48 protein-coding genes and 1 pseudogene (2 of these 49 running past the window's edge) are annotated in these 57,671 nt (G+C 60.5%); 17 read left to right on the forward strand and 32 right to left on the reverse strand.

What is annotated here, in order from left to right; translation table 11 throughout:
* Both KZH41_RS02440 and KZH41_RS02445 read left to right on the forward strand, forming a co-directional pair.
* On the forward strand, window positions 1-343 hold the 3' portion of the coding sequence (locus KZH41_RS02440) for an amino acid ABC transporter ATP-binding protein (protein ID WP_263274318.1). 434 nt of this gene lie to the left of the window's left edge; 343 of the gene's 777 nt are visible here — the last part of the coding sequence; the start codon falls outside the window, past its left edge; its stop codon occupies window positions 341-343.
* Window positions 340-1,194, forward strand: a complete 855-nt coding sequence (locus KZH41_RS02445) for a transporter substrate-binding domain-containing protein (protein WP_263274319.1) — start codon at window positions 340-342, stop codon at window positions 1,192-1,194. The genes KZH41_RS02440 and KZH41_RS02445 overlap by 4 nt, the downstream gene beginning before the upstream one ends.
* 171 nt (window positions 1,195-1,365) lie before the next feature.
* Here KZH41_RS02445 and KZH41_RS02450 read toward each other — a convergent pair whose 3' ends face one another.
* Window positions 1,366-2,526, reverse strand: a complete 1,161-nt coding sequence (locus KZH41_RS02450; protein WP_263274320.1) for an AAA family ATPase — start codon at window positions 2,524-2,526, stop codon at window positions 1,366-1,368.
* A 119-nt stretch (window positions 2,527-2,645) separates the two neighbouring features.
* On the opposite strand from KZH41_RS02450, the gene KZH41_RS02455 reads away from it, so the two are divergent.
* The 4 genes from KZH41_RS02455 to KZH41_RS02470 all read left to right on the forward strand — a co-directional run bounded on the left by KZH41_RS02455 (window position 2,646) and on the right by KZH41_RS02470 (window position 10,178).
* Window positions 2,646-3,749 carry an efflux RND transporter periplasmic adaptor subunit gene (locus KZH41_RS02455; RefSeq protein WP_242153885.1) on the forward strand — a complete coding sequence of 368 codons (1,104 nt, stop codon included), beginning with the start codon at window positions 2,646-2,648 and terminating at the stop codon, window positions 3,747-3,749.
* On the forward strand, window positions 3,746-4,816 hold the full coding sequence (locus tag KZH41_RS02460; protein ID WP_242153887.1) for an efflux RND transporter periplasmic adaptor subunit: 1,071 nt from the start codon (window positions 3,746-3,748) through the stop codon (window positions 4,814-4,816). Before KZH41_RS02455 ends, KZH41_RS02460 begins: the two co-directional genes overlap by 4 nt.
* The gene (locus KZH41_RS02465) at window positions 4,813-7,866 is read left to right on the forward strand and encodes an efflux RND transporter permease subunit (protein ID WP_094953578.1); all 3,054 of its coding nucleotides are present in this window, start codon (window positions 4,813-4,815) and stop codon (window positions 7,864-7,866) included. The genes KZH41_RS02460 and KZH41_RS02465 overlap by 4 nt, the downstream gene beginning before the upstream one ends.
* Window positions 7,867-7,982: 116 nt before the next feature.
* Complete coding sequence (locus KZH41_RS02470) at window positions 7,983-10,178, forward strand: glycoside hydrolase (RefSeq protein ID WP_263274321.1); 2,196 nt, start codon at window positions 7,983-7,985, stop codon at window positions 10,176-10,178.
* A gap of 105 nt (window positions 10,179-10,283) precedes the next feature.
* On the opposite strand, the gene KZH41_RS02475 is transcribed toward KZH41_RS02470, so the two are convergent.
* From KZH41_RS02475 to KZH41_RS02535, 13 genes are all read right to left on the reverse strand, one after another.
* Window positions 10,284-10,910 (reverse strand): class I SAM-dependent methyltransferase, encoded by a 627-nt coding sequence (locus tag KZH41_RS02475; RefSeq protein WP_094953580.1) that lies wholly within the window; start codon window positions 10,908-10,910, stop codon window positions 10,284-10,286.
* A 120-nt stretch (window positions 10,911-11,030) separates the two neighbouring features.
* Window positions 11,031-13,049 (reverse strand): hypothetical protein, encoded by a 2,019-nt coding sequence (locus KZH41_RS02480; protein ID WP_263274322.1) that lies wholly within the window; start codon window positions 13,047-13,049, stop codon window positions 11,031-11,033.
* A gap of 163 nt (window positions 13,050-13,212) precedes the next feature.
* Window positions 13,213-13,857: a methionine ABC transporter permease gene (locus tag KZH41_RS02485; RefSeq protein ID WP_094950856.1), complete on the reverse strand. Its 645-nt coding sequence runs from the start codon at window positions 13,855-13,857 to the stop codon at window positions 13,213-13,215.
* Window positions 13,847-14,962, reverse strand: coding sequence for a methionine ABC transporter ATP-binding protein (locus KZH41_RS02490; protein WP_094950857.1), 1,116 nt, complete (start codon window positions 14,960-14,962; stop codon window positions 13,847-13,849). The genes KZH41_RS02485 and KZH41_RS02490 overlap by 11 nt, the downstream gene beginning before the upstream one ends.
* Complete coding sequence (locus KZH41_RS02495; protein ID WP_094950858.1) at window positions 14,959-15,774, reverse strand: MetQ/NlpA family ABC transporter substrate-binding protein; 816 nt, start codon at window positions 15,772-15,774, stop codon at window positions 14,959-14,961. Before KZH41_RS02495 ends, KZH41_RS02490 begins: the two co-directional genes overlap by 4 nt.
* A 144-nt stretch (window positions 15,775-15,918) precedes the next feature.
* Window positions 15,919-17,271, reverse strand: a complete 1,353-nt coding sequence (locus KZH41_RS02500) for an LLM class flavin-dependent oxidoreductase (RefSeq protein ID WP_094950859.1) — start codon at window positions 17,269-17,271, stop codon at window positions 15,919-15,921.
* The gene (locus KZH41_RS02505; RefSeq protein ID WP_242153897.1) at window positions 17,272-18,465 is read right to left on the reverse strand and encodes an SfnB family sulfur acquisition oxidoreductase; all 1,194 of its coding nucleotides are present in this window, start codon (window positions 18,463-18,465) and stop codon (window positions 17,272-17,274) included.
* Between the two features lie 24 nt (window positions 18,466-18,489).
* A complete protein-coding gene (locus KZH41_RS02510) occupies window positions 18,490-19,731 on the reverse strand; it encodes an SfnB family sulfur acquisition oxidoreductase (protein ID WP_263274323.1) in 1,242 nt (413 codons plus the stop codon).
* Between the two features lie 187 nt (window positions 19,732-19,918).
* Window positions 19,919-20,704 carry a hypothetical protein gene (locus tag KZH41_RS02515; RefSeq protein ID WP_094950862.1) on the reverse strand — a complete coding sequence of 262 codons (786 nt, stop codon included), beginning with the start codon at window positions 20,702-20,704 and terminating at the stop codon, window positions 19,919-19,921.
* A 394-nt stretch (window positions 20,705-21,098) separates the two neighbouring features.
* Window positions 21,099-21,845 (reverse strand): L-cystine ABC transporter ATP-binding protein TcyN, encoded by a 747-nt coding sequence (gene tcyN, locus KZH41_RS02520; RefSeq protein ID WP_083355796.1) that lies wholly within the window; start codon window positions 21,843-21,845, stop codon window positions 21,099-21,101.
* A 3-nt stretch (window positions 21,846-21,848) separates the two neighbouring features.
* Window positions 21,849-22,514: a cystine ABC transporter permease gene (gene tcyL / locus KZH41_RS02525; protein WP_242153899.1), complete on the reverse strand. Its 666-nt coding sequence runs from the start codon at window positions 22,512-22,514 to the stop codon at window positions 21,849-21,851.
* Window positions 22,514-23,308: a cystine ABC transporter substrate-binding protein gene (tcyJ, locus tag KZH41_RS02530; protein ID WP_094950864.1), complete on the reverse strand. Its 795-nt coding sequence runs from the start codon at window positions 23,306-23,308 to the stop codon at window positions 22,514-22,516. Before tcyJ ends, tcyL begins: the two co-directional genes overlap by 1 nt.
* A gap of 214 nt (window positions 23,309-23,522) precedes the next feature.
* Window positions 23,523-24,521, reverse strand: coding sequence for a D-cysteine desulfhydrase (locus KZH41_RS02535; RefSeq protein WP_263274324.1), 999 nt, complete (start codon window positions 24,519-24,521; stop codon window positions 23,523-23,525).
* 166 nt (window positions 24,522-24,687) lie between these two features.
* Here KZH41_RS02535 and epsC point away from each other — a divergent pair, with 166 nt between their 5' ends.
* From epsC to mgrA, 4 genes are all read left to right on the forward strand, one after another.
* A complete protein-coding gene (gene epsC, locus KZH41_RS02540; protein ID WP_094950866.1) occupies window positions 24,688-25,614 on the forward strand; it encodes a serine O-acetyltransferase EpsC in 927 nt (308 codons plus the stop codon).
* A 400-nt stretch (window positions 25,615-26,014) separates the two neighbouring features.
* The gene (gene betT / locus KZH41_RS02545; RefSeq protein WP_176462930.1) at window positions 26,015-27,976 is read left to right on the forward strand and encodes a choline transporter BetT; all 1,962 of its coding nucleotides are present in this window, start codon (window positions 26,015-26,017) and stop codon (window positions 27,974-27,976) included.
* Window positions 27,977-28,235: 259 nt separating this feature from the next.
* Window positions 28,236-29,564, forward strand: a complete 1,329-nt coding sequence (locus KZH41_RS02550; protein ID WP_263275078.1) for an OprD family porin — start codon at window positions 28,236-28,238, stop codon at window positions 29,562-29,564.
* Between the two features lie 108 nt (window positions 29,565-29,672).
* On the forward strand, window positions 29,673-30,710 hold the full coding sequence (gene mgrA, locus KZH41_RS02555; protein WP_094950869.1) for an L-glyceraldehyde 3-phosphate reductase: 1,038 nt from the start codon (window positions 29,673-29,675) through the stop codon (window positions 30,708-30,710).
* Between the two features lie 264 nt (window positions 30,711-30,974).
* On the opposite strand, the gene tauD is transcribed toward mgrA, so the two are convergent.
* The 7 genes from tauD to KZH41_RS02590 all read right to left on the reverse strand — a co-directional run bounded on the left by tauD (window position 30,975) and on the right by KZH41_RS02590 (window position 39,180).
* Window positions 30,975-31,811 (reverse strand): taurine dioxygenase, encoded by an 837-nt coding sequence (tauD, locus tag KZH41_RS02560; RefSeq protein ID WP_263274325.1) that lies wholly within the window; start codon window positions 31,809-31,811, stop codon window positions 30,975-30,977.
* Between the two features lie 11 nt (window positions 31,812-31,822).
* On the reverse strand, window positions 31,823-32,659 hold the full coding sequence (tauC, locus tag KZH41_RS02565; protein ID WP_094950871.1) for a taurine ABC transporter permease TauC: 837 nt from the start codon (window positions 32,657-32,659) through the stop codon (window positions 31,823-31,825).
* Window positions 32,656-33,435, reverse strand: coding sequence for a taurine ABC transporter ATP-binding subunit (tauB, locus tag KZH41_RS02570; RefSeq protein ID WP_094950872.1), 780 nt, complete (start codon window positions 33,433-33,435; stop codon window positions 32,656-32,658). Before tauB ends, tauC begins: the two co-directional genes overlap by 4 nt.
* Before the next feature lie 17 nt (window positions 33,436-33,452).
* A complete protein-coding gene (gene tauA, locus KZH41_RS02575; protein ID WP_263274326.1) occupies window positions 33,453-34,430 on the reverse strand; it encodes a taurine ABC transporter substrate-binding protein in 978 nt (325 codons plus the stop codon).
* Window positions 34,431-34,673: 243 nt separating this feature from the next.
* Complete coding sequence (gene gshA / locus KZH41_RS02580; protein ID WP_094950874.1) at window positions 34,674-36,257, reverse strand: glutamate--cysteine ligase; 1,584 nt, start codon at window positions 36,255-36,257, stop codon at window positions 34,674-34,676.
* Between the two features lie 215 nt (window positions 36,258-36,472).
* A complete protein-coding gene (locus tag KZH41_RS02585; RefSeq protein ID WP_094950875.1) occupies window positions 36,473-36,856 on the reverse strand; it encodes a PaaI family thioesterase in 384 nt (127 codons plus the stop codon).
* The gene (locus KZH41_RS02590; RefSeq protein WP_263274327.1) at window positions 36,856-39,180 is read right to left on the reverse strand and encodes a Tex family protein; all 2,325 of its coding nucleotides are present in this window, start codon (window positions 39,178-39,180) and stop codon (window positions 36,856-36,858) included. Before KZH41_RS02590 ends, KZH41_RS02585 begins: the two co-directional genes overlap by 1 nt.
* A gap of 356 nt (window positions 39,181-39,536) precedes the next feature.
* On the opposite strand from KZH41_RS02590, the gene ompR reads away from it, so the two are divergent.
* On the forward strand, window positions 39,537-40,277 hold the full coding sequence (ompR, locus tag KZH41_RS02595; protein WP_053255745.1) for a two-component system response regulator OmpR: 741 nt from the start codon (window positions 39,537-39,539) through the stop codon (window positions 40,275-40,277).
* A gap of 117 nt (window positions 40,278-40,394) precedes the next feature.
* Window positions 40,395-41,708: an ATP-binding protein gene (locus KZH41_RS02600; RefSeq protein WP_094950877.1), complete on the forward strand. Its 1,314-nt coding sequence runs from the start codon at window positions 40,395-40,397 to the stop codon at window positions 41,706-41,708.
* A gap of 138 nt (window positions 41,709-41,846) precedes the next feature.
* On the opposite strand, the gene rimK is transcribed toward KZH41_RS02600, so the two are convergent.
* From rimK to KZH41_RS02615, 3 genes are read right to left on the reverse strand one after another with little or no spacing between them, the layout of a single operon-like run.
* Complete coding sequence (rimK, locus tag KZH41_RS02605; RefSeq protein WP_025855543.1) at window positions 41,847-42,752, reverse strand: 30S ribosomal protein S6--L-glutamate ligase; 906 nt, start codon at window positions 42,750-42,752, stop codon at window positions 41,847-41,849.
* Window positions 42,749-43,213 carry an ATP-dependent zinc protease gene (locus tag KZH41_RS02610; RefSeq protein ID WP_370004704.1) on the reverse strand — a complete coding sequence of 155 codons (465 nt, stop codon included), beginning with the start codon at window positions 43,211-43,213 and terminating at the stop codon, window positions 42,749-42,751. The genes rimK and KZH41_RS02610 overlap by 4 nt, the downstream gene beginning before the upstream one ends.
* A 31-nt stretch (window positions 43,214-43,244) precedes the next feature.
* Window positions 43,245-44,024: an EAL domain-containing protein gene (locus tag KZH41_RS02615; protein WP_094950879.1), complete on the reverse strand. Its 780-nt coding sequence runs from the start codon at window positions 44,022-44,024 to the stop codon at window positions 43,245-43,247.
* A gap of 116 nt (window positions 44,025-44,140) precedes the next feature.
* On the opposite strand from KZH41_RS02615, the gene KZH41_RS02620 reads away from it, so the two are divergent.
* Window positions 44,141-44,548, forward strand: a complete 408-nt coding sequence (locus KZH41_RS02620; protein ID WP_094950880.1) for an RNA-binding S4 domain-containing protein — start codon at window positions 44,141-44,143, stop codon at window positions 44,546-44,548.
* 74 nt (window positions 44,549-44,622) lie between these two features.
* On the opposite strand, the gene KZH41_RS02625 is transcribed toward KZH41_RS02620, so the two are convergent.
* A complete protein-coding gene (locus KZH41_RS02625) occupies window positions 44,623-45,426 on the reverse strand; it encodes a phosphatase PAP2 family protein (RefSeq protein WP_263274328.1) in 804 nt (267 codons plus the stop codon).
* A gap of 125 nt (window positions 45,427-45,551) precedes the next feature.
* Between KZH41_RS02625 and hslO the strand changes: the two genes are divergently transcribed.
* Window positions 45,552-46,454 carry an Hsp33 family molecular chaperone HslO gene (gene hslO, locus KZH41_RS02630; RefSeq protein ID WP_263274329.1) on the forward strand — a complete coding sequence of 301 codons (903 nt, stop codon included), beginning with the start codon at window positions 45,552-45,554 and terminating at the stop codon, window positions 46,452-46,454.
* Window positions 46,455-46,633: 179 nt separating this feature from the next.
* A complete protein-coding gene (locus tag KZH41_RS02635) occupies window positions 46,634-48,175 on the forward strand; it encodes a phosphoenolpyruvate carboxykinase (protein ID WP_242153912.1) in 1,542 nt (513 codons plus the stop codon).
* A 57-nt stretch (window positions 48,176-48,232) separates the two neighbouring features.
* On the opposite strand, the gene KZH41_RS02640 is transcribed toward KZH41_RS02635, so the two are convergent.
* The 3 genes and pseudogenes from KZH41_RS02640 to KZH41_RS02650 form a co-directional block, all read right to left on the reverse strand.
* Window positions 48,233-49,096: an EamA family transporter gene (locus KZH41_RS02640; RefSeq protein WP_242153914.1), complete on the reverse strand. Its 864-nt coding sequence runs from the start codon at window positions 49,094-49,096 to the stop codon at window positions 48,233-48,235.
* A 67-nt stretch (window positions 49,097-49,163) separates the two neighbouring features.
* Window positions 49,164-49,520 (reverse strand): DUF1493 family protein, encoded by a 357-nt coding sequence (locus tag KZH41_RS02645; protein WP_094950907.1) that lies wholly within the window; start codon window positions 49,518-49,520, stop codon window positions 49,164-49,166.
* A 587-nt stretch (window positions 49,521-50,107) separates the two neighbouring features.
* Window positions 50,108-50,545, reverse strand: a pseudogene (locus tag KZH41_RS02650) (S8 family peptidase); the annotation flags it as partial.
* A gap of 163 nt (window positions 50,546-50,708) precedes the next feature.
* Here KZH41_RS02650 and KZH41_RS02655 point away from each other — a divergent pair.
* Together KZH41_RS02655 and KZH41_RS02660 are read left to right on the forward strand one after the other, a co-directional pair.
* On the forward strand, window positions 50,709-52,646 hold the full coding sequence (locus KZH41_RS02655) for an ATP-dependent DNA helicase RecQ (RefSeq protein ID WP_242153918.1): 1,938 nt from the start codon (window positions 50,709-50,711) through the stop codon (window positions 52,644-52,646).
* 23 nt (window positions 52,647-52,669) lie between these two features.
* Window positions 52,670-53,101: an acyl-CoA thioesterase gene (locus tag KZH41_RS02660; protein ID WP_094950886.1), complete on the forward strand. Its 432-nt coding sequence runs from the start codon at window positions 52,670-52,672 to the stop codon at window positions 53,099-53,101.
* A 148-nt stretch (window positions 53,102-53,249) separates the two neighbouring features.
* Here KZH41_RS02660 and KZH41_RS02665 read toward each other — a convergent pair whose 3' ends face one another.
* From KZH41_RS02665 to KZH41_RS02680, 4 genes are all read right to left on the reverse strand, one after another.
* The gene (locus tag KZH41_RS02665; RefSeq protein ID WP_094950887.1) at window positions 53,250-53,732 is read right to left on the reverse strand and encodes a glycine zipper domain-containing protein; all 483 of its coding nucleotides are present in this window, start codon (window positions 53,730-53,732) and stop codon (window positions 53,250-53,252) included.
* A 375-nt stretch (window positions 53,733-54,107) separates the two neighbouring features.
* Window positions 54,108-56,456 (reverse strand): FdhF/YdeP family oxidoreductase, encoded by a 2,349-nt coding sequence (locus KZH41_RS02670; RefSeq protein ID WP_263274330.1) that lies wholly within the window; start codon window positions 56,454-56,456, stop codon window positions 54,108-54,110.
* Window positions 56,453-57,292 (reverse strand): formate dehydrogenase accessory sulfurtransferase FdhD, encoded by an 840-nt coding sequence (fdhD, locus tag KZH41_RS02675; RefSeq protein ID WP_094950889.1) that lies wholly within the window; start codon window positions 57,290-57,292, stop codon window positions 56,453-56,455. The genes KZH41_RS02670 and fdhD overlap by 4 nt, the downstream gene beginning before the upstream one ends.
* Window positions 57,293-57,389: 97 nt before the next feature.
* Window positions 57,390-57,671, reverse strand: the 3' end of a protein-coding gene (locus tag KZH41_RS02680) for a LysR family transcriptional regulator (RefSeq protein WP_094950890.1). Its footprint extends 606 nt past the window's final position; the window shows 282 of its 888 coding nt (coding positions 607-888); its start codon lies off the right edge, out of view — the gene reads right to left on this strand; it ends in the stop codon at window positions 57,390-57,392.

The raw sequence follows: 57,671 nt of genomic DNA on the forward strand, positions 1-57,671 counted from the left end.
ACAACGCATCGCCATCGTCCGTTCACTGTGCATGAACCCGCAAGTGATGCTGTTTGACGAAGTCACCGCCGCCCTCGACCCGGAGATGGTCAAGGAAGTGCTGGAGGTGATCCAGGGCCTGGCCCGCGATGGCATGACCTTGCTGATCGTCACTCACGAAATGGCCTTCGCCCGCGCCGTCGCCGACCGCGTGGTGTTTATGGAGGCCGGTCGCATCCTCGAACACAACACCCCCGAAGAATTCTTTATGAACCCGCAAACCGCACGCGCGCAGCAGTTCCTGGAGAAGTTCTCCTTTGTGTCAACACTGCCCAAGAAAACCAAGGAATTGGAGCTGATATGAAAAAGTTACTGCTGCCACTGTTTGCCGTCGCCTTGCTGGCCGGCTGCGATAAGAAGGCCGAAGAGCCCGCCAAACCAGCGGCTGCTGCCGCCAGCTACATCGACAAGATCAAGGCGCGCGACAAGCTGATCGTCGGCGTATTCACCGACAAACCGCCGTTCGGCTTTGTGAATGAAGCCGGTCGCTACGTGGGTTTTGATACCGACATCGGCCGCCAATTCGCCAAAGACCTGCTGGGCGACGAGAACAAAGTTGAATTCGTTGCCGTGGAGCCGGCCAGCCGTATTCCGTTCCTGCAGAGCGACAAGGTTGACCTTATCCTCGCCAACATGACCGTGACGCCGGAACGCAAGGAGGCGGTGGACTTCACCAACCCCAACCTGAAAGTCGCGGTACAGGCCTTGGTGCCGCAGGACAGCTCGGTGAAAAGCCTGAATGACCTGGCCACTCGCACCATCATCGTCACCACCGGCACCACGGCGGATATCTGGCTGACCAAGAACCACCCGGACTGGAAGCTGCTCAAGTTCGAGAAAAACTCCGAGTCGCTGCAAGCGCTGTCGGCCGGCCGTGGTGATGCGTATGCGCAAGACAACCTGGTGCTGTTCAGCTGGGCCAAGCAGAACCCTGGCTACCGGGTGCTGGAAGAGAAGCTCGGTGATGAAGCGCCGATTGCACCGGCGGTGAAGAAGGGCAACATCGAACTGCGCGACTGGGTGAATGCCGAGTTAGCTAAGTTGGGTGAGGAGAAGTTCTTGCTCAAGCTGTATGACCAATATGTGCGTAAAGAGCTGAGCGATGACACCCAGCCTGAGAGCGTGATTGTTGAAGGTGGTAAGTGGCAGGGCTGATGATCGTTCCCACGCTCTGCGTGGGCATGCAGCTTTGGACGCTCCGCGTCCGCTTTTAAAGTCGTGATGCGCAGCGCCACAGGAGGCGTTCCCACGCAGAGCGTGGGGACGCTCTTCAAAATCAAAATGTGGGAGCGGGCTTGCCCGCGATGAGGCCTGTGCAGGCGCCGACTATTGCGGCCAATGCCACGCCGGTGCATCCAAAATCCCTTGCCCCACTATCCGCGTCTCTCCCATCACCTTCTCCAACACAATCGAATTGCACCCTTCATCCTGCTGTAACGCCGCAATCAAACGGCTGGCATGCGACACGACCCATACCTGGCAGTGGTTCGATGTCTGGATAATCAAGCGCGCCAACGCTGGCAGCAAGTCCGGGTGCAGGCTGGTTTCCGGCTCGTTCAGCACCATCATGGTCGGCGGCCTGGGCGTCAGCAGCGCCGCGATCAGAAGCAGGTAACGCAAGGTGCCGTCCGACAACTCCGCCGCTGATAACGGCCGCAGCAAACCTTCCTGATAAAACTCAATTGCAAAGCGCCCGCCCTGCAACGGCTGGATATTCAAGCGTGCGCCGGGGAACGCATCGCTCACCGCGCGCTGCAACGCCTCGGGGTCGCCAATCTCGCGAATGGTCTGCAATGCCGCTGCCAGGTCGCGCCCGTCGTGGTGCAACACCGGCGTGCGCGTGCCCAATTGTGGCTGGCGGACGGGCGCCTCTACATCGCTGCGAAAGTGATCATAAAAGCGCCAGCCACGAATGCTTTCGCGCAGCAGCAACACCTCCGGCGAGCCGCGCAGGTTGCCGACCTGATCGAACAGGCTGTGATAGTTGGGCGTGTGCTGGGCCAATACATCCCAGGCGCGCCCCTCACGGGCCCGCACCATAGGGCCGGAGCGCTGCACCAACAGGCTGGCAGGGCGATAGATATGGCCGGCCCAGATACATTCCTTCTTCACTTCCGGGTCCAGGGAGAAACACGACGCGCCAGGTTCCGGCAACCCCAAGGAAATGGCATAGCTGAAATCATCCCCCGCAAACCCCAGGCGCAGGCGTTTTACCCCTTGGCGCACAACCGCCTCCACCGGCACTTCGCCGTTGTGCATGCGCCGGCTGATGGTTTCCGGCCCGGCCCAGAAGGTCGAGTCCAGCCCGCCTTCACGGGCCAGCGCGTTGATCACGCTGCCTTGGGCGGTTTCGGCTAGCAGGCGCAAGGCGCGGTACAAGTTGGACTTGCCGCTGCCATTGGGGCCGGTGACCAGGTTCAGCCGGTCCAGCGGCACCACCAATTTATTGATCGAGCGATAATTGGCGATTGCGAGGGTTTTGAGCATAGGTATTCAGTCGGCGTGGGAACCATTGGAGTATGGGAGCCTCCATGCAGATAAGGAACCCTGATCTAAGCTCACAGTCGCATACACACTGGCACATCGCGTCACGCAAAGGAGCCTGCATGGGCGGTCGCATTTCGATAGTTGTACTCAGCCTTGGCTTGTTGGCGCTGTTGAGCGGCTGCGGCCAGGAAAAGGCCGAACCCAAGGCCCATTCGCGGGTGTTTGTGCAGACGGTGCAGCCGGCGGATTTTGCTGCGGCGGTCACGCTGACCGGCGATATCCAGGCACGTGTGCAAACCGATTTGTCCTTTCGCGTGGGCGGCAAGATCATCCAACGCATGGTCGACGTGGGCGACCGCGTGACCGCCAAGCAAGTGCTGGCCAAGCTCGACCCCAAGGATTTGCAGACCAATGTCGATTCCGCCCAGGCCCAGGTCGTGGCCGAACAGGCGCGCGTCAAGCAAACCGCCGCCGCCTTTGTGCGTCAGGAAAAACTGCTGCCCAAGGGCTACACCAGCCGCAGCGAATACGACGCCGCTCAAGCCGCGCTGCGCAGCAGCCAAAGCGCCCTGGCCGCCGCGCAAGCGCAGTTGGCCAATGCCCGCGAACAACTGGGCTACACCTCGCTGATCGCCGATGCCCCCGGGGTGATTACGGCGCGACAGGCTGAAGTCGGCCAAGTGGTGCAGGCCACCGTGCCGATTTTCAGCCTGGCGACCGATGGCGAGCGTGATGCGGTGTTCGATGTCTATGAGTCGCTGCTGGTAGAGCCGCCGGCAGATGCGCCGATCACCGTCAGCCTGTTGGATAACCCGAGCATCAAGGCCGTGGGTAAGGTCCGTGAAGTCACGCCGGCGGTGGCGGCCAATACCGGCACCGTGCAAGTCAAAATCGCCCTGCAATCCCTGCCCAAAGGCATGCACTTAGGTTCTGTGGTCAGTGCCACCGCGAATGGCCCGGCCAAGGCCAGCATCGAGCTGCCGTGGTCGGCCTTGACCAAAGACCTTAACGAACCCGCTGTGTGGCTGATCGACGGTGACGGCAAGGCGCAACTGCACAAGGTCAGCGTGGCGCGTTACCTCACCGGCAACGTGATCATTGGCGACGGCCTCAAAGGCGGCGAAAAGGTCGTGGTGGCCGGTGGGCAATTGCTGCACCCCGGCATGCTTGTCGAGATCGCCCAGCCGCCTGACAACGCCCAGGCCCAAGGAGTGCAGCCATGAAACACCTGACGGCTGTACTCGCCGCCAGCCTGTTGCTGGTGGCCTGCTCCAAGGAAGAACCTGCGCCTGAACCTGTGCGCCCGGTGTTGTCGATGCAAGTGAAGGCCGAAGACCAGGAAAACCTTGGCCGCTTCGCTGGGACTATCCAGGCCCGCTACGAAAGCAACCTGGGCTTTCGCGTGCCCGGCCGTATCGCCCGCCGCACGGTCGATGTGGGCGCCGAAGTGGAGAAGGGCGCCGTGCTCGCCGTGCTCGACCCCACCGACCAGCAGAACCAATTGCGCGCCGCCCAAGGCGACCTCGCCCGTGTGCAGGCGCAGTTCATCAATGCCCAAGCTAACGCCCGCCGTCAGCAGGAATTATTCAACCGTGGCGTCGGCGCCCAGGCGCAGTTGGATGTGGCCCAGACCGACCTGAAAACCACCCAGGCCACCCTCGATCAGGCCAAGGCTTCGGTCAACCAGGCCAAGGACCAGCTCAACTACGCCCAACTGCGCACCGACCACGCCGGCATCGTCACCGCCTGGAATGCCGAGGCGGGCCAGGTGGTCAGCGCCGGCCAGCAAGTGGTGACCCTGGCGCGTCCGGATATCAAGGAAGCGGTGATCGACCTGCCGGCGGGCCTCGCCGAGCGCCTGCCCACCGATGTGGTGTTTCTGGTCGCCGGGCAACTCGACCCGAACGTGCACACCACCGCCATCGTGCGTGAGATCGAACCCCAGGCGCAAAGCGCCACGCGCACCCGCCGCGCACGCCTGACCCTGGCCGAGACACCGCCGGCCTTTCGCCTTGGCACCGCCATCAGCGTGACCTTGAGTTCTGCCATCGCGCCGCGTATCGAACTGCCGCTGAGCGCCTTGCAGGAAGTCGACGGTAAGACCCGCATCTGGCTGCTCGACACCCAAAGCCAGACCGTGCAGCCGCGCGACGTCACGGTGGTCAGCCGCGACGCCGACAGTGCCTTGCTCAACGGTGGCGTCAACCCCGGCGAACGCATCGTCACTGCCGGCGTGAACAGCCTGAAACCCGGGCAAAAAGTCAAAATCGACGAGGACAGCCCGCGATGAAAGGGAGCTTCAACTTATCTGACTGGGCCCTCAAGCATCAGTCCTTCGTCTGGTACCTGATGTTCGTCGCGCTGCTGATGGGCGTGTTTTCCTACATGAACCTCGGGCGCGAAGAAGACCCTTCGTTCACCATCAAAACCATGGTGATCCAGACCCGCTGGCCGGGCGCGACCCAGGAAGAAACCCTCAAGCAAGTCACCGACCGCATCGAGAAAAAACTCGAAGAACTCGACTCCCTCGACTACGTGAAAAGCTACACGCGGCCGGGTGAGTCCACGGTGTTTGTGTTCCTCAAGGACACCACCAGCGCTAAGGCCATTCCGGAGATCTGGTACCAGGTTCGCAAGAAGATCGACGATATTCGCGGCACTTTCCCCCAGGGTTTGCAGGGGCCGTCGTTCAACGATGAGTTCGGTGACGTGTTCGGCTCGGTGTACGCCTTTACCGGCGACGGCCTTTCTATGCGCCAGCTGCGTGACTATGTGGAGCAGGTGCGCGCCGAGATCCGTGCGGTGCCGGGGCTGGGCAAGGTCGAGATGATCGGCCAGCAGGACGAAGTGATTTACCTGAACTTCTCCACGCGCAAACTGGCGGCATTGGGGATTGATCAGCGCCAGGTTGTGCAAAGCCTGCAATCGCAAAACGCGGTCACCCCCGCCGGGGTGATCGAGGCGGGGCCGGAGCGAATTTCCGTGCGCACCTCGGGCCAGTTCGCCTCGGAGAAGGACTTGGCGGACGTTAACCTGCGGCTCAATGATCGTTTCTACCGTTTGGCGGATATCGCCGAGATCAGCCGTGGCTATGTTGACCCGGCGCGGCCGATGTTCCGCTTTAACGGCCAGCCGGCGATCGGCTTGGCCATTGCGATGCAGAAGGGCGGCAATATCCAGTCCTTCGGCAAGGCCCTGCACACGCGCATGGACGAACTGACCGCCGACCTGCCGGTGGGCGTCGGCGTGCACAAAGTCTCCGATCAGGCGGAAGTGGTGGAAGAGGCCGTCGGCGGCTTCACCAGCGCGCTGTTTGAAGCGGTGATCATCGTGCTGGTGGTGAGTTTTATCAGCCTCGGCATGCGTGCCGGGCTGGTGGTGGCGTGCTCGATTCCGTTGGTTTTGGCGCTGGTGTTCGTGTTCATGGAATACAGCGGCATCACCATGCAGCGGGTATCGCTGGGTGCCTTGATCATTGCGCTTGGCCTGTTGGTGGACGACGCGATGATCACCGTGGAAATGATGATCACGCGCCTGGAAAAAGGCGAAACCAAGGAGCAGGCGGCGACCTACGCCTACACCTCCACGGCGTTCCCGATGCTCACCGGTACGCTGGTGACCGTGGCCGGTTTCGTGCCCATCGGCCTCAATGCCAGTTCGGCGGGCGAGTACACCTTCACCCTGTTTGCGGTGATTGCCGTGGCCATGCTGGTGTCGTGGGTGGTGGCGGTGCTGTTTGCGCCGGTGATTGGCGTGCATATCCTCAGTGCCAACGTGAAACCGCATAATGCCGAACCGGGGCGTATCGGCCGTGCCTTCAATGGCGGCATGCTTTGGGCCATGCGCCACCGCTGGTGGGCCATCGGTATCACCGTGGGGCTGTTTGTGGCCTCGGTGTTTTCCATGCAGTTTGTGCAGAACCAGTTTTTCCCCTCGTCGGACCGCCCGGAAATTCTCGTTGACCTGAACCTGCCGCAAAACGCCTCGATCAACGAGACCCGCAAGGCTGTCGACCGCCTCGAAGCGATCATCAAGGACGACCCGGACATTGCGCGTTGGAGCACCTACATCGGCCAGGGCGCGATTCGTTTCTATCTGCCCCTCGACCAGCAATTGGAAAACCCCTACTACGCGCAGCTGGTGATCGTCAGCAAAGGCCTGGAAGAGCGCGGCGCGTTGATTGCGCGCCTGCAAAAACGCCTGCGTGATGACTTTGTCGGCATCGGCAGTTATGTGCAGCCACTGGAAATGGGCCCGCCGGTAGGGCGGCCGATCCAGTACCGCGTGTCCGGTAAAGACACCGATCAGGTGCGCAAACACGCCATTGAACTGGCGACCTTGCTGGATAAAAATACTCACCTGGGCGAGATCATCTACGACTGGAACGAGCCGGGCAAAGTGCTGCGGGTCGACATCGCCCAAGACAAGGCGCGGCAATTGGGGCTGTCGTCGGAAGACGTGGCGCAACTGATGAACAGTGTGGTCAGCGGTGCCTCGGTGACCCAGGTGCACGACGATATTTACCTGATCAACGTGGTGGGGCGCGCCGAAGACGCCGAACGCGGCACCCCGGAAACCTTGCAGAACCTGCAGATCGTCACGCCCAACGGCACCTCGATTCCGTTGCTGGCTTTCGCCACCGTGCGGTATGAGCTGGAGCAGCCGCTGGTATGGCGCCGTGATCGCAAGCCGACCATCACCATCAAGGCTTCGGTGCGCGATGAGATGCAGCCGACCGACCTGGTCAAACAACTCAAGCCCGAGATCGATAAGTTCAGCGCCGGCCTGCCGGTGGGCTACACCGTCGCCACTGGCGGCACCGTCGAAGAAAGTGGCAAGGCCCAAGGCCCTATCGCCAAAGTGGTGCCGCTGATGCTGTTCTTGATGGCCACCTTCCTGATGATCCAGCTGCACAGCGTGCAGAAGATGTTCCTGGTGGCGAGTGTCGCGCCGCTTGGGCTGATCGGCGTGGTGCTGGCGCTGATCCCCACGGGCACGCCCATGGGTTTTGTGGCGATCCTCGGCATCTTGGCGCTGATCGGCATCATCATCCGTAACTCGGTGATTCTGGTGACGCAGATCGATGCATATGAGCGCGACGGCTATACGCCGTGGGATGCGGTGGTGGAAGCCACCGAGCACCGGCGTCGGCCGATCCTACTGACCGCAGCGGCGGCCAGCCTCGGCATGATCCCGATTGCGCGTGAAGTGTTCTGGGGGCCGATGGCCTACGCGATGATTGGCGGGATCATCATCGCCACCTTGCTGACGCTGCTGTTTTTGCCCGCGCTTTACGTGGCGTGGTACAAGATTCGCGAGCCGAAAAAACAACAGGCCTGACCATCCGTGCCTTCCTGCAAGGATGTAGGAAGACTCTTGGAAACACTTTCCCTACAGCGCGCCTGGCGTTAACTGTTTTACCCTCCGGGCCTGATCTTGTTTGGAAGGCCTGCGTCATGCGCCGTTTAGTCCTGGTTTTTAGCCTGTTGCTGTCTCCTCAACTCTTTGCCGCCACCGTGCTGGAAAATGCGCAGTGGCGCGTCGAACTCGACCCCGCCACGTTAGCGCTGCGCGTTACGCCCTCAGGCGAAACCTCGGTGCAAGCCTCCAGCGGTGTGGCCGCGCACGCCGTCGCCGAGATGCAGGCCAATGCCGAACAGGCCACTTGGCAATGGGACAACGGCAGCTATCACCTGACCGCTCGCCTTGAGCAGCGCGACCTTGCCCTGACCATCAGTGCACGCGAGCCGGGTGAGTTAGCCCTTTTGCGCCAACCCGCCGAGGCCATGGGCAAAGGCTTGATCTGGCCCTTGGCCGAAGGGCATTACGTTCCCGCTGATAACCCTGTATGGAAGGCGTTTTTGCTGGAACAGGGCGAGGTCAATTCCACGCAGGACCTCAGCCTGCCGTTATGGGGCGTGGATCATGGGCGCTTCACGCTTAACTGGTTGCTCACCAATCCCTATAACAACCATCTGCAATGGCAAGCAGACGGTGGCGGGCTGGCGCTTTCAGTGGCGCATGAGTTCACCCGTCTTGAGCCCACCGCACCGATGACCCTGCGCCTGCACCTGGGCGATGCCGACCCGTTGGCCGGGGCCAAGCGCTATCGCGAGTGGCTGGTGGCGCAGGGGCGTTATGAACCGCTGGCGGACAAGCTGCGCCAGACTCCCGAGGCTGAAAAGCTGCTGGGTGCCAGCCATGTCTACCTGTGGGGCAATGACCTGTTAGGGCCGGAGGATGTGCGCGACTGGCCGCTGCTGGTGAAATTGCTGCGCGGCCACGAACTCAAGGGCTTGCTGGACAAAGAGGCCACGCAGGTGCTGACTCAAACCGGCACGTTGGATGGCTATCAAAAGACCGTGCTGCTGCGTGGCCTCAACGCGGCGATCAATAAAAAGGCCCGGCAAACCTGGCAGGCCACCGACGAGCCGGACATGCTCACGCTTGCCGACGGTTATGGTGTGCTTCGCCGTGAACTGGCCACAGCGTTTGCCGGCGCCTTGAGCGACAGCCCCGAGACCTGGGGTAGCACGCTGTCGGCCAAGACCGTCAAAGCGCTGCAAGATGCTGGGCTGAAGCGCCTTTTGCTGACTTTGGGCGAAGGCTGGGAAGGCGGCCTCTGGCACCCCGAAGCGATTCAGTCGGGCGTTAAGGCGGGTTACCTGATGGCGCCGTACGACTCCTATGAAACCGCGTTATCCACCACCGAAAACCCGGATTGGACCACCGCCCACCTGGGCAGCAAGGCCTATCGCGACTGCGCTATCGTGTTGAAAGACGGCAAGCTCAAGACCGGCTTCCAGCAATCCGGTCATTACACCGACCCGCGTTGCGTACGGCCACTGCTGGAAGCGCGGGTGCAGGCAGTGCAAGCCAAGGCCGGTTTCAACGCCTGGTTCCTCGATGTCTACGCCACCAGCATGCTCTTTGACAGCTACCGTGACGGTGCCGAAATGACCCAGGCGCAAAACGCCGAAGGCAATATCGACGCGTCCCGCTGGCTGAATACGGCGCTCAAGCTGCCCGCCGGTTCCGAAGACGGCAACGCCATCACCGCCCAGGGCATTCTGTTCGCCCACGGCATGCAGACGCCGGTGATTGGTTGGGGGGATCGGGAGATGACCAAGGACAAGCAGTCGCCCTATTACGTCGGCAACTGGTACCCGCCTGAGCAACCCACGGTGTTCTTCAAAACGGTGCCGTTGAATGAGCCGTTCCGCACAGTGTATTTCGAGCCGACGATGCGTCTACCGCTGTATCAGGCGGTGTTCCACGGCTCGGTGATTACCACTCACCATTGGCTGTTCGATAGCCTCAAGCTCGGCAATGTGCAGGCTGAGAATGAGTTGACCCAACTGCTGTACAACGTGCCGCCGCTGTATCACCTCAGTGCCGCGACGCTTAAGCAGCGGATACCGTTGATGCAGCGCCAGGATCAGTTTTTCAGGCCGCTGCATGAACGCTTGGCGACTCAGGCGATGACGGGGTTTCGCTGGCTGACGGCAGACAAGCAGGTGCAGGAGACCACGTTTGCCGATGGCACGCGGTTGGTGGCGAATTTCTCGGCTGAAGAAAAACAGGGCTATGCCGGGCGCAGTGTGACGGCAATGGTGGTGGGCGAAAAACCTGTGGTGTATCAGGTGCATTAGCGGTGCCGGTGAGGCCTTCGCGAGCAAGCCCGCCCCCACATTTGGAACGCATTCCCCTGTGGGAGCGGGCTTGCTCGCGAAGACGTCAGGCCGGGCGACGAAAGTCTATGGTTTGCGCCACACACTCGCCAACCAAGGCTGCTGCTCCCGAGGCAGCCCGGCCGGCCGATAGTAATGCTCCAACTCCACAAACCCGGCCGCTGTCAGCAGTGCCCGCCACGCTTGCAGGTCGTGATAAGACCCATACCGCGGTCCATTCCAGCCTTCCTGGTTTTCACCGCGTGGGTTGGAACTGAACAACACACCGCCAGGCTTCAACGCACTGTGCAGTTGCTTGAGAATGCGCGGCAATTCCTGCTTGGGAATATGAAACAACACCGCATTGGCAAACACCCCGTCGAAGCGTTCAGCCGGCAGCTCCAACTTGAGAAAGTCCTGCTGCAACACCTCACAGCCGCTGTCCTCGCGCGCCATTTGCGCAAACCGTTCAGAGCCATCGAGCCCTACGGCGATATGGCCCATGCGTGTAAACGTCTGCAAATCCCGCCCCGGCCCGCAGCCGAAATCCAGCACGGTAAACGGCGCCGTGCCTTGGATGTGTCGCAGCAGGGCGTCGATGTTCTGGCTCACATCGTGATCGCGGGTGCCGTCACGGAAGTCCTCGGCCACATTGTTGTAGTGGCCCAGGGTCGCGGAGGTAATCTGGTTCAGGTCGTCGGGGGCGAGTTTCATGGAGGGGCTTCGAGGTCTGAAGAGACGCTGACTATACGCCATGGCAGGGCTCAAAAAAAACGGAGCGGATAAGTGTTGTACTCCTCCGCTCCGTTGTATTTTGATGGCGTACTCAGCCCACTATCCGATTAATTGCACCAACGTCCAAGCGCCGAACACGTGGTTAGTACGACCGCCTGAAGCAATACCGCCGTTTTGCCAATGGTAAAAAACAGCGGTGGAGGGGTCTGTGGTAGGCCCAAACCAATAATGTTGATTCACCGGCAGTCTGGGGCCATAGACACGCTGCAAATCAGCGACGCCATCCCAGCCTAGTTGCCTGTGACCGGAATTAATGAATCCGAGTGCCACATTGAAATCGGTCCCCGCCTCGCTTGGCACTAAGCGGTATACATTACTGACGTTAACGGGGTACGAGACCATGGTGCCATACTGATCTCTCACATCAATTGTCGTAGAACCCCAGCCATTGCCGATTACCAACCCTTGGGCGTTCACTGATGCAACGCTGGGCTTGCGGGAAGTATAGGTGAGTGTCCCCAAACCACCCGTAGCGACGCGACTACCCGAATTACCGATTGACTCCAATCCTGTTGATTTTGCCCACCACGGTACTTTGATAGACAGCCCACTCAGAGTCATGGGCTCTTGCGCAATCTTAAGTTGGCCTACTATCGTCACTTCTTGAACATCTGACGTCGTTGTTTTGCCCCCCACCGTCACTTGGTAACTTAACTTGCTAAGTTGGCCCGCGCTCTGGTTGATGATTTGCGCACTGATGGGGAATAGCACTGTTCCACCGGTTGTCCCGGTCTGTGGCGCAATGTTGACGACGTTGCCATTTGGAATGCTCCAGATGAGGCGGATTACATCGGCAGGGGACATGCTCCGGTACGTCACCGCCACAGCGGCGCCATTGAGATAGTTCTGTAGCGTGATCGTCTGAGGCCCTGACATGTTGTCGAAGGCCGGCGCCGGATACGTCAATACCGGTGTGCCCAGCACCCGCACCGTGCTGCTGCCCGAGCGCCCAAGCAATACCCCTGTTGGGGTGAACAGCTCGAACGACATGCGAACAAACCCTTCCTCTTTGAAATATTCATTGGGCACCGGCGTTTGATTGCCGGCCCTTTGCGTGTGGGAAAACGGCGCCAAGCGCTTGCTCGTTTGTGTACCGTCAGCCTTGGTCAGGGTCAGCGTCACAACGATCTGGTTGGGTGGGCTGGCGATTGCTATCGAGCGTCGCACTGTCGCCAGCACGCTGAGTGGGAGATTACTTTGGGTGCCCAGGTCCAACAGCGTTGACTCAAGGCCATTGACATAAAACAACGGTGGATCAAACAGCGAGGGGTCCAGGTTGCTGCTCAATAAGTAGGGCAGCGAAAACTTATCGTTCCCCTCCGGGATGTTTCCGGCCACATCTATCACGGTGCAAATGAGCGCTACGGTGCCCGATTGACTGATCCTCTGGAAAACCGCCGACGGAATAAACACTCGATACGGCCCCGCCCCGGCGGCCTCTGCGGCGCTCAAACGGCGTTTGGTGGCGATACCGTCCAAATAGACGAAAATTTCGTCGTTCTCACGGGCGTTCTGATACTTATCAACCAGGGCCCACATTCCGTTTGCTGCTGTGCTTGCATCAATATCCGCGTCTGCCGAAAAACCTTCAGCCACCACGCGCAATCCATCGTGCCCGAAGATGTCCGGCCTACGGTCTATGCCGGCAGGGCGGGTTTTCTTGACCAGATACTTCTCGGTAGTCGAACGACTTCTCTGACCGCTAGCCTTGCGCACCACTTCCCAGTAAACATCGACTAAGCCCTCCTGCAGGCTGGTCGGGAGGAGGTTGTTCAGGAGGACGTTCAAGAAGTACCGCGGTGCCTTGGTGGTAATGCTGCCCTTGCTCAACTCTTTGCCATTACCGTACAGGTAGAATTCGTCACCGATGGTGTCAGCGAACCAAGCCTCGGAGGAGAACTCGGCATAAGGGTCGCTGGCGCGTAGCCCCAAGGCCCATTTAGCTTTTTCAGGGTAATCGAGCTTATCTGGCGGGTCGGTTTTATCAAGCTGGATGCCGAAGGTCGCGGTGGGTGGATCCAGGGATATGTCAACGGTTGAGCCGGTTGGAGTCGTCATCATCATTACCTTGCTGGTTCAGGGCGCGCGGGAACCGCGCGATGGGCAAGGTGAATGAAGCGCTTGGGGTATTAACCGAATCTACTGTCAGAATTGACAGTGCCGACGAGTGGCGCATCGCCCTGGTGGGGGCGATGCATGTATGCGGCGATTTGAACGGCACTCAGCGTTTGTTAAGCACTCGCGCCAACCGATCCCCGCCCAACTGAATCACCGCCACCAGAATCACCAGCAGCACGATCACCGTCAGCATGATCTGCGTATCAAATCGCTGGTAGCCATAACGGTAGGCAATATCACCCAAGCCGCCCGCGCCAATCGCACCGGCCATGGCCGATGAGTTGATCATTGTCACCAACGTAATCGTGAACCCGCCGACGATGCCCGGCAGCGCCTCCGGTAACAGCACATGCCAGATGATGTGCCAGCGGCGGCAGCCCATGGCTTGCGCGGCTTCGATCAAGCCGTGGTCGACCTCACGCAGGCTCACTTCGCCAATGCGCGCGAAGAACGGCGTGGCGGCGATGGTCAGCGGTACTACAGCCGCCCACACACCATAGGTCGTGCCGACGATCAGTCGGGTAAACGGGATCAGCGCCACCATCAGGATCAAAAACGGAATAGAGCGGAACAGGTTGACGAATGCGCCCAGCACGCGGTTCAGCGCGGGTGCCTGATAGATGCCGCCTTTGTCACTGGTGACCAAAAACACCGCCAACGGAATCCCCACCAACAACGCGATCAACGACGACACACCGACCATCAACAAGGTGTCGATGGCGCCCTGCAATAAACGATCAAACCACATAGCCCAGCACCTCCACCTGTTGCGCCCAACGCCCGGCAAGGGTGCGCAGTTCTTCGGCGTTGTGCGGTGAGCCACTCACCGCCAACAGCAATTGCCCCAGGGCATGCCCCTGGATCCGTTCTACGCCGCCTTGCAGCAAGCGCACGCGCCCGCCGAGGGCGTTGAACAACGCAGCCAGGTCGGGCTCATCGGCGGCGCTGCCGGTGAACTGCAGGCGCAGCACCAACGCCGCGTCGGCCGAGGTTTGGGTGCGTTGCAGACGGCTTTGCAGTTCTTCCGGCAGCCCGTGTTGCAGCGGCGCCAGCAACGTTTTGCTGACCTCGTGTTGCGGGTTGCCGAACACTTGCCACACCGGGCCCTGCTCAACGATTCTGCCGTGTTCGAGCACCACCACGCGGTCGCAGATTTCGCGAATCACCGCCATTTCATGGGTGATCAACACGATGGTCAGGCCCAGGCGCTGGTTGATCTCGCGCAGCAGGCCGAGGATCGACTGAGTGGTCTCCGGGTCGAGGGCCGAGGTGGCTTCGTCGCATAGCAGGATCTGCGGGTCATGCACCAGCGAACGGGCGATGCCCACGCGCTGTTTCTGGCCGCCGGAGAGCTGCGCCGGATAGGCCTTGTGCTTGTCCTGCAAGCCCACCAGTTCCAGCAGCTCGCGCACTTTTTGCTCGCGCTGCGGCTTGGGCACGCCGGCGACTTTCAGCGGCAGCTCGACGTTCTGCCAAACCGTTTTGGCCGACATCAAGTTGAAGTGCTGGAAGATCATGCCGATGCGCCGACGCAGCGCCACCAGGCGGTCTTCGTCGAATTCGCCGATGTCCACCTGATCGATCAACACCCGCCCGCTGCTGGGCTGTTCCAGGCGGTTGATGGTGCGGATCAGCGAGGACTTACCGGCGCCGCTGCGGCCAATGATGCCGAACACTTCGCCGCGCTGGATAGCAAGGTCGATGCCTTGCAGTGCATGCACAGTGCCGTCATAGGTTTTGCCCAGGTTGATAAAGCGCACATGGGCGCGGTTCAAATCCGGGTGCAGTTCGGTCTGCTCGGCGTCCCTGGGCGGTAAACCCAGGTCGCGCAGTTGAGTGTTGGCGGCGGTCATTTTTTATCTTCCCAGCCCACTTGGTAGAGCTTGCCGAGGGATTTATCCAACGCGGCACGCACTACTGGCGAGTGCTGGTAGATGTCGACGAACTTGATCACGCGCGGGTCGGTTTTGCTTTTAGGCTGGATTACAAATTGAATCACGTATTCCGGGTGGTCGAGGCCGTCGAACAGCAGCGCCGACTCGGCATCGAAGGTCTTGGACAGGCGGATATACGCCGGGTAGCCCTGCACCAGGTCAGCGTCGTCATAGGCGCGTACCAGTTGTACGGCTTCCACCTGCAGGATCTTGATCTTTTTCGGGTTGGCGACGATGTCTTCTTCGGTGGCCTTGTAGCCCACGCCCGGCGTGAGGGTGATCAGCCCGGCCTTGGCCAGCAGTTGCAGGCCGCGGCCGCTGTTGATCGGGTCGTTGGCGATTGCCACGCTGGCGCCTTGGGGCAGGTCATTGAAGCTTTTGTACTTCTTCGAATACAGCCCGACGTTGTTGATGATGCCCGGCGCGTACGGCACCAAGTCAAAACCGGCGGCGGCCTTGGCGTTTTCCAGGAACGGGATGTGCTGGAAGTAGTTCACGTCGATATCGCCGGCGGCCAGGCTGACGTTGGGCGCGATCCAGTCGGTGAATTCCACCAGCTCGACCTTCAGGCCCTGCTTGCCGGCCTCGGCGACGGCGGCTTCCAGAGGAATCGCGAAGGCGGGGGTGGTGCCGACTTTTAACGGTGCATCGGCGGCAAACACTGCCGAGCTGAATAAACCGAGGGCCAGGGCCAGTGCTTTGACTGGGTGGGTGAGCAGTGTCTTTTTCATAATGGTTTTCCAGTCATAAGGGGGTTAGTTAAGAACAATGCGGTCTACTGTGGGAGCTGGCTTGCCTGCGATAGCGGTCTGTCAGGCACAAATTTTTAGCTGATCTACTGCTATCGCAAGCAAGCCCGCTCCCACATTTTTTGATTAGTGACGGTAGGTAGAACCGGTGTGTTGTTCGGGTAAGCGAGCGGAGCCTTGGAACACTTTTTCGCGCAGCGTTCCCTGCTCGTAAGCGGTCTTGTACGACCCCCGACGCTGCAACTCCGGCACCACCAGGTCGATAAAGTCCACATAGCTTTCCGGCGTCACAATGCGCGTGAGGTTGAAGCCATCCAGCCCGGTTTCACTGACCCACGATTCCAGCTCATCGGCGACCTGTTCGGGCGAGCCGACCAAGGTGATATAGCGCCCGCCGAGGGCGTGCTGTTCGAGCAATTTGCGCCGGGTCCAGTCGTTGTTCTGCAGGTTCTTGGTGGCCGACTGGATCGCGTTGCTCTTCACGTACTGGATCGGTTCATCGATCTCGTATTGGGCAAAATCAATCGCCGTCGATGCCGAGAAATGCGCCACACCGGCCTCCGGGCTGGCATAGCTCAGGTACTCGGCGTGCTTGGCCCAGGCCAGCGCTTCGGTGGCACCCACGATCACGTTGAGGCCCATGAACACCTTGATGTCCTCCGGGTTACGCCCGGCCTCGACCGCGCTGGCGCGCACCTTGTCCACTTGGGCCTTGGTCGCGGCCTTGTTCTGGCCGCTGATGAACACGCACTCGGCATGCTGGCCGGCGAACAGCAAGCCCCGCTCTGAACTGCCGGCCTGGAACAGCACCGGCGTGCGTTGCGGCGACGGCTCGCAGAGGTGATAACCCTCGACCTGATAGAACTCGCCGTGGTGTTCGACCTTGTGCACCTTGCCCGGCTGCGCATAGACCCGTTGTTGCGGATCGTTGATGACCGCGTCGTCTTCCCAGCTGCCTTCCCAGAGTTTGTACAGCACCTGGAGGTATTCATCGGCCTGGTCGTAGCGCCGGTCATGCTCAACCTGTTCGGTCAGGCCCATGGCCTTGGCGGCACTGTCGAGGTAGCCGGTGACGATGTTCCAGCCGACCCGGCCACGGCTCAGGTGGTCGAGGGTGGACATCCGCCGGGCGAACAGATACGGCGGCTCGTAGGTGAGGTTGGCGGTGAGGCCGAAGCCAAGATTTTTGGTGACGGCGGCCATGGCCGAGACCAGCAGCAGTGGGTCATTGACCGGCAGTTGGATCGATTCTTTGAGCGGCACGTCGATGGAGTTCTGGTAAACGTCGTACACGCCGACGATGTCGGCGATAAACAAACCATCGAATAGCCCGCGTTCGAGGGTTTGCGCCAGGTCAGTCCAGTACTCGACGGTTTTGTACTGCGTCGAGGTGTCCCGTGGATGCGTCCACAGGCCGTGGTTGATGTGCCCGATGCAGTTCATGTTGAAGGCATTGAGCAGGATTTTTTTCTTCGCCATTTAGAGGGTCCCCCGCAGTGGCGGGTTTTCATCATTGAGGTAGTAATTGCCCACCGCGTGGTACTTCCAGCGCACCGGGTCGTGCAGGGTATGCACGCGGGCGTTGCGCCAGTGGCGATCGAGGCCGTGTTCGGCCAAGGTCGCCTGGCTGCCGGCGAGTTCGAACAAGGTGCTGCCGGCGGCCAGCGAGATCTCGGTGCTCAGTGCGCGCGCTTCGGCGACGGCAATGGACGCGGCGGCAACGGTCTCGGCCGTGCTGTCGGCCTGGGCGCGGTCGAGGAATTCGCCCGAGCGTTCCAGCAACGCTTGCGCCGCGTGAAGGCGGATGCTCAGGTGGCCGAAGCTTTTGAGCGTCAACGGGTCTTCGGTGGCCTTGTCGTTGCCGGAATCGATCCACGGGCGGGTCTTGGTGCGCACAAAGTGCAGCGCGTCCTCGAAGGCGGCGCGGGCGATGCCGGTGTCGATGGCGGCGTGAAGGATCTGCGCCAGCGGGCCGACGGTGGTCGGGCGCTCGAAGGCGCTCTGGAACGGGATCACGTCTTGCGCTGCGACCCACACGTTGTCGAACACCACCGAGCCGCTGCCGGTGGTGCGCTGGCCGAAGCCGCTCCAGTCGTCGATTACGCTCAGGCCTTCGCTGTCACGGGGCACAAACGCCAGTTGCTGCACGCCGTGTTCATCCACCACCGAGGTGGGGATGCGTTGGGCGTAGATGGCGCCGGTGGAGTAGAACTTGCGGCCGGTGATGCGAAAACCGTCACCGTCGCGGGTGATTTTGGTCACGCGGTCGTGAGCGGTTTTGGTGCCCAGCTCCGCCAAGGCATTGCCGAAACGTTGGCCGGCAAGCACTTCGGCATACAGGCGTTTTTGCTGCGCCGGGCTGCCATTCACGCGCAGCACTTCCAGGGCGTAGAAGTGGTTTTGCGGGATCTGGCCCAGCGACGCATCCGCTTGGGCAATCAACGCAATAACCTTGGCCAGGGTGACGTTGGACACACCGGCACCGCCGTGCTCCTTCGGTACGCTGATGCCCCACAGGCCAGAGCGCGAAAACACGTCCAGCTCGGGCAGCGGCAGGCGACGTTCGCGGTCGCGCTGGGCGCTGTCGCGACGGAAATCTTCGGCCAGGTCGCTGGCGACAATGAGGGCTTGTTCGTCGCTGGTGATGACCGCGACGTTAGGGGAAAAAGTCATAAGTTTCTCCAGAGGTCTGGTCGGTCAGATCCAGGAATGTCGAGCAGGCAAAGTGCCGTTCAGTCGATAAGCGCCCACGGCGTGGTACTTCCAGCGCACCGGGTCGTGCAGGGTGTGCACCCGGGCGTTGCGCCAGTGGCGGTCAAGGTTGAATTCAGCGAGGGTGGCGCGGCTGCCGGCCAATTCGAAGAGCTTTTCGCTGACCAGCAACGACACTTCAGTGGTCAGCACTTTCGCCTCGGCCACGGCAATCGAAGCCCGTGCAGCGGATTGCGCGGTGATCGGCGCGGCACTGACCTCGTCCAGCACCTTGCCGGCCTTGCGCAACAGGGCTTCGGCGGCGTGCAGTTCGATTTTCAGCTTGCCGATGTCGGCGATTACATACAAATCATCACTGGCGCGTTCGACCTTGGCGTCGATCCACGGGCGTGAGCGTTCACGCACGAATGCGATGGTGTCATCGAGCGCACCACGGGCGATGCCGGCGTCGATGGCGGCCTGGATCAATTGCGAGACGGCGCCCTGGATATTCGGGCTTTCGCCGATGCGCCAGTTCTCCACTACCAACTCCGCGTCCACCGGCACTCGGTCGAGCAGTACGGTGCCGCTGGCGGTGGTGCGTTGGCCAAAGCCCGACCAATCGTCAACGATGCGCAGCCCTTCGCTGCCACGGCGCACAAAGGCCATGACCTGCTTGCCGTCATCGTTCAGCGCCTTGACCACCACCCAATGGGCAAACAGCGCGCCGGTGGAATAGAACTTCTGGCCGCTGATCACGTAGCCGTCGCCTTCAGCGGTGATGCGCGCCTTGAGCTCCAGGGTGTTTTTAGTGCCGCGTTCCGGGCCGCCGTTGCCGATGCGCCAGCCGTCGAGGACGCTCTGGAACAGCTGCTTTTTCTGGCGTTCGGTGGCGGCGCCCTGCACCAGGTGCAGGATGCCGAAATGGTTCTGCGGGATCTGCCCCAGGGCTGGGTCCGCCGCGCTGATGATCGCGAACACGTCGGCCAAGGTGGTGAAAGACACCTGTGGGCCGCCGTATTCACGGGGAATGGAAATACTGCCCAACCCGCTGCGGGTAAATTGTTCGATTTGTGCCCATGGCAGCTTGCGCTGCTGGTCGCGCTTGGCCGCTTGCAGGCGCGCGGCCTGGGCCAATTCATGGGCTGCGCTCAACGCTTGCGCGTCGTTGCGCAGCACAGCGGCCGGCAACAGCAATGGGGCTACATCCAGATCACTCTGGGGGGGTGTTAGAGCCAAGTTAGACATCAGCGCCGCTCCTTGGCTGCACGTAATGCCCTGGCGTTATGCACCGGGGTAATTCTGACCATACCGACCTCGCATTCAATGAAATAGAAACAGAAAAATCAGAGATGTCCGGTGGTCCGGTGCATATACCCTAAGCGCGTTAAATTTTTAAATAAACTAACTTATAGGAATATGCATAGAAGGGCTGTCACCCAGGTTCGCACGGTGAACCGGGTTGGCGCGGTTGGTAGGTCGACGCGGCCCTGGCCGGACGGGGCGGCGTCTGTGGAGAGCAGGTGGCAATGGTCAGGCTGCGCACCGGTGCCCAGCGTGAATTATTACCGACACGGTCAAGGATGCAGTACGTCACGTCCAGGCGGCTGTCGTCGCCCGCTTCGATGATCACCGTTGAGGGCACCCATACGTGTACCGCCAGGCCGACGCCTTTGGCTTGGATTGTCGGCAGGTCCAGACGCACGTCACCCCACCGCAGGGTAATGGCGTCGCCGCTTGCCATATTCAGGTACGGCTCGATGGTCAGCGGAATACCGCGCCGTACCTGGCTGCCATTGATGCCGTAGCGTCGGATCGTGTCGGGCAGGCTCACAGGGGCGAGGTTCTGGTTTTCGTCGCGCAAGAGCGCCGAAGGCTGGCCCCCTGGGTAGTTGGTTTTTACCTGCACGTGCGTGATGGCTGAGCATGCCGGGCCGTGGCCGATCTGCATGACTTGGTAGTGAACCTGCGCCAGTCCGTCCAGCACAAAACTTTCCGGAACCCGCAGGCGTGTGGGTGTGCCGATTTTGCACGCGGTCACGCGCCGAGCGTCGGCAAAGCAGTTGTTCCAGAACAACTCGATCAGGTCGCCTTCCTCCATGCCGGGGTAGGGGGCGATGTCCACCTGCAGTTGGGTGGCGGCGAGGGCATTGATGCCATGTGGATGAGCCTGTGGCAGGGTCGGGGCGGTGAGCAGGGCCGGGGTTGCAGTGCGCGTCATAAGTAATCTCCTTGATGCAGCCAGCAGCAATCGTTCCGGCGCCCGTGGCGCGGTTGTGCGCAGGGTGCCGAAAGGAACGATTCAGTGAATAGCCGGGATAGGATCCAATCCTCTGGGCGCTAGATAAGAGGGTTGGCCGGGGGGCGTCAATGGCGGCAAAGGGCTAAACGGCGGGTTGGGGTAGATTCAGACGAGTCTGACGAGGCGGGGGATTTTGAGGCGGGTACAGCGGTGATTTTTATGCGTTGCAATGAGGATTTCGTGTAGGAGCGGCTTATTGTGACGAGGGAGCTTGCACCCGCTGTAGCGCGAAGCGCTCCCAAGATTTTGGGGCGGCTACGCAGCCCAGCGGGAGCAAGCTCCCTCGCCACAGTGCGGGCCTGCTCTGAGGAAATTAATGAGCCAGAAACTTGCTCAAGAACTGCTTGGTTCGTTCTTCCTTGGGGTTGGCAAACAACGCCTTGGCTTCGCCCTGTTCCACGATCACGCCCTTGTCGAAGAAGATCACCCGGTTGGCTACATCGCGGGCAAAGCTCATTTCGTGGGTGACGATAACCATGGTGCGGTTTTCTTCGGCCAGGCTGCGGATGGTCGCCAGCACTTCGCCGACCAACTCCGGGTCGAGGGCCGAGGTGGGTTCGTCGAACAGGATCACCTCCGGCTCCATGGCCAGTGCACGGGCAATCGCCACCCGCTGTTGCTGGCCGCCGGACAAGCGCCTCGGGTAAGACTCTTCTTTACCCGCCAGGCCGACTCTGGCCAGCAGCTTGCGACCCAGTGCAATCGCGGCCTCGCGCGGCATCTTCTTGACCACGATCGGGCCTTCGATGACGTTTTCCAGCGCGGTGCGGTGCGGGAACAGGTTGAAGTTCTGGAACACGAAACCCACGTGCTGGCGCAAGCGCCGCACCAGGCCTTGTTGCTGGTTGAGCGGCTTGTTGCTGTCGATCTCGATGTCACCCACCTTGATGCGGCCGCTGGTGGGTTCTTCGAGGAAGTTCAGGCAGCGCAGGAAGGTGGTCTTGCCGGAACCGCTGGGGCCAATGATGGCGACCACTTCGCCCTCCTTGACCTCAAGGTCGATCCCGTTGAGCACCACCTGACCTTTGAATTGTTTGGTCAGTTTTTCAACCACGATCATGCTTCAAGACTCCAGGTCATGCCGGTTGACCCGGTCTTCCAGACGATTTTGAAAATGCGCCAGGATGCTCGCCAGTACCCAGTAGATCAGAGCGGCGGACAGATACATGGTGAAAATTTCGAAGGTACGCGCCGACACCAGTTGCGCCTGGCGAAACAGCTCCGGCACCTGAATGGTGGCGGCCAGCGCCGTGTCCTTGACCAGCGAAATAAAGCTGTTGCCCAGCGGCGGCAGCGCGGTGCGCATCGCCTGCGGCAGGATGGCCCGGCGCAAGGTCTGCGCGCGGGTCATGCCGATACTGGCTGCCGCTTCCCACTGGCCGCGCTCGATGGAGCTGATCGCGGCGCGCAGGATTTCACAGGCATAAGCGGCCATGTTCAGCGAGAAGCCGATCATGGCGGCCGGAATCGGGTCCAGCTCGATGCCCACTTGCGGCAAGCCGTAGTAGATCAAAAACAGCTGCACCAGCAAGGGCGTGCCGCGAAAGAACGACACGTAGACGCGGGCAATCCAACTGACCAGCTTGAAGCGTGACAACCGCATCAGGGCCAGGCCGAAGCCCAGCAGCAGGCCGAAGAACATTCCGCCCAGGCTAAGAATCACCGTGTAGTACGCGCCCTTGAGCAGAAAGGGCGCGGAGTCCAGCGCGAGTTGGAAACCTGCTTCCATTATTGAGTGACGTCAGCGTTGAAGTACTTCTCGGACAGCTTCTTCAAGGTGCCGTCGGCGCGCAGCTTGTCGAGGGCCTTGTTCACCGCGTCGAGCAGTTCAGGCTCGCCTTTGCGCAGGGCAATACCGGCTTCCTGACGGGAGAAGGCATCACCGGCTGCTGCGGTGTCCGGGGCTTTCTTGGCGTACTCAAGTGCCGCCAGGCGGTCGATCAGGATGGCGTCAATACGACCGATGCGCAGGTCCTGGAACTTGGTTGGGTCATCGTTGTAGGTCTTGATGATGGCTTTAGGTTGGTTGTCCTTGAGCCATTGTTCGTAGTTGGTGCCCAGGCCTACGCCGACTTTTTTGCCGGCCAAGTCGTCGGCAGTCTTGATGGTGTCGACGTTTTTCTTCAGCACCAGCGCCTGAATACCGGAAACGGTGTAGGGCTTGGAGAAGTCGTACTTCTTCTGGCGCTCTTCGGAGATGGTCACTTGGTTGATCACGGCGTCCAGGCGCTTGGACTCCAGGGCCGCGAGGATGCCGTCCCACGGCGTGGCTTGCAGCTTGACCTTCACGCCCAGCTCCTTGGCCAGCGCTTCGGACAGCTCCACTTCGAAACCGCTGAGCTTGCCGCTCTCATCGACAAAGCTGAACGGCGGGTAGGTGCCTTCCAGGCCGATCTTGATCTCGCCGGCTTTCTTGATGTTGCCCAGCTGCTCACCAGCGATGGCTTGGCCCATCAGGCCAGCCCCGAGTGCCAAGCCCAATGTGCCAACCAGCAACGTGCGACGCAATACAGAAATAGTCATGAACAGCCCCTGTGTTTTTATGGTGAGCGAAGCAGGTGACGCAGTAGTCGTATCCTGCCTTAAAGCGCGAAGCGCGTCTTCGCCTTCGGCGCGACTATAAAGCGAGTTTTTAAGACTTGAAAATAATATAAATATAATTTGTTATGCTTTTTTAGAATATGACATTCAATCTAATGTGGGAGCAGGCAAGCCAGCTCCCACATCTGGTCCGTGTTCAGTCCGTTAGAACAGAGTCATAAGCAAACAACGCCGGCGCCCCGCCGGTATGCAGGAAAATAATCGGACCGCCCTCAAACCGCTGCCGCCCGATGCCATCCAGCAAACCGGCCATGGCTTTGCCCGTGTAGACCGGGTCCAACAGCAGGCCTTCCTGGCTCGCCAATAGCTTGACCGCAGCGAGGGTGCCGGCGTTCGGTTCGCCGTAGCGCGGGCCGAAATATTCGTCCCACAAAATCACGTTGAACGCCTCGGGGATATCCACGCCGAGCAATTCGGCGGTGCGTTCGGCCAGGCCCTGCACTTTCGGGAACTGAGCTTGCTCGGTGCGTGACACCGTAATGCCCACCACCGGCAAATTCGGCAGCACTTCACTCAAGGCCAGGGCGAGGCCGCTGTGGGTGCCGGCACTGCCCGAGGCGAGTACCACAGCGGCGAATTCAATCCCGCTGTCTTCGATCTGCCCGGCCAGTTCCAGCCCGGCGCGTACATAGCCGAGGGCGCCGAGAGCATTGGAACCGCCGATAGGCACCAGGTACGGCTTTTTACCGTTGCTGCGCAGGCGATCGGCGAGGGCGTTGAGTTGCTCGTCGACGTTGTCGAGGTTCTCGACCAATTCAACCTTGGCGTCGAACAGCTCCAGCAGCAGGCGGTTGCCGTTGGCCAGGTAGTTAGGGTCTTCGGTACCAGTGGGGTTTTCCAGCAGCGCAACGCAGCCCAGGCCGAGCTTGGCGGCCAGCGCAGCGGTTTGGCGCACGTGGTTGGACTGGATGGCGCCGGCAGTTACCAAGGTGTCGGCACCCTGGGCGATGGCATCGGCGGCCAGGTATTCAAGTTTGCGCAGTTTGTTGCCGCCCATGGCCAGCGGCGTGGTGTCGTCGCGTTTGACGTAGATGTCCCTGCCCAGCCAGGCCGACAGCCGCTCGAGTTTTTCCAGGGCAGTGGCGCCGCCCAGCAGTTCCAGGCGGTTAAAACGGTCGAGCTGTTGTTTGATCATGGCTACGCACGGTGGCTAAGTGATTGGGCGACTATAGGCAGGCACTTTTCATCGGGCAACCGCCAATCGCTTATTCCGTCTGGTTCTTTGCATCACACCATTGGTTCTTAAGGGCGGCCAGGGTGCATACCGTAAAGTGATGGCCATTACGTCAGGAGTGAATACCGTGAGTGAGCGTTCCAGCCATTGGCAATTGCAGACCATCGTCAGCCAACTGCGCGGCGCCCGGGACCAGTGGCGTACGCGCAATGGCCGCTTGAGTGGCGAGCACGGCGGCCGAGAGTTGCCGTCGCGCGAGGCGGTGGCGCAGATTCTTGAGTCGCTGTGCGGCGCGCTGTTTCCGATGCGCCTGGGGCCGGTGGACTTGCGCGAGGAAAGTGAAGATTTCTACGTCGGCCATACCCTCGACGTCGCCTTGAATGCCTTGTTCGGCCAGGCGCGCCTGGAGCTGCGCTACGCCGCACGCCAGGGCGGCGAGGATGACAGCGCGGTCGACGCCCTGGCTATCCGCCTGATCCAGGATTTTGCCCTGGCCTTGCCTTCCCTGCGCAGCCTGCTGGACACCGACGTGTTGGCCGCCTACCACGGCGACCCGGCCGCCCGCAGTGTGGATGAAGTGCTGCTGTGCTACCCGGGGATTCTGGCGGTGATTCACCATCGCCTGGCGCACCACTTATATCGCGCCGGGTTGCCACTGCTGGCGCGGATCAGCGCGGAGATTGCCCACTCGGCCACCGGCATCGACATTCATCCCGGCGCGCAGATCGGCCCGAGTTTCTTTATCGACCACGGCACGGGCGTGGTGATTGGCGAAACCGCGATCATCGGCGAGCGAGTGCGCATTTATCAGGCGGTGACCTTGGGCGCCAAGCGCTTCCCGGCGGATGAGGACGGGCAGTTGCAGAAGGGCCATCCACGCCATCCGATTGTTGAGGACGATGTGGTGATTTATGCCGGGGCGACGATCCTGGGGCGAATTACCATCGGCAAGGGCTCGACGATTGGCGGCAATGTGTGGCTAACCCGCAGCGTGCCGGCGGGGGCGAATATTACCCAGGCGAATTTGCAGCATGAGGATGGGGCGCAGAAGTAGTGCTTGAGCCACACACCCGATCCAATGTGGGAGCTGAATTGCCTGCGGTAGCGGTATGTCTGATCCGCCGCCATCGCAGGCAAGCCAGCCCCCACATTGGGCTGCATTTCAAATTTGAACCGGTTTTCACTCAGCCATCGCTGAACGATTTGCCATCTCCACCCGTCATACCAGTCCTTGAGCTAGTGTAGAAATTGTCTACCGCTCAGCCCTGCGATTAGTCCCAGACCGCCTATCCATGTTTAACTTGAATGTTCGTTCAAGTTAAACCGGTGGTTCGCTGCCCGCTCACAACAGGAGGCTTACCTTTGCTGAGTCCGTTATTTACAGCCACATCCCACACCGTAGGGGTGCATCGTTCATGAGTGCATCGTCCACCCCATCCAGCGGCATGGTGCGCATGAATGCGCCCGTTTTCTACTTTGCCGCCAGCTTCATCCTGCTATTTGGCATCACGGTCATCGCGATCCCGCAACAGGCCGGTGCCTGGCTGCTGGCCGCGCAAAACTGGGCGGCCAACACGGTCGGCTGGTATTACATGCTGGCGATGACCCTGTATCTGGTCTTCGTGGTGGTCACCGCGCTATCGGGCTACGGCAAGATAAAACTCGGTGCCGACCACGACGAACCCGAATTCAGTTACCTGTCCTGGGCCGGCATGCTGTTCGCCGCTGGGATCAGCATCACGCTGTTTTTCTTCTGTGTGTCCGAGCCGCTGACGCACCTGGTGCAACCGCCTCAGGGCGCGCCGATGAACGCCGATGCTGCCCGCCAGGCCATGCAGATCCTGTTTCTGCACTGGGGCCTGCACGGCTGGGGCGTGTTCGCCTTTGTCGGCATGGCCCTGGCGTATTTCGCCTACCGGCATAACCTGCCGCTGGCGTTGCGCTCGGCGCTTTACCCGCTGATTGGTAAGCGCATCAATGGCCCTATCGGCTACGCGGTGGATGGCTTCGGCATCATCGCCACGGTGTTTGGCCTCGGCGCCGACATGGGCTTTGGTGTGTTGCACCTCAACTCCGGGCTGGATTACCTGTTCGGCATTGCCCACACCCAGTGGATCCAGGTCGGCCTGATCACGCTGATGATGGGCGCCGCGATCCTCGTCGCCGTTGCTGGCGTGGACAAGGGCGTGCGGGTGATGTCCGACATCAACATGCTGCTGGCTTGCGCGCTGCTGCTGTTTGTATTGTTCGCCGGGCCCACCCAGCACTTGCTCAACACCCTGATCCAGAACATCGGTGACTACCTCGGTGCTTTGCCGACCAAGAGTTTCGATGTGTACGCCTACGACAAACCCAGCGACTGGCTGGGCGGTTGGACGGTGTTCTACTGGGCCTGGTGGATCGCATGGTCGCCGTTCGTGGGCCTGTTTATCGCGCGTATTTCCCGTGGCCGCACTATCCGTGAGTTCGTCTTTGGCGTGCTGCTGATCCCGCTCGGCTTCACGCTGGCGTGGATGTCGATCTTTGGCAACAGTGCCATCGACCAAGTGCTCAACCACGGGATGACCGCGCTCGGCCAGTCGGCCATTGATGACCCGTCGATGAGCCTCTACCTGCTGCTGGAAACCTACCCGTGGAGCAAGACGGTCATCGCGGTCACGGTGTTTATCAGCTTCGTGTTCTTCGTCACCTCAGCCGACTCCGGCACCGTGGTGCTGTCGACCCTGTCGTCCAAAGGCGGCAACGCCGATGAAGACGGGCCGAAATGGCTACGCGTGTTCTGGGGCGCGATGACTGCATTGGTCACCAGTGCCTTGCTGTTCGCCGGCAGTATCGACTCGCTGAAATCCGCGGTGGTGCTGACCTCGTTGCCGTTCTCGCTGATCCTGTTGCTGATGATGTGGGGGCTGCACAAGGCGTTCTACCTCGAATCGCAAAAACAGATCGCCCAGATGCATTCCCTCGCGCCGGTGTCCGGTTCACGCAAAGGCACGGGCGGTTGGCGCCAGCGTCTGACCCAGGCCGTGCATTTCCCGTCGCGCGATGAGGTGTACCGGTTCCTTGAAACCACGGTGCGCCCGGCGATCGAAGAAGTGACGGCGGTGTTTGTCGAAAAAGGCCTCAACGTCGTCACCCAGCCCGACCCGTCCAACGACAGCGTCAGCCTGGAAATCGGCCACGGCGAAGAGCATCCGTTCGTGTATCAGGTGCAGATGCGTGGCTATTTCACGCCGTCCTTTGCACGCGGTGGCATGGGCTCCAAGCAGCTCAACAACCGTCGCTATTATCGGGCGGAAGTGCACTTGAGTGAGGGCAGCCAGGACTACGACTTGGTGGGCTACACCAAGGAGCAGATCATCAACGACATCCTCGACCAGTACGAGCGTCACCTGCAGTTCCTGCACCTGGTGCGCTAGTCCCCTGTGCTCGCCCGTGATCGCATCAGCTCGGTGTTTGAGATACACCGAGTTGCCTGCATCGCGGGCAAGCCCGCGCCCACAAAAAAGCCCGCAAAGCCCCGTCCTACGGGGCTTTCTTAAATTTAATTTCATTCGCTCAAGCCCCGGTTTGACGCGCAACTGTCATCTGGCCACTGCGTAATTGTGTGAAGCGTTTGACGCTTTCATTTCAGAACAGTGACGGAGACCGGTAACAATGAAGACGTTAATAAGCCCCATGGTGGGTGTCGCCATGGCGAGCTTTATGCTGTCCGCCCACGCCGATTTTATTGACGACAGCCACGCCGATGTGACCTTGCTCAACCGCTACCTCAACCAGCAAGGGCGTGATGTGGTGAACAGCAACGCCAAGGCCCACAGCGTGCGTGATTGGGGCCAGGGTTTCGAGTTCAACTTCAAGTCCGGCTACACCGATGGGCCGGTCGGGTTTGGTCTGGACTTGCAGGCGTTCTACGGCTTGAAACTGGACTCCGGTGGTGACCTCAACGACAAGGATCACCAGGGCCGTTACCCCGGCAGTATGTTCCCGTTGGACGACGGCAAATCCGCCGACCAGTTTGGCGTGCTGAGCCCCACGTTCAAGATGCGCTTCGCCAAGGATGAGCTGCGCGTGGGCACGCTGTACGGCAACAACCCAGTGCTGGCCAACACTGACGGGCGCCTGTACCAGCAGACCAATACCGGTGTGCAACTGGTGTCCAAGGACCTCAGCGACTTCACCTTTACCGGTGGCGATATCTTCAAGACCAAGATTCGCAACGAAACCGGCGACCAGGGCATGATCACCGCCGGCGGTACCCAAGAAAGTGATCGCTTCCTGTTCGGCGGTGCGGATTACACCGGCATCCAGAACACCACCGTCAGCCTGTGGTATTCCAACCTTGAGGATTACTACCAGCAGTTCTTCCTCGGCGCCAAGCGTCATGACGCATTGTCTGTGGGCGCGATCGACACCGACGTGCGGGTGTTCCGCAGCCTCGGTGTGAGCGCCAACGCCGATGGCGACAAGGACTTTGCCGGGGCCGGCCTCTACGGTGACGGCACCAGCAAAGGCCGCATCAACCAGACCACCGCCAGCTTGCTTGAGAGCTACAGCCTGGACGGCCATACCGTGGGCCTTGGCATCCAGAAAAACAGCGGCGACAGCGACTTCCCGTACCTCGATTCCGGCCTGAACAGCGGTGACGCGCGCCAGGGCCCAGGCTCAGGTGCCGACACCCCGGCACTGACCAACATGCAGTTGAACAAATTCCAGCACGCGGGCGAACGCACCTGGCTTGCGCAGTACAAATATGACTTCGGCAAACTCGGCCTCGCTGGCCTGACGTTCTCCGCCGCCTATGCCCACGGCGATGACATCCGCACTGCACAAGGCACCACCAGCGAATGGGAACGCAACATTGCGGTGGCCTACCAAGTACCGACCGGCACCCTCAAAGGGCTTGGCGTGACCTGGAAAAACGCGCACGCCAGCCCGGACATTACCGGTGCCACCGTGCAAGATGAAAATCGCTTCTATGTCAGCTATGTCGTTCCACTCTGGTAGGTAATTGCTGTAAAACGGAAGGGCATAGTTAAGCGATTCAGCGGGTTAAAAGGCCTGGGAATATCGTTATTCCCAGGCCTTATTTGCCCTAAGCCCAGAGAGGATTCGATGACGTATATTGCTGCCGAAAACCGCTATGAATCTATTCCCTATCGCCGCGTAGGCCGCAGTGGATTGGTGCTACCTGCACTGTCCTTGGGGCTGTGGCACAACTTTGGCGACAGCACCCCAATCGACACCCAGCGCGCTTTGCTGCGCACCGCGTTCGACCTGGGGATCAACCACTTCGACCTGGCCAACAACTATGGCCCGCCCTACGGCAGCGCCGAGATCAACTTCGGCCGTTTGCTGCGCGAAGACTTCAAGCACTACCGCGATGAATTGATCATCTCCAGCAAAGCCGGTTGGGACATGTGGCCCGGCCCTTACGGCCAGGGCGGCGGTTCGCGCAAATACATACTGGCGAGCCTGGACCAGAGCCTGCAACGCCTGGGCGTCGACTACGTGGATATTTTCTACTCCCACCGTTTTGACCCCGACACCCCGCTGGAAGAAACCGCCAGCGCCCTCGCTACCGCCGTGCAACAAGGCAAGGCGTTGTACATCGGTATCTCGTCTTATTCAGGCGTGAAAACCCGTGAAATCGCAGCCTTGCTCAACGAGTGGAAAGTGCCGCTGCTGATCCACCAGCCGGCCTACAACCTGCTTAACCGCTGGGTGGAAAAAGACCTGCTGGAGACCACCGAAGAACTCGGTGCCGGGGTGATTGCGTTCACGCCGCTGGCCCAGGGTTTGCTCACCGACAAGTACCTCAATGGCGTGCCGGCGGATGCGCGGGTTAACCGCCCGGGTGGCGGCTCGTTACAGGCCAAGCACCTGTCCGAAGCCAACATCGCCCACGTGCGTGCGCTGAATGAAATCGCCAAGCGTCGCGGCCAGAGTTTGGCGCAACTGGCGTTGGCCTGGACCCTGCGTGACCCACGGGTGACCAGTGCGCTGATCGGCGCAAGCCGGCCGGAGCAGATCATCGAGAACGTAGGGGCGTTGAAGAACTTGAGCTTCAGCGTGGAAGAGCTGGCGGAGATTGATCGGTTTGCGCAGGAAGGCGGGATTAACCTGTGGGAGAAGCCATCCACCGCTGAATAACCCACCACATTGTTCCCACGCTCTGCGTGGGAATGCCCCCTGTGACGCTCCGCGTCACGGCTCTAGAAGCAGGCGCAGAGCGCCGTGGGCTGCGTTCCCACGCAGAGCGTGGGAACGAGCTGGCAGGCATAACTCGGTCAATGTGGGAGCGGGCTTGCCCGCGATGACGGTGTTTCAGCCGATGAAGATATTGGCTGACCCACCGCTATCGCAGCGATGCGGCGACCCGACAAGCCAGCTCCCACAGTTGATTTGCGGTGTGGCTTAGAAGGGTACGTCGCCCAAAATCGTCGCCCGATGCATCACCCGCCGCTGCGGCCGGTAGTCATCCACCGCGTAATGCTGGGTCACGCGGTTATCCCAGAACGCGACGTCATTCTCCTGCCAGCGCCAGCGAATGGTGAATTCGGGGCGGGTCGCGTGGGCGAAAAGCAGCTTCAAAATCGCTTCGCTTTCGGCCGGCTCCAGCTCGTTGATCTTGGTGGTAAACCCATCGCTGACAAACAGCGACTTGCGCCCACTCACCGGATGCGTGCGCACCACCGGGTGCGACAGCGGTGGGTTTTTCTTGCGGGTTTCTTCCCTGCGGGCCAAGTCCTCGACGGTGTTGCCAAAGCGCTCCAGCGGGAAGGATTTGGTGAAGTCGTGGGTGGCAGTCAATCCGTCGAGCAGCCGCTTGAGCGGCGCCGACAGCGCCTCATACGCTGCAATCCCGCTGGCCCACAGCGTATCGCCGCCAAACGCCGGCAACAGCTTGGCACTCAGTACCGCGCCGAGGGCCGGAGTGGGCAGGAAGGTCACGTCGGTGTGCCACACCGCGTTGTCGCGCACGTCGGTGACGGCGGTGTCGAGGATCAGCACTTCGGGCTGTTCCGGCACGTTGGGGTAAATCGGATGAATATGCAGGTCGCCAAAATTCGCCGCGAACCGCGCCTGTTGCTGCGGGTTGATGGCTTGGTCTCTGAAGAACAGCACCGAGTGCTTGAGCAACGCCTGCTCGATGGCGTCGCGTTCTTCAAGGTTCAGCGGCTGGGTGATATCGACGCCACTGATCAGGGCGCCCAAGGCGGTGCTTATTGGCGTAACGGTCAGGCTGCTCATGCGGTTCTCACTCAGTGTGCCTGGCCATGCCAAGGCACTAGTTTACGCTGCAGGGCACGCAGGCCCATTTCCATGGCGAAGGCGATCAGGGCGATCACCAGAATCCCCAGCACCACCACATCGGTGACCAGGAACTGCGCCGCCGACTGCACCATGAAGCCCAGGCCGCTGGTGGCTGCGATCAGCTCGGCGGCGACCAATGTCGACCAGCCCACACCCAGGCCGATGCGCACACCGGTGAGAATGTCGGGCAGGGCACTCGGCAGGATTACATGGCGAATCAGCTGGGCACGGGTGGCGCCCAACGACTGCGCGGCACGCAGCTTGGCGGGGTCGACCGTGCGCACGCCAGTCGCAGTGGCGATGGCGATGGGCGCAAAGATCGCCAGGTAAATCAGCAGCACCTTGGACAGCTCGCCGATGCCGCACCAGATCACGATCAGCGGCAAGTAGGCCAAGGGCGGAATCGGCCGGTAAAACTCGATCAGCGGGTCGAGAATGCCGCGCGCGATGCGGTTGGAACCGATGGCAATGCCCACCGGCACGGCGGTCAGCACCGCAAAACCGAGGCCCAGGCCGATACGCTGCAGGCTTGCGCCCAAGTGCTGCCACAAGGTGGAGTCCATGTAGCCGGTGGTCGCCAGCAGCCAGCCTTTTTGCAGCACAGCGGACGGCGGTGGCAGGAACAACGGTTCGATCAAGCCGGTGGCGGTCACCGCCCACCAGATCGCCAGCAAGACGACCAAGGTGAGTACGCTGACCCAACGTGTGCTCAGGCTGCGACGCACCGGAATAACCGCGTGCGCTGCCGGCTTGGCGGCGGTGGCGGGGAGTTCGTAGCTGCTCATGCGGACACCTGCCGTTGCGAGAACACTTTGCTCAGCACGTGTTCGCGGGTTTCGATAAAGCGCGGGTCGGACTTGATCGCCCGCGCCGATTCACCGGCGGCGTAGCGCTGGCCGAAGTCCAGGTGCAGTCGCTCGACGATCTGGCCGGGGTTGGGCGCCAGCAGGATCAAATCGGTGGCGAGGAACACCGCTTCTTCAATGTCGTGGGTAATCAGGAACACCGGCTTGGCCGTGCGCCGCCAGACTTGCAGGAGCAATTCCTGCATTTGTTCGCGGGTGAAAGCATCGAGGGCGCCGAAGGGTTCGTCCATCAGCAACACTCGCGGGTCGGCCGCCAGGGCGCGGGCCAGGCCCACACGTTGCTTTTGGCCGCCGGAAAGCTGCCAGATGCGCCGGCTGCCGAAACCCGCCAGGTCGACCAGCGCGAGCATTTCCCGGGCGCGCACTTCGCGTTGCGCCTTGGGCACGCCAGCCAGTTCGAGGCCGAAGCCGACGTTAGCCAGTACGTCCTGCCAGGGCAGCAGGGCGTCGTCCTGGAACACCACGCCGCGCTCGGCGCTTGGGCCTTTGACCGGCACGCCATCGAGGGTGATGCGCCCGGCAGAGGGTTCAACAAAGCCGGCAATCAGGTTCAACAGCGAAGTCTTGCCACTGCCGGACGGGCCCAGGGCCACCAGCAATTGCTGGGGCCCAAGGTCCAGTGAAATGTCAGACAGTACCGGTTCTGTGGCGCCTGGGTACTGTGCGCTGATGCGCTCCAGTTGTAGCAAGGCCATCGCAATGAACTCCTGAATCAGTTGGTGATGAACTTGGCGCTGACGTACGGGGCGTAGTCCGGCAGCACGGCGTCGACCTTGCCTTGTTCCTTGAGGAACACGGCGGTGTCGGTCACAGCCTTGGTGGTCGGTGCGCCCAGCAAGGTCACTTGGTCAGCAGCCAGCGGGTAGACGTTGCCTTGCAGCAGCAGTGGGATGTCACTGGCCTTGGCGCCGGAGAGCTTCACCAGCTTGTCGACGTTGCCTTTATCGGCGAGCCAGGCTTGTGGGTCTTTGCGGTACGCGGCGTAGGCATCCAGAGTGACTTTGGCGAAGGCCGTGACGATTTCCGGGTGCTTCTCGGCGAAATCCTTACGCACGATCCACGCATCGAAGGTCGGCGCGCCGAACTTGGCCAGTTCGCCGGAGGTGATCAGCACCTTGCCGTTTTCCTTGGCCACGCCCAAGGCTGGGTCCCACACGTAGGTGGCGTCGATGTCACCGCGTTTCCACGCGGCGATGATTGCCGGCGGCGCGAGGTTGAGGATGGTGACTTTCGCGGGGTCGATGTTCCAGTGCTTCAACGCGGCCAGCAGGCTGTAGTGGCCGGTGGACACGAACGGCACGGCGATCTTTTTGCCGATCAGGTCCTGCGGGCTGTTGATCCCTGAACCGTTGCGCGCCACCAAAGCTTCGGCGCCGCCGATTTGGGTGGCCACGAGGAACGTTTCCACTGGAACTTTGCGGGTAACGGCAGCGGTCAGCGGGCTGGAACCGAGGTAGCCGATTTGCACGTCGCCGGAGGCGATGGCGGCGATGATGTCGGCGCCATTGTCGAATTTGCGCCAGTCGATCTTGGCGTTGGTGGCTTTTTCATACGCGCCGTCGGCCTGGGCGACTTTCGCCGGGTCCACGGTGGTCTGGTAAGCGATCGTCACATCCGCCGCCTGGGCAAACAGGCTGGCACCGGCCAGGGACAATGCGGCCAAGAGGCGCAGAGGGGTTAAACGTTTCAAGGGGAAGCTCCTCAATCAGGCGGCCGAGGGTCGGCGTGTGAGGAGACTAAATGATCTAAGAATCCGAAAATAAATAACCTTTTCGAATTAGCTTATTAGGATAAGAGTGAATGCTGATGTTGAGGGCGCATCGGCCAAATGTGCGAGCGGGCTTGCCTGCGATGCGCACGACTCGGTATTCCAGATGCACCGAGTTGATGCTATCGCAGGCAAGCCCGCTCCCACAGGGGCGGCGTGATGCTTTTAGTTGCTGATCGCCAAGATGCTCGCCTGGTACGACCCGACAAACACATCAAAGTCGCCCACTTCGTTCTGCTCCAGCTCCGCCTGCTGCGCCAGCGAATTGCGCGCCAGTTCTTCAAAGCGTGCCTGCTCTTGCGCCGGCAACGGCTCTTTACGGAAATATTCGGCGTGCACCTCGCTCTGGTGCAGGGAGAACTGCGCAAAACTCTCTTTACGTTCTGCCATCGCCGCCAACACCTGGGCAGATGGCGTCAGGGACGGATCCTTGACCTTCGCCAACTGAACATCCAACGCCTGGCTGTGCTCGGTGATGCCCTGGCTCTCATCGAGCAGGGCCGCCAACGGCGCGATCTGCTCCAGCAGCTCGGTGGCCCATTCCTTCATGTCCACAGGCTGGTCCTGACGCTGCAACTGCAGGCCCGGACGACGGCCTTCCTTGACCACGCTGAGGAAGTTGGAGGTGGCATTGCCGCATTCGTTATTGGCGAACAGCGGGCTGTCGTTCAATGCGCAATACAGCAGGAACGCGTCGAGGAAACGCGACTCCGGTAGGTCGATGCCCATCGGCAGGAACGGGTTGATGTCCAGGCAGCGCACTTCGATGTATTGGATGCCACGCGCCATCAGCGCCTGGATCGGCCGCTCGCCGGTGTAGGTCACGCGCTTGGGGCGGATATTGGAGTAGTACTCGTTTTCGATCTGCAGGATGTTGGTGTTGAGCTGAACCCACTCACCGTCCTTATGCGTGCCGACTTCGACGTAGGGCGCGTAGGGTGTTGCCACCGCTTCGCGCAGGCTGTCGGTGTAGCTGGCCAGATCGTTGTAGCACGGTGTGAGGCCGGCCTGGGCGTTGCTCTGGTAACCCAGGTCGCTCATGCGCAGGCTGGTGGCGTAGGGCAGGTAGAGCGTGTCGGCGTCCAGCACTTCCAACTGGTGCGAACGCCCGCGCAGGAAACCGGCGTCCAGGGCCGGCGAAGCACCAAACAGGTACATCAGCAGCCAGCTGTAACGACGGAAATTACGGATCAGTGCGATATAGGCCGTGGACTGGTAGTCGCGGTCGGTGCCCACGAAGCCTTCCGTCTCCTTGAGCAACGGCCACAGCGCTTCCGGCAGGGAAAAGTTGTAGTGGATGCCGGCGATGCACTGCATGGTCTTGCCGTAACGCAGGGCCAGGCCCTTGCGGTACACGTACTTGAGCTGTCCGATATTGGAGGTGCCGTAGTAGGCAATCGGAATATCTTCCTCGGCCGGCAACGGGCACGGCATCGAAGGGCTCCACAGGTACTCGTTGCCGAGCTTGCTATAGGCAAAGCGATGGATTTTGTCCAGGCTGCTCAGGGTATCGGCCGGGTTGGGCAGGGCTGGGGTGATGAACTCCAGCAGCGATTCCGAGTAGTCAGTGGTGATCTGCTCGTGGGTCAACGCGGCGCCCAGGGCTTCGGGGTGCGGCGTTTGCGCCAGGCGACCTTCACCTGTGACGCGTAGGCATTCGCGCTCGATGCCGTGCAAGCACTGCTCTAGCAGGGAGAGGTGTTCGCGCTTGCCGAGCAAGGCCAGGCGGCGGTTGAGAAGTTCGCTCAAGTTGGATTCCTTCACGCGTCAGTCGCCCCAATATGGGGGTGGGCAGGACGGTCTACAAGGGTGAAGTTGAAACTGGCGTTATCGCCTGGTTTTGAGTCGATTTGACCCGCTTTGAAAAAAGCCTACTTCACTCCATGAATTGGGCTATAGCGCAGCAAGAAAATTCCGACGCTGTTGTTACAGCGCCGAAATTAACTCAAATCGAGGGCGGGGAGCTAGAGGACAGCGAAGGTACCTTGTGCTTTTGCGATAAGTCTTTCGCCTTGATGCACATCGGCTTCGACCACCAGCGTGCGTCGACCGGCGTGAATCACGCGGCTGGTGCACAGCACGTCACCGTCTTCTACGGCACGGATATAGTTGATTTTGCACTCGATGGTCGCGCTCTGCTGGTCGAAACCATGGGCGCTGGAACACGCCAGCCCCATGGTGATGTCCACCAGGCTGAAAATTGCCCCGCCATGGAGCTTGCCCGCGCGGTTGCGCAACTGCGGCTCCAGGGTCAGGGCCACCTCGGCAACGCCTTCATCCAGGCGTTGCAGGCGGCAGCCGATCAGCTCGCTGAACGCGCTCTGGGTCAAGCCGGCTGGAATTTCCATCAGCGCTTCTTCAACTGCTTGGCATTGGCGAACAGCGACGCCATAGCGTTGTTGCTCGGCGCTGCGGTGGCGGCTTCCTTGCGCGGTGCGTTGTTTTGCGACTGACGCGGCGCGGAACCTGGGCGTGCGCCACGGGCACCGTCGATTTTCTCACCGGGCGTGTCGCTCATGCGCATCGACAGGCCGACGCGTTTGCGTGGGATATCGACTTCCATGACCTTGACCTTGACCACATCACCGGCTTTCACCGCTTCGCGAGGGTCTTTGATGAACTTCTCCGAAAGCGCAGAGATATGCACCAAACCGTCCTGATGCACGCCGATATCCACAAAAGCACCGAAGTTGGTCACGTTGGTGACCACGCCTTCGAGGATCATGCCCAGTTGCAGGTCCTTGAGGTCTTCGACGCCGTCCTGGAACTCGGCGGTCTTGAACTCGGGACGCGGGTCACGGCCAGGTTTTTCCAGCTCTTGCAGAATGTCGGTGATGGTCGGCACACCGAAGGTTTCGTCGGTGTACTTCTTCGGGTCCAGGCGCTTGAGGAACGCGGCGTCGCCGATCAGCGAGCGGATGTCGCGGTCGGTCTCGGCGGCAATGCGTTGCACCAGCGGGTAGGCTTCCGGGTGAACTGCCGAGGCATCCAGCGGGTTATCGCCGTTCATCACGCGTAGGAAACCGGCAGCCTGTTCGAAGGTTTTTTCACCCAGGCGTGCGACTTTTTTCAGAGCCGCGCGGGTTTTGAACGCGCCGTTTTCGTCGCGATGAGTGACGATGTTCTGCGCCAGGGTGGTATTGAGGCCGGAGATACGGGCCAGTAGCGCAACCGAGGCCGTGTTCACATCCACGCCGACCTTGTTCACGCAGTCTTCCACCACCGCGTCCAGGCCGCGCGCCAGTTTCAGCTGCGACACGTCGTGCTGGTACTGGCCTACGCCGATGGATTTAGGGTCGATCTTCACCAGTTCGGCCAGCGGGTCCTGCAGGCGACGGGCGATGGAGACGGCACCACGGATCGACACGTCGAGGTCCGGAAATTCCTTGGAGGCCAGTTCCGACGCCGAGTACACCGAAGCGCCCGCCTCGGAGACCATGACTTTGGTCATCTTCATGGCTGGGTATTTTTTGATCAGCTCGGCGGCCAGCTTGTCGGTTTCACGGCTGGCGGTGCCGTTGCCGATGGCGATCAGGTCCACCGAGTGCTTGGCGCACAGGGCGGCGAGGATGGCCAGGGTCTGGTCCCACTTGTTGTGCGGCACATGCGGATACACAGTGGCGTGGTCCAGCAGCTTGCCGGTGGAGTCGACCACCGCCACCTTGCAGCCGGTACGCAGGCCCGGGTCGAGGCCCAAGGTTGCGCGTGGGCCGGCCGGTGCGGCCAGCAGCAGGTCGTGCAGGTTGTGGGCGAATACGTTGATCGCCTCGGTTTCGGCGCCGTCGCGCAGCTCGCCGAGCAGGTCGGTTTCCAGGTGGGTGTAGAGCTTGACCTTCCAGGTCCAGCGCACGACTTCACCGAGCCACTTGTCCGCAGGACGGTTCTGATTCTGGATGCCGAATTGTTGCCCGATCATGCCTTCGCAGGGGTGCATGGTGCCTGGCAGCTCGTCGCCGACTTTCAGCGCGGAGCTGAGAATACCTTCGTTGCGGCCGCGGAAAATCGCCAGCGCACGGTGGGACGGCATGCTTTTGAGCGGTTCGTCGTGTTCGAAATAGTCGCGGAACTTGGCGCCTTCTTCCTCTTTGCCGGCGATGACGCGGGCGCTGAGGGTGGCTTCCTGCTTCAAGTAAGTGCGCAATTTTTCCAGCAGGCCGGCGTTTTCGGCGAAGCGCTCCATCAGGATGTACTTGGCGCCTTCGAGGGCCGCCTTGACGTCGGCGACGCCTTTTTCGGCGTCGATGAAGCGTGCAGCTTCGGCTTCCGGGGTCAGCGACGGGTCGTTGAACAAGCCGTCAGCCAAGTCGCCGAGGCCGGCTTCCAGGGCGATCTGGCCCTTGGTGCGGCGCTTCTGTTTGTACGGCAGGTAGAGGTCTTCGAGGCGGGTCTTGGTGTCGGCGAGCTTGATGTCGCGTTCCAGTTGCGGAGTCAGCTTGCCCTGTTCCTCGATGCTGGCGAGGATGCTGATGCGCCGTTCGTCGAGTTCTCGCAGGTAGCGCAGGCGCTCTTCCAGATGCCGCAACTGGATATCATCGAGGCTGCCGGTGACTTCTTTACGGTAACGGGCGATGAAAGGCACCGTGGAGCCTTCATCCAGTAGAGCGACGGCCGCTTCGACCTGTTGTGGGCGTACACCGAGTTCCTCGGCGATGCGGCTGTTGATGCTGTCCATAAAACCACCTGAAATTCTGAAAGCAGCTCGCAGGCCCGGAAAACAAGGCGTTGCGAGGCTGGTTGAGCGGCCCGACTGGCGCCGCTGCCTGGGTCAAGAGGCGCGCTTATGACCCTCGAAATCGGAAAATTGCTGCCCGGCACTGAAAAAACTGGCGAGGCAGTAAGCAGTAAAGTCTGACATTAGCCCCTACAAAGGCGGCGCATTATAACCAGCGTTCTGCCCTTGAGGGGTACTGTGCCTGAGGTTACAGGGCACGGCTTCACTGGCAGTGAAGGAAAAATCTGCTAACAATGCACACGGTGCGTATAACGGCAGCTACGCCATAATGCGCGCCGAGATAAGAGGAGCATCTAATGAGCAGCACTGCACAAACTGCTGAAGGCGAAAAAATTCTCATCGTTGACGACGATCCGGGGCTGAGCAGCCTGCTGGAGCGTTTCTTCAACTCCAAGGGCTACCGTGCCCGCGCGGTGCCGAACACCGAGCAAATGGACCGCCTATTGGGGCGTGAAGTGTTCAATCTGGTCGTGCTCGACCTGATGCTGCCCGGCGAAGATGGCCTCACCGCCTGCAAACGTCTGCGCGGTGCGAACAACCAGATTCCAATCATCATGCTCACTGCCAAGGGTGATGAGCTGAGCCGCATCAAGGGTCTCGAGCTGGGCGCGGATGACTACCTGGCCAAGCCGTTCAACCCGGACGAACTGATGGCCCGGGTCAAAGCCGTATTGCGCCGCCAGGCAGCACCGGTTCCGGGCGCGCCAGGCAGCGAAGACGAAAGCGTCACCTTTGGCGACTACGAACTGTCGCTGGCGACCCGTGAGCTCAAGCGTGGCGAAGAAGTACACATGCTGACCACCGGCGAATTCGCCGTGCTCAAGGCCCTGGTGATGAACGCTCGTCAGCCGCTGACGCGCGACAAGCTGATGAACCTGGCCCGTGGTCGGGAATGGGACGCCCTGGAGCGCTCCATCGACGTGCAGATTTCCCGTCTGCGCCGGATGATCGAGCCGGACCCGTCCAAGCCGCGTTATATCCAGACGGTATGGGGCGTGGGTTATGTGTTTGTGCCGGATGGCACTGCAACCAAGTAATCGATGATTTGCAGGCGCGGGCAGCCCGGCGTTTGACTCCATGAGGGTCGACGGGCAGCCCGGCGTCTGCATTTCTGCGAGCGCCGCTCGTTTCTGCAAGCTGTCTGGCAGTCTCCTATGAAAACCCCGTTGTGGTTCCCGCAAAGTTTCTTCTCCCGCACCCTTTGGTTGGTGCTGATCGTCGTTCTGTTTTCCAAGGCACTGACGCTGGTTTATCTATTGATGAACGAAGATGTGCTGGTGGATCGGCAGTACAGCCACGGCGTTGCCCTGACGCTTCGTGCCTATTGGGCCGTCGACCCCGAAAACCGCGAAAAGGTAGCCAAGGCCTCGACGCTGATTCGGGTCGACGGCGCCGGTGTGCCTGAAGGCGAGCAGCATTGGCCTTACAGCGAGATTTATCAGCGCCAGATGCAGGCTGAGCTGGGGGACGATACCGAGGTGCGATTGCGCATGCATGTTTCGCCAGCGCTATGGGTGAGGGCGCCGAGCCTGGGGGACGCCTGGATCAAGGTGCCGCTTTACCCGCACCCGTTGCGGGGGCAGAAGATCTGGAACGTGCTGGGTTGGTTCCTGGCGATAGGCTTGCTTTCAACGGCGTCCGCGTGGATTTTCGTGCGCCAGCTCAACCAACCGCTCAAACGCCTGGTATTTGCCGCCCGCCAATTAGGGCAGGGGCGCAGCGTTCGCCTGCCGGTCAGCGACACGCCCAGTGAGATGACTGAGGTGTACGGCGCCTTCAATCAGATGGCGGAAGACGTCGAACAGGCCGGTCGCGAACGCGAGCTGATGCTGGCGGGCGTGTCCCATGACTTGCGCACGCCGTTGACGCGGTTGCGGTTATCCCTGGAGTTGATGGGCGAGCATACCGACCTCACGGATGACATGGTGCGTGACATCGAGGACATGGATGCGATTCTCGACCAGTTCCTGGCGTTTATCCGCGATGGTCGCGATGAAGTGGTTGAAGAAGTTGACCTGACGGACCTGGTGCGCGAAGTGGTAGCGCCCTATAACCAAAATGGCGAACAGGTGCGCATGCGCCTGGAGCCGATCCAGCCGTTTGCGTTGCGTCGTGTGTCGATGAAGCGCCTGCTGAACAACCTGATCGGCAATGCCTTGCACCATGCCGGTTCCGATGTGGAAGTGGCGGCGTATGTGTCCGGCGACAGTGCTGCGCCTTATGTGGTGTTGAGTGTGATGGACCGTGGCGCGGGTATCGACCCGGCGGAGCTGGAAGGTATTTTCAACCCGTTCACCCGTGGCGACCGTGCCCGTGGTGGCAAGGGCACGGGCCTGGGCCTGGCGATTGTGCGGCGGATTGCCTCGATGCATGGCGGCAATGTTGAGCTGCGCAACCGCGAGGAGGGCGGCCTGGAAGCGCGCGTGCGGTTGCCGCTTGGCCTGATGCTGCCGCGAGACGCGGTTTAACAAGCAACAGAAATCAAATGTGGGAGCTGGCTTGCCGGCGATAGCGGTGTATCAGTCAACGTATAGGTTGCTGACCCACCGCTATCGCAGGCAAGCCAGCTCCCACACTGTTTTGTGGTGTTTGATAAATGAGCTGATTCAGCCCTTACCCTTGGTCCGCGTCATATTCGGCCCACCATTCTTCTCCAGATGCTGAATGATGATCCCCGCCACATCCTTCCCGGTGGTGGTCTCAATCCCTTCCAGACCCGGCGATGAGTTCACTTCCATCACCAACGGCCCATGGTTTGATCGCAGGATATCCACGCCCGCTACCGCCAGCCCCATCACCTTGGCCGCCCGCAGCGCAGTCATGCGTTCCTCCGGGGTGATCTTGATCAGGCTGGCACTGCCGCCACGGTGCAGGTTGGAACGGAATTCCCCCGGCTTGGCCTGGCGCTTCATTGCCGCAATCACCTTGTCGCCCACCACAAAGCAGCGGATATCCGCACCGCCGGCTTCCTTGATGTATTCCTGCACCATGATGTTCTGTTTGAGGCCCATGAACGCCTCGATCACTGACTCTGCCGCGGTTGCGGTTTCGCACAGCACCACGCCAATGCCCTGGGTGCCTTCCAGCACCTTGATCACCAGCGGCGCGCCGTTGACCATGTCGATCAGGTCGGGGATGTCATCGGGGGAGTGCGCAAAGCCGGTCACCGGCAGGCCGATACCGCGCCGCGACAGCAGCTGCAGCGAACGTAGCTTGTCTCGCGAGCGCGCAATGGCTACCGATTCATTGAGGGGGAATACGCCCATCATTTCAAACTGGCGCAACACCGCGCAGCCATAAAACGTCACCGAGGCACCGATACGCGGGATCACCGCATCGAAGCCTTCCAGCGGCTTGCCCCGGTAGTGGATCTGCGGCTTGTGGCTGGCAATGTTCATGTAGGCACGCAACGTGTCGATCACCACCATTTCGTGGCCACGTTCGGTGCCGGCCTCGACCAGGCGGCGGGTGGAATACAGACGCGGGTTTCGCGACAGCACAGCAATCTTCATGCAGCACCTGGGGCAGAAATAGTAGAGACCGGGAACACCGGCTTGTCTTGAACGTACTTGACGCCGGGACTGACCACCAAATGGCCGTCAATCAGCGCCTTGGAGCCCAGCAACAGGCGATAACGCATGGCCTTGCGGCAGGCGAGGGTGAATTCCACCCGCCATACCCGATCACCCAGCGCCAGGGTGGTGCTGATCACGTAGCGCACCTGCGCATGGCCGTTGGAGCTCTTGATGGTCTTCATCGTCACCACCGGCGCCTCGCAGCGCCGGTGACGCAGTTGCACCACGCTGCCCAGGTGCGCGGTAAAGCGCACCCACTTCTCACCGTCGCGCTCAAATGGCTCGATATCGGTGGCGTGCAGGCTAGAGGTGCTGGCACCGGTGTCGATCTTTGCGCGCAGGCCCGCCACTCCCAAGTCGGGAAGTGCCACCCACTCACGCAGACCCACAACGGTCAAATGGTCAAATGTCTTCAATATGGGTAACCGATCAGTTCGCCCAGGCGTGAGGTGGAACCTCGGCCAAGGCTTTGAATGCAGGCTTGGCGAACCAGTAGCCTTGCATCAGAAATATTCCGCAGTCGGACAGGAAGTCACGCTCGCCGGCACTTTCGATGCCTTCGGCAATGACAGTAACGCCCAACTGCTCACAGATTGTGACAATCCCCTGGACGATTACCTGGCGGACACGATCCTGGTCGACATCGCGAATCAGCGCCATGTCGAGTTTGATCAGGTCAGGTTGGAAATCGGCCAGCAGATTCAGCCCCGAATAGCCCGCGCCGAAATCGTCGATGGCGGTCTTGAAGCCGAATTCGCGGTATTCACGCAGAATATTGGTCAAATGGCGATAGTTATCTACGTGCTCGCTTTCCAGCGTTTCAAAAATCAGCTGGTTCAGCGGAAAATTATGCGCACGGGCCGCCTCCAAGGTGCTGCGAATGCACAGCTCCGGCCGGTACACGGCATTGGGCATAAAGTTGATCGAAAGATGGGTTTGCATCCCCAAGGCAGCGGCGCCGGCAATCGCCTTGGTACGGCAACGCTGGTCAAAGCGGTAGCGGTTGCTTTCGTTGACCTGCTCCAGCACCGATAACGCCCCTTCGCCATTGATGCCTCGCACTAAGGCTTCGTGGGCGAAGATCGAATGATCCCTAAGGTCTACGATAGGCTGATAGGCGAACGCAAAATCGAAACCCAGGGGTTCGCTTTGCTGGCAACCCACGCAACGCTGGTCGGGCGAGGTGAGTGAGGCAGGGAAGTCGGTCACAGCGTATCCTCGCGAAAACAGGGTGGTGCCTGGCGTATCTTAGGTGAGCGTTGGGGTTTCTGCGTCGAAGGTCTTCAACGTTAAAGTTGCGACATTTTTCAGAGCGAGGAATTCAAGTGGCTCAAAAGCAGGAAGAGGAAGAAAAAGTCCGTTTGGACAAGTGGCTGTGGGCCGCGCGTTTCTTTAAAACCCGTGCCCTGGCCAAGGCCGCCATTGAGAGCGGTAAAGTGCACCATCGTGGGGAGCGCTGCAAGCCGGGCAAGGAACCGCGCGTCGGTGATGAGCTGCAGATTCGTGTGGGGTTTGATGAAAAGACCGTCGTGGTGCAGGCCCTGTCCGTTGTGCGTCGCGGTGCACCCCAAGCGCAGGCGCTGTACACCGAAACCGAAGCCAGCATCGCCAAGCGCGAAAACGCGGCGGCCATGCGTAAGGCGGGGGCTACCGGCATGACCACCGATGGCAAACCGAGCAAGAAGCAGCGTCGCGATTTGTTCAAATTTCGCGGCAGTGGCAATGATGATTGATTGTGCAAATCTCCAGCAAACCAGGAGATCAACTGTGGGGGCCGGCAACCCAGCTCCCACATGAATAGGCGGTGTTACGCGGCAGTGCGCATGACGCTCAATCGCCCGATTACCGGCAACTTGCCCAGCAACCCAAACAACGGCGCCGTCACCCGCAACAATGCGCCCGATACCTTCGCCGCAAACGGCGTGTAGTAACCCCACCCCAGCGCCAACAACGCCAGCAACACGCCGCCGATGTAATCGTCCTGCCCCCAATGCGCACCCGCCACCAGTCGCGGCATCATGAACAGCAGCGCCAGGCCCCAGATCACCAGCACTTGGCCGATGCGCTTGGCAAATACCGTCATGAACATGCCCCAGATCAACAGTACCGACGCATGATCGCCAGGGAAACTCTGACCCGAACGGTCCTTCAGCTCCCAGGTTTTCTCCAGCCCTGGGAAATAGTCGCTCATGTGAGTCGCGCCACTGATCATCATCGACGGGCTGCTGTGTTGCCAGCCCATTTGCGTGGCAAGCTTGGAGAACAGCATGCGGATAAACAGCAACAGCAGCAGAATGCCAAGGAAACCAAAGAACGCCTGGCGTACCTGAACCGCCTTGAACACCCAATCACCGCGAATCAGCAGCGCCAGTAAAATCACTCCGACCACGGCATCAAACGGCCGCAAGCTGGCCACTGCCCACACATGCAGCCAGGTCGAATTGCTCGCCAGTGGGTCATTGAGCAGGTGAAACAGCCATTCGTCGAAAATCACACACAGCATCTGGCCAGTGGGCCACAGCCAAAAACACAGCAGCCCGATAGCGAGTAGATTGCATAGAGCCCATCGCCGGAGGTTCCACTTGGCTTGGAACAAACCCGGATTGTTCATAAACTGTCCCTCTTCGCTCTATTTAGCTCTCCGTTTCCAGGAGAAAGCCGCACCAATATGGTGCTAAAGCGTTTAATTTTATAAACCTTGTAATCATTTTGTCATCAATTCAGATACCCAGACCTATGACTGATCTACCGGATACCGACTTCACCCAACGCTTCATCTTCGACGAGAACGACGCCCGCGGCGAACTGGTCTCGCTGGAGCGCAGCTATGCCGAAGTCCTCGCCAAGCATCCCTATCCGGAGCCGGTCGCGCAGCTGCTCGGTGAACTGATGGCGGCGGCGTCGTTGCTGGTGGGCACCATGAAGTTCGACGGTTTGCTGATTTTGCAGGCGCGTTCCGAAGGCCCGGTACCGATGCTGATGATCGAGTGCTCCAGCGAGCGCGAAATCCGTGGCCTGGCCCGTTACGACGCCGACTTGATTGCGCCGGACGCGACCCTTGGCGACCTGATGGCCGACGGCGTGCTGGCGATCACCGTCGACCCGACGGAAGGCCAGCGTTACCAGGGCATCGTCGACCTCGACGGCGAAACCCTGTCGGACTGCTTCACCAACTATTTCGTGATGTCCCAGCAAGTCGGCACCAAGTTCTGGCTCAATGCCGACGGCAAGCGCGCCCGTGGCCTGCTGCTGCAACAACTGCCGGCCGACCGCATCAAGGATGACGACGAGCGCACCGACAGCTGGCGCAAACTGACCGCCCTGGCCGGCACCCTGACCGCCGAAGAGCTGCTGGGCCTGGACAACGAAACCATCCTGCATCGCCTGTACCACGAGGAGGCCGTGCGCCTGTTCGACGCACAGGGCCTGCGCTTCCGTTGCAGCTGCTCGCGCGAGCGTTCGGCGAATGCCTTGGTCAGCCTGGGCCTGGAAGATGCACAAAATCTGGTGGTGGAGCACGGCGGCAATATCGAGATCGACTGCCAGTTCTGCAACCAGCGTTACCTGTTCGATGCCGCCGATGTCGCCCAATTATTCGCCGGTGCAGGCATTGACACCCCTTCCGATACCCGCCACTAAAACGTTTAAGCACAGGTAAATCACCTGACAAACGCCGGATTAGCGCAGTTCTGACGGGAGGGCCCTACTCTTTTTGGGCTTTTCTGGCATAATCCGGCCCACTTTTTTCGCGGTAGTAGTGCGCAACTTTCTACTACAAAACGTTTGGAGCACTCGGCCATAGGCCGACGGGGAACCTCATGACGCAAGCCAATAACGCCGTATACACCGATCTGAGTGTTGACGATCTGGTCAAAGAAGCCCTGCAGCGCGGTGAAGGCGTGCTTGCCGATACTGGCGCGCTGGTCGTAGAAACCGGTCACCGTACCGGCCGTTCTCCGGTCGATCGTTTCATCGTTGAAGAGCCTTCTACCCAAGACGCAATCGCCTGGGGCCCGATCAACCGCAAGTTCCCGGCCGACAAGTTCGATGCCCTGTGGAACCGCGTAGAAGCATTCAATAACGCGCAAGAGCATTTCGTTTCCCACGTTCACGTAGGGGCTGCGCAAGACCACTACCTGGCCGTGAAAATGACCACCCAGACTGCCTGGCAGAACCTGTTCGGTCGTTGCCTGTTCATCAACCCGGCCCAGTACAACCCAGCCGGCCGTGACGAGTGGCAAGTGCTTAACGTGGCCAACTTCGAGTGCGTGCCAGAGCGTGACGGCACTAACTCCGACGGTTGCGTGATCCTCAACTTCGCACAGAAAAAAGTCCTGATCGCCGGCATGCGTTACGCCGGTGAAATGAAAAAAGCCATGTTCTCGGTGCAGAACTTCCTGCTGCCGGCCGCTGACGTGCTGCCAATGCACTGCGCCGCCAACATCGGCGAAGCAGGCGACGTGACCCTGTTCTTCGGCCTGTCGGGCACCGGTAAAACTACCCTGTCCGCCGACGAAAGCCGTTACCTGATCGGTGACGACGAACACGGCTGGGGCGAAGGCGTGGTGTTCAACATCGAAGGCGGTTGCTATGCCAAGTGCATCGACCTCTCCGAGAAGAACGAGCCGGTTATCTGGAAAGCCATCAAGCACGGCACCGTGCTCGAAAACGTGGTAATCGACGATGCCAAGCACGCCGACTACACCAATGTCAGCCTGACCCAGAACAGCCGTGCCGCCTACCCGCTGGAGCACGTTGCCAAGCGCTCCGAGCAAAACCTCGGCGGCGAGCCAAACGCTGTGATCTTCCTGACCTGCGACCTGACCGGCGTACTGCCGCCCGTGTCGATCCTCAGCGAAGAACAAGCGGCCTACCACTTCCTGTCCGGCTACACCGCGCTGGTGGGCTCGACCGAAATGGGTTCGGGCAGCGGCATCAAGTCGACCTTCTCCACCTGCTTCGGCGCGCCATTCTTCCCACGCCCGGCCGGTGAATACGCAGAACTGCTGATCAAGCGCGTGCGCGGCTTCGGCTCCAAGGTCTACCTGGTCAACACCGGCTGGACCGGCGGCGGCTACGGCGTCGGCAAACGCTTCAACATCCCGACCACTCGCGGCGTCATCGCAGCGATCCAGAGCGGCGCGTTGATCGGTGCGCAAACCGAACACCTCGACACCATCAACCTCGACGTGCCATTGGCCGTACCGGGCGTTGAGACTGGCCTGTTGAACCCACGTAACACCTGGGCCGACAAGGCTGCTTACGACGAAGCGGCGAAAGCGCTGGCGGCTCTGTTCGTCGAGAACTTCAAGAAGTTTGAAGTGAGCGATGCGATCAAGGCGGCTGGGCCTAAGTTGTAAGGTTCGGTTGTTGTGAAAAAGCCGCCTCTTGTGGGCGGCTTTTTTGTGCGCGAAGGGTTAGTCGGCGATGTGCAAAACCACTGCACCGACCAGCACTAACACCACCCCCAGCACCTGAACCGCTGACAACCGCTCCTTGAAAAACACAAACCCCAGAATCGCCGCAATCCCACCCGACAACGTACTGATCACCGTCACCACCGAAACCGACCCCGCCATCACGCCCCACGAAAACGCCGAGAAACCACCCAGGTTCATCAAGCTCGCACCGGTCAACGTCGCGCAGTTTTTCAGCGGCGGAATCTTCAGGCCGTCCTTGATCTTCAGCACCATCACCACCAGTACGCACAGGCCCACCAGGTAACCCAGCCACAACATGGTGATCGGCCCCAGTGCGGGCAACGTGTAGCGGCCTTGCAGCCAGAAGCTGGTGCCGTACAGCAAGGCGGCGAGCAGGGCATAGGCGATGGACAGGCGCGGGTTGTTGTGAGGGACGCCGTTGTCTTTGTGGATGCTGGAGAGGATTACGCCGACGACGCACAGGCCGATGCAGCCGAGTTGGATCAGGCTGATGTGTTCACCGCTGGCCCAGGACAGCAGTGTGGTGACAACGCCGTAGGACGTCACCAGCGGCGCGACGATGGCGGCTTTGCCCAGGGCGAAGGCCTTGGACAGCGCAAGGGCGCCGGAGACGGTGAGCAGCGCAGCCGTGAGGCCCAGGAGCCAGACGCTCAACGGGGCATTCAGGGATTTGAACAGGTAGGCCGGGAAGATGACCAGCAGCAGGGTCATGATCAAAAAACCGAGGGCTTGGCCGAAGTACACGGCGCGTTTAACGCCGACGGCCCGGGCGTTGAGGCCCACGAGGAAATCCGTGCCGCCCCAGAGCAGGGCGGCCAGCAGGCCCATGATTACGTCCATGTACGGTCCTTGATAGGTAGGTAATTCGCCAGGTTAGCGCATATCCAATGTGGGAGCGGGCTTGGGGTCAGCTGAGGTTTTCCAGGGTCTGCGTGTCCCAGCTATGGGTCTTGATGGCCAGGTAGAGCATGCCGATGGTCAGCGGCACCTTGTCGCCACGGCCTTTGGCCCGACGCTTGAGGAACACATCGAACGCCGGCGGTTTGAAGTAACGATAAGCGTCGTAGTCGCCCAGGTCGAGGGCAAACGCTTGCTCCATCGCTTCCATCAATTGCTGAGCCTCGGCGCCGTCGCAGCCGAGGTCGAGGTTGATCGAGGTTTCGAGGCGAAGAGTCTTGTGTTTCGGTAGGCCGATTTCTTCGTGCAGCAATTGCAGGAGCTGCTGCATGACGGGGTCTTCGGGGAAGTTGGGAGCCAGGTTCATGGTGGTGGCACGCAGGAGTGGGTGGGTTGGGGCGGGCGACGTTACGCGTCGGTGTTTGTTTCGCTCCAGCATAAAGCCAATGCCAGTGAAGAGGATGATATAGGCGATGGTACTGTTTATAGGCTCGTGTGCAGAAAAAGTCGGCGTGGGCATCGGTGCGAATATCAGTACTAGCCCACTGACTAGCAAGGTGAGCCCAAGGCCTATCCGATACTTGTAGTTTTTTATCAGCCAAAAGGTCAGCAGTTGCAGAGTGACGATCAAGGCTAACTCTAAATAAAAGTTCACGCTGTTTCTGCCGGGACAGTTGAGAGGGCGCTAGTTTCAGTCATGCGCAGGTGAGTTATGTAGGGGGGGAGCAGGTGTTTTAAGTAGTTTGGGAAGGGGACTACGTGATGTGTGACGGTTTCTCACGGCCTTTTCCGGTATTTGCGATTTACCAGTGATTTTTTGGGCAGCAACCATCAAATGAGTGAGCAGGGCACGCCAGCGCCTACAGATTTTAGCTCAGTGGCTGGCTTGGTTGTGGTTGCTTATCGACCGCCGGTTGCAGCTTTACGTGCTGCGCTGCTTCCAGCAGGTCACAGCGGCTCCTTGTCGTCGCCGAAACGCATAGGGATCAACTGAGCGTTGAAGGCGATCCCATGCATGCCTTGATCGTTCTTGTTGGCGGCAAGAATGCCGGCCATTTGCGTGCCGTGCCCCTTGATGTCAACGACGTCGGGCTGTTGGCGTACAAAGTCGTAACCCATGCTGGCCAGGCGCCCTTGGAACTGCGGCAACGTGCTGTTGAGGCCCGAGTCGATCAAGGCCACTTTCACGCCTTGGCCGTTGCCACCGCGAGCGTAGAGGGTGGATGCCTTAACGGTGGGCAGGGCGTTTGAGGCAAAGTATTCGGGGGTTTCAAAGGCATGTGCGGCTAATTGTTCGGATGGTGGTTTGGGTGGTGTTGCACAGCCCATCAGCAGCAAGGGCAATGCGGGCAAGGCGGCACGTTGCAGGGAAAACAGCAGTGTGTTGGGCATTCACGACTCCTTGTCGGGGCTTGCGATCAGGCGTGCTACTGTCTGCGTTTTTGCGCAGGCTTGCTGGTTTTCTCTGTATCAGTTTGTAGCGTTTATTCCCGACCTTTTCCTGATCGCTGGACTATGTTTTTGACTCCTTCAGCGGTCAATGGAGTGACAGCTTATGCACAACACCCTCCAACAGGTCTTTGGTTATCCACAGTTTCGTTTGGGCCAGGAAGCAGCGGTCAGCGCGGTGCTGGCCGGTCGCTCTGCGGCGGCGATTTTCCCCACCGGTTCGGGCAAGTCTCTTTGCTATCAACTGTCGGCGGTATTGCTGCCGCACCTGACGCTGGTGGTGTCGCCGCTGTTGGCGTTGATGCAGGACCAGTTGGGTTTCCTGCAGCGCCACGGCATTTGCGCGGGCAGTATCGACTCGGCGCAGAGCCGCGAAGACGCCAATGACGTAATGGCACGTGCGCGTTCCGGCGAGCTGAAAATCCTGATGATTTCCGTGGAGCGCTTGAAGAACGAGCGCTTCCGTAATTTTCTGCAAAGCGTGCAGATTTCGCTGCTGGTGGTGGACGAGGCGCACTGTATTTCGGAGTGGGGCCACAACTTCCGCCCGGACTATTTGAAGCTGCCGGACTACCAGCGCCAGTTCAATATCCCACAAGCTTTGCTGCTGACGGCTACGGCCACGCCCAAGGTGATTGCCGACATGCAGGCGAAGTTCGCCATTGCGCCGGACGATGTCATCACCACGGGCTTCTACCGGCCCAACCTCAACTTGCTGGTGGAACCGGTGAGCGGTCACGACAAGCGTCGGCGCTTGGTCGAATGGATGAGCGAACGCGCCAATCAGCCGAGCATTGTTTACGTCACCTTGCAGAAAACCGCCGAGCAGATAGCCGATCACCTGAACCGCAACGGTATTCAGGCCGAGGCCTATCACGCGGGTTTGCCCCACGATAAACGCGAGGGCATCCAGCAGCGCTTTATGGGCGGGCGCTCCAATTGCATCGTTGCCACCATCGCGTTCGGCATGGGGATCGATAAAAGTGATATCCGCAATGTGGTGCACTTCGATTTGCCCAAATCCATCGAGAACTACAGCCAGGAAATCGGCCGTGCAGGGCGTGATGGGCAGCCGTCCGAGTGCCTGGTATTGGCCAACCGTGACAGCCTCAACGTGCTGGAAAACTTTGTGTACGGCGACACGCCGGAGCAGCAGGGCATTCGTCGTGTGCTGGAGGAGTTGCAGGCGGCGCGGGGCGAGGGGCAGTGGGAGTTCTTGCTGAGGTCGCTGTCGGACCACAGCAACATCCGCGAACTGCCGCTCAAGACCCTGTTGGTGCAGTTGGAGCTTAAGGGCGTGATCGCGCCGCGCTACGCGTTTTATGCCGAATACCGCTTCAAATACCTGATTGAGCCCGAGGCCTTGCTGGCGCGTTTTTCCGGTGAGCGGCAGCAGTTTGTCGCGGCGATTGTTCAGGTGTGCAGCCGCGCCAGGACCTGGGCGACCGTGGATTTCGACGCGCTTTATCAACAGCACAATGCTGAACGCAGCCGTGTGGTGAAGGCGCTGGATTACTTCCAGGAACAGGGCCTGATCGAGCTGGAAAGCAAGCAAATGACCGAGGTCTACAGCTTACTGAATACCGATTTCGATCCGCAGGTATTGAGCGAGGAGTTATACACAGGCTTCAAGCAACACGAGGTGACGGAAGTGGCGCGGATACACGCCATGCTTGACCTGTTCGCTACCGAGCATTGCCTGGGGCAGCGTTTGGCTCAGTACTTTGGCGATGAAAACGCGCCGCTGCGGTGCGGGCATTGTTCGGTGTGCCACGGCCACGTTGCGCATTTGCCGGCGCCGCCAAGCCTGCCGCCGCTTGTGGATAAAAACTTCATGGGGCTGTGCGGTGATTTTATCCACAGGCATCATGAGCACACCGGGAGTTTGCCTGGCGCGGAGCGACTGGCGCGCTTCCTCGGTGGTATCAGCGTGCCGTTGTTTACCAAGCTCAAAGCGCGGGGGATTCCGGGTTTTGCGGCGCTGGAGGACTATCCCTACGCCGAAGTGCGCGAGTGGGCCGAAGCCCATTTGAATGATCTGTAAGCCCACTTTCACGAGACTTGTCCATGCCTGACTCAATGCCTTTGCGCGCCGACTACCGTCACTTCCAGCCGATCATTACGCGTTGGCACGACAACGATGTGTACGGCCATGTGAATAACGTTACTTACTACAGCTTTTTCGACACGGCGGTGAATACCTACCTGATTGAAGAGGGCGGGTTGGATATTCATGACGGTGAAGTGGTGGGATTTGTGGTGAGTTCGGCGTGTGATTATTTCGCCTCGATCGCGTTTCCCGACCGCCTGGAAATTGGCCTGCGGGTCGGCAAGTTGGGTAACAGCTCGGTGCAGTATGAGTTGGCGGTGTTCAAGTCAGGCGAAGAGGACGCCTGCGCGGCTGGGCGCTTTGTGCATGTGTTTGTGGATCGGGCGACGAACCAGCCGGTGACGATTCCGGGGGCGTTGCGCGAGGCGTTGCAGCGGTTGGTGGTGTGACTCGCCATTTTGATCAGCGAAGATCAACTGTGGGAGCTGGCTTGCCAGCGATAGCGATGTGTCAGGTTCAAATGTGTTTCCTGACAGTACGCCATCGCGGGCAAGCCCGGCTCCCACAGGGATTTGCCTTGTGCTTTAGACCGTTGGCTTACCGATGATTACGGTAGTGATGCTTGTTCTTGCGATGCCCATAGGCATGACCACGGCCACGATGATCATCGCGGTCATAACGACGGTTATCCCGCCCACGATAACGGCGGTCGTCGTCATCGCTCTTGTTGCCCATGTAGTTGCCCAGCGCACCACCTGCGCCACCGCCGGCGGCTGCGCCGATCAGGCTGCCGGTGTTGCCGCCCATGCTGCGGCCTACCACGTTGCCGCCTGCCGCGCCCAGTGCGCCGCCGATAGCGGCTTCGCCACGGCTGCGCTTGTCGGCGCCGACCGCACTACCGCCCGCGCCGCCCAAGGCTGCGCCGATGGCCGAACCGGTGTTACCGCCTATCTGCTGGCCGACAACCGAACCTAGAACCCCGCCCAATGCGCCGCCCACACCGGCTTCGGTGGTGCCACCGGCCATGGCTGCGCCACTGACCAGGCCAAGGGACAACAAGAGAATCGAGGAGAACTTCATAGGGAGACCTCAAGAGGATGACGGCGCGATCCTGAGGTTGTATCGAGGCGCTGACAATCGAAAACCGACCGGTGGTATGGGTTGTATACAATTTGCTAAGTTACTGTTTTGTATGAGGAACTTAAGTCGTTTTTGCGAGTCTTTAGCTACTTGGGAAAGGCCGCTTTTATGCAAAAGCGGCCTTTTTTGTGCCTGCGGAATTAGTAGTCGTTAACGCTTTATTGTGGCGGCCGGGCTTGTTGAATCGTCGCACCGCCCGCGTTGGGCTGCGCAGCGGCCCCTGGTCCAGGCACTGCGTTCTGACTGAAAGAATGCGGTGACGTTATTGGGGGCGGTGCGACGATTCGACAAGCCGGCTCGCCGCAACAATCCCAGTCAGGCCGAATGCGCCATGATCAGGCCCGTCGCGCTCGCCGCTTCCAAACGAATCGCCACAAACTTAGACGTCGGCGTATGGCTGCCATCCCCAGTGCTTTCCAGCGGCACCAGTGGGTTCACTTCCGGGTAATAAGCCGCTGCCTGCCCCGCCGGAATATCAAACGCCAGCAAGGTGAAGCCTTTCACACGGCGTTCACGACCATCTTCCCACAGCGAAACGATGTCAGCCTTCTGCCCCGGTTTGAAGCCCAGGCGGATGATGTCGGCTTCGTTGACGAAGAGCACGTCACGCTGGCCTTTCACGCCACGGTAGCGGTCGTCCAGGCCATAAATGGTGGTGTTGTACTGATCGTGGGAGCGCATCGATTGCATGATCAGGTCCGGCACCCGGCCTGTGGCGTGGGTGCGTTCGTGGATCAGGTCTTTGGGCAGCACGTTCGGGCGGAAGTTGGCGCGGCCCGAAGGCGTGTTCCAACGGCGTGCACCGGCGGAGTTACCCAGGTAAAAACCGCCCGGGTGTTTGAGGCGTTCGTTGAAATCCTTGAAGCCAGGGATGGTGTCGGCGATCAGGTCGCGGATGCGCCCGTAGTCAGCCACCAGCCAGTTCCAGTCCACCGGTTTGCTGCCCAGGGTCGCGGCGGCAATACCGGCGAGGATGGCAGGCTCGGATTTCATCAGCTTCGACAGCGGCTGCAACTGGCCATTGGAATCGTGAACCATGCTGAACGAGTCTTCCACCGTCACCGCTTGCGGGCCTTCGGCCTGGATATCGATGTCGGTGCGGCCCAGGCACGGCAGGATCAGCGCGTCTTTACCGTGCATCAGGTGGCTGCGGTTGAGCTTGGTGCTGATCTGCACGGTCAGGTCGCAGCTGCGCAGGGCTTCGAAAGTGCGCGGGCTGTCTGGCGTAGCTTGGGCGAAGTTGCCGCCCAGGCCGATAAACACCTTGGAGCGGCCTTCGAGCATCGCGTGGATCGCTTCGACCACGTTATGGCCATTGTGGCGCGGCACCTGGAACTGGAAGCGACGTTCCAGTGAGTCGAGGAACGCCACTGGTGGACGTTCGTTGATGCCCATGGTGCGGTCGCCCTGCACGTTACTGTGGCCACGCACCGGGCACAGGCCTGCGCCTGGGCGGCCGATGTTGCCGCGCAGCAGCATCAGGTTGGCGATTTCCTGGATGGTCGGCACCGAATGGCGGTGCTGGGTGATGCCCATCGCCCAGCACATGATCACGTTTTTGCCTTTGGCATACATGCGCGCCGCTTGCTCGATCTCAACCAAGGTCAGGCCGGACTGCTCGACGATTTCATCCCACGAGGTGTCGTCGATCTGGCCGAGGTACTCGAGCACGTTGGTGGTGTGCTCGTTGAGGAAGTCGTGGTCGAACACCGCTTCTTTGCCTTCGGCCTGGGCCTGGCGCTCCCACAGCAGCAGGAACTTAGCCATGCCACGCAAGATGGCCATGTCGCCACCCAGCGCCGGGCGGAAGTACGCGGTGTTGGTTGGTTTGTCGCCGTTGGTGAGCATTTCCAGCGGGTGTTGCGGGTGCTGGAAGCGTTCCAGCCCGCGCTCTTTCAGCGGGTTGACGCACACCACCTGGGCGCCGCGTTTAACCGCTTCACGCAGCGGTTCGAGCATGCGCGGGTGGTTGGTGCCGGGGTTCTGGCCCCACACGAAAATCGCATCGGCGTGTTCGAAGTCATCAAAGATCACGGTGCCTTTGCCCACGCCCACGCTTTGCGCCAGGGCCACACCGCTGGCTTCGTGGCACATGTTCGAGCAGTCCGGGAAGTTGTTGGTGCCGTAGGCGCGCACAAACAGCTGATACAGGTACGCCGCTTCGTTGCTGGCCCGGCCCGAGGTGTAGAACTCGGCCATGTCCGGGCTTGGCAAGGCGTTGAGGTGCTTGCCGACCAGATCGAACGCCGCTTCCCAACTGATAGCCTTGTAGCGGTCAGTTTCGGCGTCATAGCGCATCGGTTCGGTCAGGCGGCCTTGGTATTCCAGCCAATAGTCGCTTTGCTCCAGCAGCGCGGTGACGCTGTGCTTGGCAAAAAATGCAGCATCCACACGGCGTTTGGTGGCTTCCCAGTTAACTGCCTTAGCGCCGTTTTCGCAGAACTTGACCATGCCGCTTTCCGGCGAATCGCCCCACGCGCAGCCCGGGCAGTCGAAGCCGCCGTTCTGGTTGGTCTTGAGCATCATGCGCAGGTTTTTCATCGCGTTGTCGCTGGTCAGCCAGGCCTGCGCCACACTGATCAGCGCGCCCCAGCCGCCGGCCGCGCCTTTGTAGGGCTTGTAGCGCGGGGTCGGGGTTTGGTCGGCTTGGTGATGCATGCTCATGGCTGGTTCTCCATCGCGGGGCTGTAGACCCGCGGCGCACTTTTCTGCGGCAGGTGGATGAGGTTGAGGTTGTGCCGGCGCGCCCATTGCAGGGCCAGACCGGTGGGCGACGACAGGCTGACCAAGGTCTGGATGCCCGCGCGCAAGACTTTCTGGATCAATTCGAGGCTGCAGCGACTGGTAACAATCGCCAGGCCGCCGTCGGTCGGAATTTTTTGGCGGATCAGGGCGCCGATCAGTTTATCCAGGGCGTTATGCCGGCCGATGTCTTCGCGGCCCATGAGCAATTCGCCCTGGTTATTCATAAACACCGCCGCATGCACCGCGCCGCTGTACTGGCCCAAGGGCTGGAACGCGCTGATGCGTTGGCGCAGGCCGTCGAGCCATTCGGCGGGTGGCAAGGGCGCACCGGGCAGCACTTGAAGGTCGGGCAAGGCTTGCTCTACCGCCTCCACACCGCACAAACCGCAGCCGCTGGTGCCGGCCAATTGGCGGCGCTGCTGCTTGAGGTTCCAAAAGGCCCGGCTGGAAATCTGCACCTGGGCGTATTGGGCTGAGCCCGAACCGCTGAGTTTCAGATCATATATGTCGCTAACGTCGGCGATAATGCCGCTTCCGATGCTGAAGCCGACGATGAAGTCTTCCAGGTCCGTCGGCGTCACCAGCATGACGGCCTGGCTGATATCGTTATAAGCAATCGCCAACGCCACTTCTTCCGCCAACGCAGTGCTGGCGACTTCTGTGTGTTCGAGGTTGCAAAACTGGTAGCTCTGGCTGGCGGCGGGCGCGGGCGTTTCGAGGGCGGGCGCCGCGCAGACTGGGCGCTTGGCGTTCATGGGGCAGTACCACCGGCGGATTGATCAGTGTTCAGACTAGGCGCGACAAAGCGTCGCGTCTAATTGCCAGTACTGATCTACCGATAGATGACGTCGATCAAGGCTCTTGCTGCGATTTCTGAAACAGCGCAAAACAAGCTTCTGCCAATGCCGAACGCGGCGCGCTGCGACGCATGATCAGCCCAAGGCGGGCTAGGGTGTGAGCGTCCTCAATAGGTTGCAGACGCAGGTGCTCGGTCAGCGCATCAAGGCCGCCATCCAGTGGCATCACGGCGCAACACAGGCCGCCGTGCACGGCCTGTAACAATTGGTGCACCGCATCGGTTTGCAACAAAGGCTGCGGGTTGAGCCCACGGCTGTGGAAGTTGTGGTCGATGGA

This window comes from Pseudomonas sp. YeP6b, from assembly GCF_025642995.1.
Classification (GTDB): domain Bacteria; phylum Pseudomonadota; class Gammaproteobacteria; order Pseudomonadales; family Pseudomonadaceae; genus Aquipseudomonas.

Bases quoted from the DNA above. Each gene is read 5' to 3' on its own strand.
- KZH41_RS02445 (WP_263274319.1), top strand. From the start codon at position 340: ATGAAAAAGTTACTGCTGCCACTGTTTGCCGTCGCCTTGCTGGCCGGC.
- KZH41_RS02450 (WP_263274320.1), bottom strand. From the start codon at position 2,526: ATGCTCAAAACCCTCGCAATCGCCAATTATCGCTCGATCAATAAATTG.
- KZH41_RS02455 (WP_242153885.1), top strand. From the start codon at position 2,646: ATGGGCGGTCGCATTTCGATAGTTGTACTCAGCCTTGGCTTGTTGGCG.
- KZH41_RS02460 (WP_242153887.1), top strand. From the start codon at position 3,746: ATGAAACACCTGACGGCTGTACTCGCCGCCAGCCTGTTGCTGGTGGCC.
- KZH41_RS02465 (WP_094953578.1), top strand. From the start codon at position 4,813: ATGAAAGGGAGCTTCAACTTATCTGACTGGGCCCTCAAGCATCAGTCC.
- KZH41_RS02470 (WP_263274321.1), top strand. From the start codon at position 7,983: ATGCGCCGTTTAGTCCTGGTTTTTAGCCTGTTGCTGTCTCCTCAACTC.
- KZH41_RS02475 (WP_094953580.1), bottom strand. From the start codon at position 10,910: ATGAAACTCGCCCCCGACGACCTGAACCAGATTACCTCCGCGACCCTG.
- KZH41_RS02480 (WP_263274322.1), bottom strand. From the start codon at position 13,049: ATGACGACTCCAACCGGCTCAACCGTTGACATATCCCTGGATCCACCC.
- KZH41_RS02485 (WP_094950856.1), bottom strand. From the start codon at position 13,857: ATGTGGTTTGATCGTTTATTGCAGGGCGCCATCGACACCTTGTTGATG.
- KZH41_RS02490 (WP_094950857.1), bottom strand. From the start codon at position 14,962: ATGACCGCCGCCAACACTCAACTGCGCGACCTGGGTTTACCGCCCAGG.
- KZH41_RS02495 (WP_094950858.1), bottom strand. From the start codon at position 15,774: ATGAAAAAGACACTGCTCACCCACCCAGTCAAAGCACTGGCCCTGGCC.
- KZH41_RS02500 (WP_094950859.1), bottom strand. From the start codon at position 17,271: ATGGCGAAGAAAAAAATCCTGCTCAATGCCTTCAACATGAACTGCATC.
- KZH41_RS02505 (WP_242153897.1), bottom strand. From the start codon at position 18,465: ATGACTTTTTCCCCTAACGTCGCGGTCATCACCAGCGACGAACAAGCC.
- KZH41_RS02510 (WP_263274323.1), bottom strand. From the start codon at position 19,731: ATGTCTAACTTGGCTCTAACACCCCCCCAGAGTGATCTGGATGTAGCC.
- KZH41_RS02515 (WP_094950862.1), bottom strand. From the start codon at position 20,704: ATGACGCGCACTGCAACCCCGGCCCTGCTCACCGCCCCGACCCTGCCA.
- tcyN (WP_083355796.1), bottom strand. From the start codon at position 21,845: ATGATCGTGGTTGAAAAACTGACCAAACAATTCAAAGGTCAGGTGGTG.
- tcyL (WP_242153899.1), bottom strand. From the start codon at position 22,514: ATGGAAGCAGGTTTCCAACTCGCGCTGGACTCCGCGCCCTTTCTGCTC.
- tcyJ (WP_094950864.1), bottom strand. From the start codon at position 23,308: ATGACTATTTCTGTATTGCGTCGCACGTTGCTGGTTGGCACATTGGGC.
- KZH41_RS02535 (WP_263274324.1), bottom strand. From the start codon at position 24,521: ATGATCAAACAACAGCTCGACCGTTTTAACCGCCTGGAACTGCTGGGC.
- betT (WP_176462930.1), top strand. From the start codon at position 26,015: ATGAATGCGCCCGTTTTCTACTTTGCCGCCAGCTTCATCCTGCTATTT.
- KZH41_RS02550 (WP_263275078.1), top strand. From the start codon at position 28,236: ATGGTGGGTGTCGCCATGGCGAGCTTTATGCTGTCCGCCCACGCCGAT.
- mgrA (WP_094950869.1), top strand. From the start codon at position 29,673: ATGACGTATATTGCTGCCGAAAACCGCTATGAATCTATTCCCTATCGC.
- tauD (WP_263274325.1), bottom strand. From the start codon at position 31,811: ATGAGCAGCCTGACCGTTACGCCAATAAGCACCGCCTTGGGCGCCCTG.
- tauC (WP_094950871.1), bottom strand. From the start codon at position 32,659: ATGAGCAGCTACGAACTCCCCGCCACCGCCGCCAAGCCGGCAGCGCAC.
- tauB (WP_094950872.1), bottom strand. From the start codon at position 33,435: ATGGCCTTGCTACAACTGGAGCGCATCAGCGCACAGTACCCAGGCGCC.
- KZH41_RS02585 (WP_094950875.1), bottom strand. From the start codon at position 36,856: ATGGAAATTCCAGCCGGCTTGACCCAGAGCGCGTTCAGCGAGCTGATC.
- KZH41_RS02590 (WP_263274327.1), bottom strand. From the start codon at position 39,180: ATGGACAGCATCAACAGCCGCATCGCCGAGGAACTCGGTGTACGCCCA.
- ompR (WP_053255745.1), top strand. From the start codon at position 39,537: ATGAGCAGCACTGCACAAACTGCTGAAGGCGAAAAAATTCTCATCGTT.
- KZH41_RS02600 (WP_094950877.1), top strand. From the start codon at position 40,395: ATGAAAACCCCGTTGTGGTTCCCGCAAAGTTTCTTCTCCCGCACCCTT.
- rimK (WP_025855543.1), bottom strand. From the start codon at position 42,752: ATGAAGATTGCTGTGCTGTCGCGAAACCCGCGTCTGTATTCCACCCGC.
- KZH41_RS02625 (WP_263274328.1), bottom strand. From the start codon at position 45,426: ATGAACAATCCGGGTTTGTTCCAAGCCAAGTGGAACCTCCGGCGATGG.
- hslO (WP_263274329.1), top strand. From the start codon at position 45,552: ATGACTGATCTACCGGATACCGACTTCACCCAACGCTTCATCTTCGAC.
- KZH41_RS02635 (WP_242153912.1), top strand. From the start codon at position 46,634: ATGACGCAAGCCAATAACGCCGTATACACCGATCTGAGTGTTGACGAT.
- KZH41_RS02640 (WP_242153914.1), bottom strand. From the start codon at position 49,096: ATGGACGTAATCATGGGCCTGCTGGCCGCCCTGCTCTGGGGCGGCACG.
- KZH41_RS02645 (WP_094950907.1), bottom strand. From the start codon at position 49,520: ATGAACCTGGCTCCCAACTTCCCCGAAGACCCCGTCATGCAGCAGCTC.
- KZH41_RS02655 (WP_242153918.1), top strand. From the start codon at position 50,709: ATGCACAACACCCTCCAACAGGTCTTTGGTTATCCACAGTTTCGTTTG.
- KZH41_RS02660 (WP_094950886.1), top strand. From the start codon at position 52,670: ATGCCTGACTCAATGCCTTTGCGCGCCGACTACCGTCACTTCCAGCCG.
- KZH41_RS02665 (WP_094950887.1), bottom strand. From the start codon at position 53,732: ATGAAGTTCTCCTCGATTCTCTTGTTGTCCCTTGGCCTGGTCAGTGGC.
- KZH41_RS02670 (WP_263274330.1), bottom strand. From the start codon at position 56,456: ATGAGCATGCATCACCAAGCCGACCAAACCCCGACCCCGCGCTACAAG.
- fdhD (WP_094950889.1), bottom strand. From the start codon at position 57,292: ATGAACGCCAAGCGCCCAGTCTGCGCGGCGCCCGCCCTCGAAACGCCC.